The organism is Desulfitibacter sp. BRH_c19, from assembly GCA_001515945.1.
GTDB lineage: Bacteria > Bacillota > DSM-16504 > Desulfitibacterales > Desulfitibacteraceae > Desulfitibacter.
The window spans coordinates 1-45367 of sequence record LOER01000012.1; the positions used below are offsets into that span (position 1 = coordinate 1).

General features: G+C 36.3%; 50 protein-coding genes, 1 other RNA gene, 1 pseudogene and 1 other annotated feature. Of the genes and pseudogenes, 5 read left to right on the forward strand and 47 right to left on the reverse strand.

All coding sequences use genetic code 11. The features are described 5' to 3' along the window. The 11 genes and pseudogenes from APF76_02210 to APF76_02260 all read right to left on the reverse strand — a co-directional run bounded on the left by APF76_02210 (position 1) and on the right by APF76_02260 (position 8326). Positions 1-567: pseudogene (locus APF76_02210) on the reverse strand. Positions 568-611: 44 nt separating this feature from the next. Next, positions 612-1052: a hypothetical protein gene (locus APF76_02215; GenBank protein KUO52770.1), complete on the reverse strand. Its 441-nt coding sequence runs from the start codon at positions 1050-1052 to the stop codon at positions 612-614. Positions 1053-1065: 13 nt separating this feature from the next. Then, on the reverse strand, positions 1066-2391 hold the full coding sequence (locus tag APF76_02220; protein ID KUO52818.1) for a flagellar protein export ATPase FliI: 1326 nt from the start codon (positions 2389-2391) through the stop codon (positions 1066-1068). Beyond that, positions 2384-3082: a hypothetical protein gene (locus tag APF76_02225; protein ID KUO52771.1), complete on the reverse strand. Its 699-nt coding sequence runs from the start codon at positions 3080-3082 to the stop codon at positions 2384-2386. Before APF76_02225 ends, APF76_02220 begins: the two co-directional genes overlap by 8 nt. Continuing rightward, the gene (locus tag APF76_02230; GenBank protein KUO52772.1) at positions 3075-4085 is read right to left on the reverse strand and encodes a flagellar motor switch protein FliG; all 1011 of its coding nucleotides are present in this window, start codon (positions 4083-4085) and stop codon (positions 3075-3077) included. Before APF76_02230 ends, APF76_02225 begins: the two co-directional genes overlap by 8 nt. 31 nt (positions 4086-4116) lie before the next feature. Next, positions 4117-5646: a hypothetical protein gene (locus tag APF76_02235; protein ID KUO52773.1), complete on the reverse strand. Its 1530-nt coding sequence runs from the start codon at positions 5644-5646 to the stop codon at positions 4117-4119. A 61-nt stretch (positions 5647-5707) separates the two neighbouring features. Continuing rightward, complete coding sequence (locus APF76_02240) at positions 5708-6004, reverse strand: flagellar hook-basal body protein FliE (GenBank protein ID KUO52774.1); 297 nt, start codon at positions 6002-6004, stop codon at positions 5708-5710. Positions 6005-6012: 8 nt separating this feature from the next. Continuing rightward, positions 6013-6441: a flagellar basal-body rod protein FlgC gene (locus tag APF76_02245; protein ID KUO52775.1), complete on the reverse strand. Its 429-nt coding sequence runs from the start codon at positions 6439-6441 to the stop codon at positions 6013-6015. A gap of 2 nt (positions 6442-6443) precedes the next feature. Continuing rightward, complete coding sequence (locus APF76_02250; protein ID KUO52776.1) at positions 6444-6854, reverse strand: hypothetical protein; 411 nt, start codon at positions 6852-6854, stop codon at positions 6444-6446. A gap of 428 nt (positions 6855-7282) precedes the next feature. Next, the gene (locus APF76_02255; GenBank protein ID KUO52777.1) at positions 7283-7693 is read right to left on the reverse strand and encodes a hypothetical protein; all 411 of its coding nucleotides are present in this window, start codon (positions 7691-7693) and stop codon (positions 7283-7285) included. A 102-nt stretch (positions 7694-7795) separates the two neighbouring features. Next, the gene (locus APF76_02260) at positions 7796-8326 is read right to left on the reverse strand and encodes a hypothetical protein (protein KUO52778.1); all 531 of its coding nucleotides are present in this window, start codon (positions 8324-8326) and stop codon (positions 7796-7798) included. A 129-nt stretch (positions 8327-8455) separates the two neighbouring features. On the opposite strand from APF76_02260, the gene APF76_02265 reads away from it, so the two are divergent. Continuing rightward, positions 8456-8713: a hypothetical protein gene (locus APF76_02265; GenBank protein KUO52779.1), complete on the forward strand. Its 258-nt coding sequence runs from the start codon at positions 8456-8458 to the stop codon at positions 8711-8713. Positions 8714-8805: 92 nt separating this feature from the next. Here the strand turns inward: APF76_02265 and APF76_02270 are convergent, their stop codons facing one another. The 3 genes from APF76_02270 to APF76_02280 all read right to left on the reverse strand — a co-directional run bounded on the left by APF76_02270 (position 8806) and on the right by APF76_02280 (position 11023). Continuing rightward, positions 8806-10053, reverse strand: a complete 1248-nt coding sequence (locus tag APF76_02270; GenBank protein KUO52780.1) for a hypothetical protein — start codon at positions 10051-10053, stop codon at positions 8806-8808. A 33-nt stretch (positions 10054-10086) separates the two neighbouring features. Next, positions 10087-10503: a hypothetical protein gene (locus APF76_02275; protein ID KUO52781.1), complete on the reverse strand. Its 417-nt coding sequence runs from the start codon at positions 10501-10503 to the stop codon at positions 10087-10089. Positions 10504-10768: 265 nt separating this feature from the next. Continuing rightward, positions 10769-11023 carry a hypothetical protein gene (locus APF76_02280; protein KUO52782.1) on the reverse strand — a complete coding sequence of 85 codons (255 nt, stop codon included), beginning with the start codon at positions 11021-11023 and terminating at the stop codon, positions 10769-10771. Between the two features lie 276 nt (positions 11024-11299). On the opposite strand from APF76_02280, the gene APF76_02285 reads away from it, so the two are divergent. After that, entirely contained in the window at positions 11300-12130 is an 831-nt protein-coding gene (locus APF76_02285) for a chemotaxis protein (GenBank protein ID KUO52783.1), read from the forward strand. A gap of 124 nt (positions 12131-12254) precedes the next feature. On the opposite strand, the gene APF76_02290 is transcribed toward APF76_02285, so the two are convergent. The 17 genes from APF76_02290 to APF76_02370 all read right to left on the reverse strand — a co-directional run bounded on the left by APF76_02290 (position 12255) and on the right by APF76_02370 (position 28576). Beyond that, the gene (locus tag APF76_02290) at positions 12255-13487 is read right to left on the reverse strand and encodes a flagellin (GenBank protein ID KUO52784.1); all 1233 of its coding nucleotides are present in this window, start codon (positions 13485-13487) and stop codon (positions 12255-12257) included. Between the two features lie 233 nt (positions 13488-13720). Next, positions 13721-14146 carry a hypothetical protein gene (locus APF76_02295; protein ID KUO52785.1) on the reverse strand — a complete coding sequence of 142 codons (426 nt, stop codon included), beginning with the start codon at positions 14144-14146 and terminating at the stop codon, positions 13721-13723. A gap of 14 nt (positions 14147-14160) precedes the next feature. Then, a complete protein-coding gene (locus APF76_02300) occupies positions 14161-14529 on the reverse strand; it encodes a hypothetical protein (GenBank protein KUO52786.1) in 369 nt (122 codons plus the stop codon). A gap of 23 nt (positions 14530-14552) precedes the next feature. After that, positions 14553-14960 (reverse strand): hypothetical protein, encoded by a 408-nt coding sequence (locus tag APF76_02305; protein ID KUO52787.1) that lies wholly within the window; start codon positions 14958-14960, stop codon positions 14553-14555. Between the two features lie 13 nt (positions 14961-14973). Continuing rightward, the gene (locus tag APF76_02310; GenBank protein KUO52788.1) at positions 14974-16539 is read right to left on the reverse strand and encodes a hypothetical protein; all 1566 of its coding nucleotides are present in this window, start codon (positions 16537-16539) and stop codon (positions 14974-14976) included. Between the two features lie 92 nt (positions 16540-16631). Next, complete coding sequence (locus tag APF76_02315) at positions 16632-17018, reverse strand: hypothetical protein (protein ID KUO52789.1); 387 nt, start codon at positions 17016-17018, stop codon at positions 16632-16634. A 12-nt stretch (positions 17019-17030) separates the two neighbouring features. Further along, positions 17031-17261, reverse strand: coding sequence for a hypothetical protein (locus APF76_02320; GenBank protein KUO52790.1), 231 nt, complete (start codon positions 17259-17261; stop codon positions 17031-17033). A gap of 2 nt (positions 17262-17263) precedes the next feature. Further along, complete coding sequence (locus APF76_02325) at positions 17264-17719, reverse strand: hypothetical protein (GenBank protein KUO52791.1); 456 nt, start codon at positions 17717-17719, stop codon at positions 17264-17266. Between the two features lie 106 nt (positions 17720-17825). Next, the gene (locus APF76_02330) at positions 17826-18734 is read right to left on the reverse strand and encodes a hypothetical protein (protein ID KUO52792.1); all 909 of its coding nucleotides are present in this window, start codon (positions 18732-18734) and stop codon (positions 17826-17828) included. A gap of 15 nt (positions 18735-18749) precedes the next feature. Then, entirely contained in the window at positions 18750-20309 is a 1560-nt protein-coding gene (locus APF76_02335) for a hypothetical protein (protein ID KUO52793.1), read from the reverse strand. 11 nt (positions 20310-20320) lie between these two features. Beyond that, positions 20321-20818 (reverse strand): hypothetical protein, encoded by a 498-nt coding sequence (locus APF76_02340; GenBank protein KUO52794.1) that lies wholly within the window; start codon positions 20816-20818, stop codon positions 20321-20323. Positions 20819-20835: 17 nt separating this feature from the next. Continuing rightward, complete coding sequence (locus APF76_02345) at positions 20836-21108, reverse strand: hypothetical protein (protein KUO52795.1); 273 nt, start codon at positions 21106-21108, stop codon at positions 20836-20838. A 423-nt stretch (positions 21109-21531) separates the two neighbouring features. Further along, positions 21532-22671, reverse strand: coding sequence for a hypothetical protein (locus APF76_02350; protein ID KUO52796.1), 1140 nt, complete (start codon positions 22669-22671; stop codon positions 21532-21534). Further along, positions 22671-24788 carry a chemotaxis protein CheA gene (locus APF76_02355; protein KUO52797.1) on the reverse strand — a complete coding sequence of 706 codons (2118 nt, stop codon included), beginning with the start codon at positions 24786-24788 and terminating at the stop codon, positions 22671-22673. Before APF76_02355 ends, APF76_02350 begins: the two co-directional genes overlap by 1 nt. A 12-nt stretch (positions 24789-24800) precedes the next feature. After that, a complete protein-coding gene (locus APF76_02360; GenBank protein KUO52798.1) occupies positions 24801-25292 on the reverse strand; it encodes a chemotaxis protein CheW in 492 nt (163 codons plus the stop codon). A gap of 209 nt (positions 25293-25501) precedes the next feature. Continuing rightward, the gene (locus APF76_02365) at positions 25502-26719 is read right to left on the reverse strand and encodes a hypothetical protein (protein KUO52799.1); all 1218 of its coding nucleotides are present in this window, start codon (positions 26717-26719) and stop codon (positions 25502-25504) included. A gap of 81 nt (positions 26720-26800) precedes the next feature. Then, positions 26801-28576 (reverse strand): hypothetical protein, encoded by a 1776-nt coding sequence (locus tag APF76_02370; GenBank protein ID KUO52800.1) that lies wholly within the window; start codon positions 28574-28576, stop codon positions 26801-26803. 256 nt (positions 28577-28832) lie between these two features. Here APF76_02370 and APF76_02375 point away from each other — a divergent pair, with 256 nt between their 5' ends. Continuing rightward, positions 28833-29744, forward strand: a complete 912-nt coding sequence (locus APF76_02375) for a hypothetical protein (GenBank protein KUO52801.1) — start codon at positions 28833-28835, stop codon at positions 29742-29744. Between the two features lie 14 nt (positions 29745-29758). Here the strand turns inward: APF76_02375 and APF76_02380 are convergent, their stop codons facing one another. From APF76_02380 to APF76_02450, 15 genes are all read right to left on the reverse strand, one after another. Further along, on the reverse strand, positions 29759-31159 hold the full coding sequence (locus tag APF76_02380) for a cobyrinic acid a,c-diamide synthase (protein ID KUO52802.1): 1401 nt from the start codon (positions 31157-31159) through the stop codon (positions 29759-29761). Between the two features lie 301 nt (positions 31160-31460). Next, positions 31461-31778, reverse strand: coding sequence for a sulfur relay protein TusE (locus APF76_02385; protein ID KUO52803.1), 318 nt, complete (start codon positions 31776-31778; stop codon positions 31461-31463). Between the two features lie 72 nt (positions 31779-31850). Further along, complete coding sequence (locus APF76_02390; protein KUO52804.1) at positions 31851-32039, reverse strand: ferredoxin; 189 nt, start codon at positions 32037-32039, stop codon at positions 31851-31853. Positions 32040-32171: 132 nt separating this feature from the next. After that, on the reverse strand, positions 32172-32354 hold the full coding sequence (locus APF76_02395; GenBank protein ID KUO52805.1) for a hypothetical protein: 183 nt from the start codon (positions 32352-32354) through the stop codon (positions 32172-32174). A 156-nt stretch (positions 32355-32510) separates the two neighbouring features. Beyond that, positions 32511-32720, reverse strand: coding sequence for a peptide-binding protein (locus APF76_02400; protein KUO52806.1), 210 nt, complete (start codon positions 32718-32720; stop codon positions 32511-32513). A gap of 46 nt (positions 32721-32766) precedes the next feature. After that, a complete protein-coding gene (locus APF76_02405; GenBank protein ID KUO52807.1) occupies positions 32767-33840 on the reverse strand; it encodes a sulfite reductase in 1074 nt (357 codons plus the stop codon). Positions 33841-33842: 2 nt separating this feature from the next. Then, a complete protein-coding gene (locus APF76_02410; protein KUO52819.1) occupies positions 33843-35084 on the reverse strand; it encodes a sulfite reductase, dissimilatory-type subunit alpha in 1242 nt (413 codons plus the stop codon). 490 nt (positions 35085-35574) lie between these two features. Then, positions 35575-36576 (reverse strand): menaquinol oxidoreductase, encoded by a 1002-nt coding sequence (locus APF76_02415; protein ID KUO52808.1) that lies wholly within the window; start codon positions 36574-36576, stop codon positions 35575-35577. A gap of 24 nt (positions 36577-36600) precedes the next feature. Beyond that, on the reverse strand, positions 36601-37761 hold the full coding sequence (locus APF76_02420; protein KUO52809.1) for a menaquinol oxidoreductase: 1161 nt from the start codon (positions 37759-37761) through the stop codon (positions 36601-36603). A gap of 18 nt (positions 37762-37779) precedes the next feature. Then, a complete protein-coding gene (locus APF76_02425; GenBank protein KUO52810.1) occupies positions 37780-38541 on the reverse strand; it encodes a 4Fe-4S ferredoxin in 762 nt (253 codons plus the stop codon). Positions 38542-38554: 13 nt separating this feature from the next. Continuing rightward, the gene (locus APF76_02430; protein KUO52811.1) at positions 38555-38938 is read right to left on the reverse strand and encodes a hypothetical protein; all 384 of its coding nucleotides are present in this window, start codon (positions 38936-38938) and stop codon (positions 38555-38557) included. Beyond that, a complete protein-coding gene (locus APF76_02435; protein ID KUO52812.1) occupies positions 38931-40544 on the reverse strand; it encodes a menaquinol oxidoreductase in 1614 nt (537 codons plus the stop codon). The genes APF76_02430 and APF76_02435 overlap by 8 nt, the downstream gene beginning before the upstream one ends. 78 nt (positions 40545-40622) lie before the next feature. Then, the gene (locus APF76_02440) at positions 40623-41138 is read right to left on the reverse strand and encodes a hypothetical protein (GenBank protein KUO52813.1); all 516 of its coding nucleotides are present in this window, start codon (positions 41136-41138) and stop codon (positions 40623-40625) included. Between the two features lie 88 nt (positions 41139-41226). After that, positions 41227-42051 (reverse strand): hypothetical protein, encoded by an 825-nt coding sequence (locus APF76_02445; protein ID KUO52814.1) that lies wholly within the window; start codon positions 42049-42051, stop codon positions 41227-41229. Next, on the reverse strand, positions 42052-43191 hold the full coding sequence (locus APF76_02450) for a hypothetical protein (GenBank protein ID KUO52815.1): 1140 nt from the start codon (positions 43189-43191) through the stop codon (positions 42052-42054). Positions 43192-43643: 452 nt separating this feature from the next. Here APF76_02450 and APF76_02455 point away from each other — a divergent pair, with 452 nt between their 5' ends. Further along, complete coding sequence (locus tag APF76_02455; protein ID KUO52816.1) at positions 43644-43976, forward strand: hypothetical protein; 333 nt, start codon at positions 43644-43646, stop codon at positions 43974-43976. Positions 43977-44021: 45 nt separating this feature from the next. Here the strand turns inward: APF76_02455 and APF76_02460 are convergent, their stop codons facing one another. Then, positions 44022-44327 carry a hypothetical protein gene (locus tag APF76_02460; GenBank protein KUO52817.1) on the reverse strand — a complete coding sequence of 102 codons (306 nt, stop codon included), beginning with the start codon at positions 44325-44327 and terminating at the stop codon, positions 44022-44024. Between the two features lie 265 nt (positions 44328-44592). Here APF76_02460 and APF76_02465 point away from each other — a divergent pair. Further along, positions 44593-45025: bacterial RNase P (locus APF76_02465), an RNA gene on the forward strand. After that, positions 44719-44813 (forward strand) — a sequence feature (possible 16S ribosomal RNA but 16S or 23S rRNA prediction is too short). Its footprint overlaps the RNA gene before it by 95 nt. Positions 45026-45367: the final 342 nt, after the last annotated feature.

Below are 45367 nucleotides of genomic sequence, written 5' to 3' on the forward strand. Positions count from 1 at the left end.
TTCATTGGTATTCTTTAATTCATTGGTATTCTTCGATTCATTGGTATTCTTTAATTCATTGGTATTCTTCGATTCATTGGTATTCTTCGATTCATTGGTATTCTTTGGTTCATCTGTAGCCCTTAGTTGATTATGTTTGACGAATTGATTAGTTAATCGCTTATCTATACTTTCCTTCTTATTTACCTGATGTCCATTCTGGTCAGCCATTGCATGCCTTAAGTTAGATGTTTTCATTGTTCTTAAAGGTTTAGTCTTGTCAGGAAAATCTTTACTTAACTGATATCCTATCTGACCATGGTCATCATCTGTCAATTTTTCGTTGTCGTTACCTATCTCATCCTCATCGCTTTCAACTTTTTCCTGGTTCTTAGTAGCATCATTGGCCTTCACCTTAAGAGTACCTTTTGGCACCTCAGCTTTAGAAGTCTGGTCTTCATTTACTTTTGAGGAAAGCACCTCTGCAAACTCACCCTTGTGTGGATTATCAATTTTCATGCTTTCATGTGAGTTTCCAGTTTGAGGTGTTTGAACTAGGCTATCAATAACGCAAATCATATTCTGCATTTTTTCACCTCCTCTCAATATCAACATTCTTAAACAACAATTCTTTAATTTTTCTTATTTTCCTCAAAAAACTTGTTTAATGCCATTTCATTTAATTCCATTAGCTCTTTGCGATCCATTTCTTTATAATAAATATTTTCCTGTTTACCCTTTAGCTTTTCAATAACCTTTCGGTCTCTACTTGCCTCAACAACCTCTACACGGCACTTATCAACTGTAAAAGATGCCTCTTTTACAGCACTTGCTTGTTCATCAATGATTCCATCTAAATACTCCATGTAAGCTAGTTGATGGCCAAACATCAAAATGTTTACCTTCTTAGCAGGAGTGTTAATTGTACACAGCTTGTGCCGCCTTTGAGTAACTAACAGTTCTTCTTCTAAAATTCTTCTCTTATCCTGTACATGCGCTAATTTTTCTTTCTTTTTCTCTTCGATATTTTCTTTGTAGTTTAATAATTTTTGTAACGGAAATTGAAAATCCATTTTTTGTTCTCCTCTACCCTTGATTAATTAGCCCTGTCATTAAATTCCTTGTCTCATTATAAGGGTAAACCTCATTAATATCCTGGCAAAGAAGCTGGTTAATCTTATCATTCAATGCTATTGCTTTGTCTATTTTCGGATTAGAACCCTTCACATAGGCACCTATGCTTATTAAATCTTCATTTTGTCTATATACTGCAAGATTAGTCCTGATTTCACCAGCAGTGGATTGCTGTGTGTCATCAACAATGTTGACCATGAGGCGACTAATGCTATCAAGAACGTCTATTGCTGGGAAGTGGTTTCTTGCTGCTAGTTCCCGAGACAGTACAATATGTCCATCTAATATACCTCTTACAGCATCAGCTATTGGTTCATTAAAATCGTCACCATCTACTAGCACATTATAAAGTGCGGTAATTGAACCCTTCTTGGTGTTACCTGACCTTTCAAGAAGCTTCGGCAAAAGCGCAAAAACTGATGGAGTGTAGCCTTTAGTTGTTGGTGGTTCCCCAACAGCCAGCCCTACTTCCCTCTGGGCCATAGCAAATCTAGTAACTGAATCCATCATAAGCATTACCTTTTTCCCTTGATCTCTAAAGTACTCTGCAATCGCATGGACAATAAAGGACCCTTTAATTCTCAACAAAGCAGGTTGGTCTGATGTAACTACTACAACTACAGACCTTTGCAAGCCTTCCTTACCAAGATCCTTTTCAATAAATTCAAGTACCTCCCTTCCTCTTTCTCCTATTAGACCAATAACATTTATATCTGCAGAGCTCTTTCTGGCAATCATCCCCATTAGAGTACTCTTACCAACACCACTACCTGAAAATATACCAATTCTTTGACCTTCTCCTAGCGTAAGAAATCCATCTATTGCCTTGATGCCTGTAGTAAGTATGCTACTGATAGCTTTTCTGTCCAATGGATTTGGTGGTTTAGCAATAACAGGATAGAAGTCATTAATTCCATTTAATGAGCTTGCATCTAATGTATTACCAAGACCATCCAATACTTTGCCTAAGAGACCATCCCCAACAGGTATTCTGTGGTTTTTTCCTGTAGAGTAAACCCGGCATCCAGGCGATATCCCTTTAAAGTCTCCTAGTGGCATCAATAGTGTGTAATAATCTTTAAAACCAACCACTTCTGTAAGAACACTCTCATCGAGTACCATTACATGACAAATCTCACCAATAAATGCTTTAATGCCTTTGACTTCTATGGTCAATCCTATTACTCTTGCAACCTTGCCAATAAAAGAGTATGGAGTAATACCAGATATTTTATTAATCTGCTTTTGTAGATTGACTGAACTACCCAAATCATTCAGCTCCCAATATGGCAATGCCCATATTTTCAAGTTGTGCCTTTAACCCTGCATCTATCAGGCCATTTTCACTTTCAAGCATGCAGCTGCCCTGGGATAAACCACTTTCATCAATGATATACACTCTGCAGTATTCACCTAAAGCTTCCTGGATCTCAGTTTTTCTTTGTCGTAATAAATATCCATCTTCAGGGTTAACAAATATAGTAATCTGATCAGCCTGTCTAAAATGGCTACATGCTTCTTTAACAATATCAACAATGGTTTCAGGTGCAAGCGAAAGCTGTTTAACTATAATTTTTTCTGCTATTGAAATAGCAAGTCTTGATAAATCCTTTTCTAAATCCTTGATAATTGTTTCTCGCATTTCATATGTTTCCAAAAGCGCTTTTTTGATCTCTTCATATCTTATTAGAGCCTCTAATCTAGCCTTTTCCATCCCTTCGTGGTAACCTTGTTGCTGTCCAATTTCATAACCTTCATCCAGCTTATTCTTTAACTGTTCTTCAGCACTTTGCAATATCTCTTGCGCTTTGTTTTTTGCATCTTCTATTACTGTTGAAGCTTCTTTTTCAGCAGTATTTAAGACTGGGTCTATGTCTATAGCCTTTCGTTCATCAAGATAACTTTCTCTTGATGAAGCTTCAATTAACACTTCATTATTTATACAGGGTGTCTTAAGTAATTTAGACAACGATAGCATCCTCTCCACCGCGGGATATAATTATTTCTCCTGCTTCGTCCAGCCTTCTGATAACCTGAACAATTTTCTGCTGAGCCTCTTCCACTTCTCTTAACCTAACAGGCCCTAACATTTCTATGTCCTCGGCAAGCATTTCCCCGGCCCTCTTTGATAGATTCTTAAGTACCCTATCAGTAACTTCTGTGCTCGACCCTTTAAGGGCATAGGCCAAATCTTTAAAGTCAATTTCTCGAAGAACTCTACGAATTGATTGATCATCTAGGGTAATAATATCTTCAAATACAAACATCCTTTTTCGAATTTCTTCAACTAACTCCTGATCTTCTCTTTCAAGCTCTTCCAGAATACTCTTTTCTGTACCTCTATCAACCCTGTTTAAAATATCTACAAGGGTATCAATGCCACCAGCTACTGTAAAATCTTGATTTACTACAGAAGATAATTTCTTTTCCAATACTCCTTCTACTTCTTTTAGCATTTCCGGAGAGGTCCTCTCCATAGTGGCAATTCTTCTTGTAATATCTGTTTGCATTTCTTCTGGAAGTGAACTTAAAACTATTGCGGCTTGATCAGGTTGTAAATATGAAAGTATTAGTGAAATAGTTTGTGGGTGTTCATTATTTATAAAGTTTACAAGCTGTTTTGGATCGGTCTTTCTCAATAGATTAAAGGGTTTTATTCTAGATGCTTCTGTTAACCTTTTTATCAACTCAGTAGCCTTTTGAGGTCCAAGCGCCTTCTCCAAAACCTCTCTAGCATATTTAATTCCGCCGGAAGCAATATAGGTCTGGGCCTCATGAAGTACTAGGAACTCTTCAAAAATTTTCTTCTTCACTTCAGGATCCACATTAGTTATATTTGCAATCTCTGAACCGATTCTCTCGATATCCTCTTCTCTGAAATTTTTGAGTACTTTTGAGGATACATCAGGGCCCAGAGCAATTAGTAAAATAGCTATTTTTTTTATTCCTGTTAACTTACCTTCCTTACTCACCAAATACACCTACCTAAACTCGTAAAATAATTTAGTCTTCCATAAGCCATTGTCTCAATAGCGCTGCTGTTTCTTCTGGTTTGTCTTTTGCTACCTTCTGTACCTTTTCCTGTTTTTTGACTGATTCTTCCTTTGGTTTAGGAGGCTCAATTTCCTCTTCCATTTGTCCTACTGGAATTGGTCTTTGCAAAACCGGGTCCGTCTTAAATGCTTCTCCAAGGGTTTTAACAATTATTACTAATAATATGAAACCTAATATTGCAGCTAAAGCTCTAAACCCCCAGCCTATATATGTTTTCATCTGTTCTTCTTTCCTCTGTTGCAAAGAGGTTACTGTCATCTGCGCCTCAGCTTCCTGTAATGCTGTTTTATCAAACTCCATGCTCATTACTGCAATCTGGTCTCCCCGTTCAGGATTAAAACCTATTGCAGCACCAACAACTTGACGGATTGATTCAACCATTTCATCTGTAAGTGTACCGTCAATGGCAACTGCAGTTGATAAGGAAATAAGTCTACCTGGTGCATAAACAACAGTTTCCTGAAGCTGATCCAACTCATAGTTGGTGACTCTTTCAGATATAGTACTACCACTATCACCGCTTTCCAATTCAGGATAAGTTGTACCCAAATCTTGAAGGTTATCCTCTCCTACAACTCCACCTTCAGCATTGTTAATATGTTGTTCATCAATTATTTCTTCACTTCTAATATGTGATTCGCCAAACTCAATTCTAGTAACTTCACGCCGATCATAATCAAGCTCTGCTGTCACCATGGTAACAGCTTGACCATTACCCAGCATCGGCCGCAAAAGATTTTCTACTTTCTGTTCTAAATCTTTTTCAAATTTTCTTTTTTGCTCAAACTGTTTTCCTTGTGAAACCATTAAACTTCCACTATCATCAAACAGCCCTTCACTTAGGATAATTCCTTGTGTATCAATAATATTTACGTTCTCGACTGCTAACCTCTCTACACTTCCTGAAACAAGATTTACTATGGCCATTACCTGGTCTGGGCGTAAAGTAGCCATTGGAGCAAGCTTTACAACTATAGAAGCAGATGCTTTTCCCTGGTCTCTAATAAATAGACTCTGTTCGGGAATAACTAGATGAACCCTCGCTTGTTCTACTGCCTCAAGCTGTATAACTGTCCTTCTAAGCTCCTCCTGTAGTGCTCTCTGATAATTAAGCTGCCTTTCAAAATCAGTAATTCCCAATTTACTCTCGTCAAATAGCTCAAAACCTGTACCACCAGAAGCAATTACCCCTGAAGCAGCTAATTGTAGACGCAAATCATAGACTTGATTTGCAGGAACCAAGATAGTAGTACCTTGATTCGCTAATTGATAAGGGACACCCATCTCTTGTATTTTATTCACAACTTCCCCTGCTGCCGTTGGTTCCATGCCAGTAAACAGTTCAGCATATTCAACCTTTGTAAACCACTGTACAAAAAAACCAGCAGATAGAAATACTGCTATGGTCATAACAATAAAGATAGTCTTTTGTGTTTTTGTTAAGGCTTTCCATTTTGCACTAATAACTGATAAATTCATTGCTATTCTAACCCCCAACAAATCTCCATTGTTAACGAATATATATGGAAAGTATTAATCATTATATCTGCATCTTACTTATTTCCTGATATGCTTCAATTAGCTTATTTCTTATTTGTAATGTAAGCTGCATTGCTAGTTCTGCCTTTTCAGTTGCTATCATAACTTCATGTAACTCCACATCATCACCTACTGCCATTCTCTGTGTCAATACATCAGCTTCTATCTGTAATTCATTGGTTTTATTTAAATTTTCCTTTAAAAAGCTAGCAAAACTACCTAGTTCAACCTTAGGTTTATTATTAGTTGCTACATTAGGTAAGCTCAATGGTTGTACTTGAAATAATGAAACTTTCATTTACTTTTTTAGCCCCTTCCTATTTCCAAGGCCTTTAAGGCCATGGCTTTTGTAGCATTTAAAACTGTAACATTCGCTTCATAACCTCTTGTTGCTGTAATCATGTCTGCCATTTCTATTACTAAGTCAACATTGGGCATTGCAACAAAGCCTTTTTCATCGGCATCAGGATGGTTCGGATTATATACCATTTTGGGAGGGGATTGGTCTCTAACAATAGCTCCAACTTCTACGCCTTTTGTTTCATAAGTTCTACCGTTACTATTCAACTCCCTAGATAGTTTTTCTTTAAATACTGCTGCTCTTTTTTGATAAGGTCCACCGTCAGGAGATCTAGTTGTGCTTGCATTTGCAATGTTGTTAGCCACTATATCTAATCTAAGCCTTTCAGCTGTGAGTCCGCTTGCACTAATATTTAGAGTATTAAACAATTTCATCTTTACCTTCTCCCTTCAGAAATTGTATGTTTTAATAAGCTTATTCTTTTATTCAATTGAGAAATAAGACTGTTATAGTAAAGTGAATTAGCAGCCATTTTAGTCATTTCTTGATCCAAGTCAACGTTATTCCTATCCATTCTCATGCTTTGGAATTCATTTCGAAGTACTCTTGGCTCAACTTTCAATAAGGTAGGATATTTAAGTATATGGTCAGGATGGGTTCTAGACATCTGAACTTTGTCGGACTTAACTAGTGCAGCTCTCAACTCATTCTCAAAGCTAACCTCTTTCTTCTTATAACCTGGTGTATTAACGTTAGCAATATTGTTGGCAATGGTATTTTGCCTAGCTGAAGAACCATCAAGACCCTTTTGCAAAGTAACTAAAACATCACTCTTAAAAACATCCATTAAACTTCCTCCCATATAACAGTTTTTGCAAACCATAAACTGTCAGGATAGGCACAAAAACGCCTTAAAAACCAATTATGTCCAATAGAGATAAATTCAACAAATTTAACAAATTTCCTGCAAAATCTGACATCTTTTTTTCAAACAAAAAAACCTACCAATTGCTAGATAAAGCAAAGGCAGGATAGGTTTATTCAACCCACACTTTGCAACCTGGCAATCATGGTTCATAAATTAGAACGTTAGACCCAAGGCTTTGCGTCACCACCTTTCAATGGTTTTGCCCTCAATATTCAATATTTTACAGACAGTATTCTACATTAAACTTCATATTCCTTTTAATTTATACCACATTTTGTAAAAAGATCTAAGAAATATAAAAAGTGGCTTTTAGCCACTTCCCTTAAAAATTACCGTGGATCTGAATTCTACACAGTTCCAAGCAATCCTTTATTACTATCTATTTTTGCCTGAAGCATATCTACATTATCATAAGTTATCTGCTTCCCATTTTCCAGATTCGAACGCATGTTATTAATTTCCGTCAAAATGCTAAACAGGCTACTATTTGGAATTCTATCAACTATCTGCTTATCAAATCGTTCTATACCTAATATTTTAACAATATCTTCTTTAAACTCTTCAGATTGATCTCCTAATCGCTCCCTTAATTCAATTAAGTCATTTATTTCACTTAATAAAAGATTGAGCTCATTCCATTTTTCAGATTGTATTAGATCCTGTTGCCTAGTAAGAGCCTGATTTATTTGCTTTAAAATGTCATTTTGTCTATAAAGAATTTGTAAATACTGTTGTAATATGTTATTTAAGGTAGTCATAACTAGACCACCTTTTCATCTGCAAGCAATAAAGCATACAACCCTTCCTCCTCATCTCAGCCAGGATTCCACTTACACAATTAATATAATGTAAATCAATTATTATATATCCTTTTCCCACTTGTCAAGCTTTTCTATAATTAAATCATAGGTTTTTTGTGAGACTTCCGGTAACTCACCAAGGATATCTTTTGCTTGCTTAAATCCCTCTTCTATGGCGCCCCTTAACACTTCAATTTTTGATTTATCACCACCACTAATCGCAATAGCAAAGTCTACAATGCGATTACTAACAGCTTCTGCTCCTAAAGGTCCATCGTCGTGGATGAGCTTTGAGGCTTCCATCCTTAGACTTTCTTCATGGGCACTTTTTTTCTGTCCATCGACTCGTCCTTGATTATCTATAAGTTCCATGACAATTCTTAGTAGGGTTTCATAAGCCTTTTCACTTTCATTCCTTAATATCTCTATTGAGATCTGATCACTCTTTGTAACCTTTCCGTATGTAACATTTTGATTAGTTGCTGAAACATATTTTTTCTGATTTCCATTTTTACTTTCAGTCTTATTTTTTGGAACAGCATCTTTACTAGAAGAGTAAATATTTGTAGGGTAAGCTGATTGAATCTTCATATTCCCATCTCCATTCAAAATATATATCGGCTAAAATACATTACACTTTAACATGATTTTACTGGAACTAAAAAGTGAATTATGCTACAATTCTTGAAAACACACTAGTAATAATTGGAGGATGATACAATGCAAAGTATAACCATTTATAGCACCATGAACTGCCCTTACTGTGTTGCGGCAAAATCTTTATGTGTTTCTAAAGGATTTGATTATGAAGAAATTGATTTAACAAATGATCCTGACTCTCTTGCTGAAATTAAAGATAAAACTGGAATGTTAACAGTTCCGCAGATTTTTATAGGCGAAGAGTTTATTGGAGGATTTACTGAATTAAGGGAACTCAATAACTCTGGAGAATTAGAAAAGAAAATACAAAAGAATTAATAAATTAAGATCTAGTTTAAGGTGCCTTTAGGGGCACCTTTTGTAATTAATTTATTGATATCACCCAAGAGTATAATAATATAGGAGCAAGCTTAGCTATCAAGCAGTGGAAGAACTTCCACTATTTTAAAATCTCTTTCTTTTGCAAGATTAACAAAGGAATCTTCTGTTTTAACCATAGGTTTTGATATAAACTCTCTACTGTTAACAAGAATGACTGTTGCCTTTTCCCCGTTACTGAGAATTACATTATTACCAATATAACTACTAGCTATGTTATATAAAAAAGGTCTTAAATAGGTTAAATCAAACTGCTCCGCACATTCATTCTCGAGGTAATCCATAATTACAAACGGACACCCTTTCTTTGCATATGGACGTTCTGAAACCATTGCCGCATAAACATCAGCAATCGCTACAATCTTACCAAACACACTTATTTTCTCACCCTTTATGGCCATTGGATATCCAGCACCATCAAATCTTTCATGATGCATTAAAACCCCAAGAACCACTTCTCGCTCTATGTCAGGAATATTTTTCAATATTTCATAACCATACTCGCTATGTTTTTTCACCAGGCTGTATTCTTTTGTAGTTAAGGCACCCTGTTTATCTAATAGGTTCTTATCTATCTTTGATTTTCCAATATCATGAAGCACGCCTGTTTTTGCTAAAAGGGAAACATTCTTATCATCTAGACCAACCCATTTTCCCAAGAGAGAAGCTAACAGAGCCACCTTTAATGAATGGGTATAGAGATAATCATCTTTACTAATAGTTTTCTCAAGTATCTTCAATGGTAAATTTGTGTTGGCCTGTCGTGCGATTGATCCAGTTACTGCCTCAACATACTCCACATCTAATGGATTTCCATTACCAACTTCTTGGATAAGTTTTTTAATCTTATCTTTATCTACCTCATAGCCCTTATCGACATAGTTATTTATATGAGTTTCGGATTTTAACTGCTCATCCTGGGGCACCTCACTTTTATATACTAGAACTTCCTCATAGTTAAGTTTCTGAAGGACTTCAATGAAGTGGTCATTTAATATACTGCCCTTTGAAATTAGTTCTGTTCCATATGTAGATACAATGTCCATGGCTAAAACCATTCCAGTAATTAAATCCTTTACGCTTATGTACTCAGTATTTCTATTTAAAAGACTCATGAAGTACTCTCCTTCATTACATATTATGGTATAGCTTAGCATACAATCCCTGTGAAGTACTTTTTCAAGTTCCAATCTTTCCTGGGGACTTAGGATATCACCACTATTGTAAAAGGTTATTAAGTCCTCAATTAAATCATCATCTATTTTAAAAGTTTCATCCATATCAAAGGCTTCCTATTAGTTCGTATCCCCCCTTTAATTAGTCAGTATTTCTTGAAAATATACCCCTGTAGTCTCGGTGTTCAAGTTGTTATCAATTTTCAACTGTAACATATCCTTTAATTCATTCTCCTTCATTAAATCATTTACCTGCTTTTCAGTAAGTTCATTAAAAAAATTTATACAAATTTCTTGAAGCTTAGGCTGATTCTGACTCAAAATCTCATATGTATTCCTTCCAGCTGTACCCACAACAATAACTGCCTTTATATGATTTAGTTTTCCATCTGCTTCATCAGGCTTTAAATGGGTAGTGATTTCAACTGGTTCAGTAAAATATTCATCTAAATCGATAGAAGTTTTACTTTGTACCATTACAGTAGCAATAACTACACTAATACTAATGAAAATAATTAAGACAAGAACAATTAATTTAAAATTTGAATTCTTCATTATAGCACCCCACTAATGTAAGTTTATAATTGGCAAACAAAAAACTTAGTCTGCACACAAATAAAAAGGGCAAACTAAGTTAACCTAAATTAACCGATAGTTGCAGCCTGGCAATCATAGCACATTGCTTTAGACCCATGGCTTTGCGTCACCATCTTTCAATGGTTTTGCCCTAATGTAATTTTATATTATAGTTATAATAATTCGATTTATATATGACAATTCCTTCCTAGAAGTAAATCAACTTCCATATTTATCCGCCAACCTATAATTTTCTATAAATCCAAAAAGCTAAAATAAGTCCAATAACACTTGCCAGGTTAACACTAACCAAAAGGTCTATATCCCAAACAATAATCATAAAGTCTCCTGATGGACTCCAGCGTATCTGCTGACTTTCATACATATATGGAACCCCAATTTTACCCAAGATATCTCCAATAATCCCACCTAACAACAAGCCTATAACCAACAACACTAACAGTATCAATATAGATGCTCCTGAAGCTGATTTTTTCATTTTGCACACTCTCCAATTAAATTAATGCATATATATACTCATATAGATTAATTTAACAATTTCCTCAAAAGTCCTCTTATTAAAATAAAAAAAATCTGAATTGGGATTTTGCCCCTTAGGCGAAACTGGAAAGATTGCTTTAGGTAGATCGTGAAATGTCAATTTGTCAGGCCTGACCCTAGAAGCTCTATGACCCTAGAAGCTCTATAAATTTAGCAAGATATATGATATTATAACAATTAATCTACTTTTTAAAATATGTTTGGGGTGAAAAACATGGAAATTAAAACGAATGAAGAAATAATCTGCGCCCTTTCTTATAGTGCCAGATATTTAAACCAGCTTTTTCCTCTAGATTGTATGGTAGCAGTTACCGATGGAGAAAAGTTTTTGGCTTACTACCCAGGTGATAAAATTGACGTTAAGGCACAGACAGGGGACACTATTGCGGGGACAAGCAACAAAGAAGTCATGCAGACAGGTAAAAAGATAGTATCAGAGGTTCCAGCTGAGGCTTACGGGTTTTCCTTTAAATCCATAGTGGTACCTGTTTTTAACCATACTGGTAACGTTATTGGCACATTTGACATTGGGGTAGATTTATCTACCCAAAACGAACTTTTAGAAACTGCCGAATTTCTAGCCTCTTCCTTTGAAGAAGTCTCAGCTAGTACAGAAGAAATCGCAGCCTTAGCTGGAGACTTAAGTAGCTTACAAAAAAATCTTTTGGATATCTCTTCCAAGGCGCAGGTTCAATTGAAAAAAACTGATGAAATATTAAGCCTAATTTCTAGTGTAGCTTCCCAAACTAACTTGCTAGGCCTAAATGCCGCCATTGAAGCTGCCCGAGCCGGGGAACATGGAAGAGGTTTTACTGTAGTAGCTGAAGAAATGCGCAAGCTCTCCAGCAAAACAACAAAATCTGCCGAAGATGCAGCCTTAATCATTCAGGAGATTAATAGTATTATCAATGATATTTCTAGCAATATTAAGCAAATCGAGGAGGTTGGAAGCACTCAAGCTGCAACTACCGAAGAAATAGCGACCAATATGGAACAGACAGCAGTAGTAGCCGAAAAAATTGTAGCTTTTGCGAAGATAATGTAAACCCATTGTCAAGGGTTCATTTACACTATTGTTTGACATTTTTATTCTATTTTTTATAAGAAGGGTCAGGGGAATTGTCCCCTGACCCTTTGTTGAGTATATGCACCTTATTGTATTTTTATACTTATCCAAGAAGTTGCAGTACTGATTGAGGAGCCATATTAGCTTGGGCTAGCATTGCTGTTGCTGCTTGCTGTAGGATGTTGTTCTTAGTGAACTCCATCATTTCCTTAGCCATGTCTACGTCTCTAATTCTAGATTCAGCAGCTTGTAAGTTTTCGGCTGATGCATCTAAGTTTTTGATTGTGTGTTCTAATCTGTTTTGACTAGCACCTAAGTTTGCTCTTCCAGCGGATACTTTTTGAATTGCTTCATCTAATACTTTAATTGCTGTAGCAGCCTGAGATTTAGTACCAACTTGTAGTTCTCTAACACCTAAACTATCTGCACTCATTTCATCAATAGAAAGATTTAATGATTGCCCTTGATTTGCCCCAATTTGGAAATCGGCACTTCCATCTGCCCGATCATCTGCTGCTGCTGTTGTTGTTGAGAAGTTTGACAAAGCATTTGAAGCTGCTTCCTTTCGAACTCCATCTGCAGTTTTAACTTCTATAGAGAATCCATTGATTTGCCCAGCAGTACCAGCAGTAGCTGATGTAATAGCAAAGTCAGCAGTACCACCCGCTGCTGCTGATGCAATAGTTGCATCTGTAGCTATCTGAGTTCCAAGTGCGTCTAAATCACTTGCAGCACCTACCGTAAGAGACTGAGAATATTGTTGCCCTCCAACTGACCAAGTAGCAGTAATTATATCTGTTTCAGCAATTCCTGCATCATTACCATCTTTATCAACTAATGCAGTTAATAAAGTTGCTCCAGTATTTCCAGTTAATGAATTTGTTGTAACATGTGTAGCTGAAGTTGTTGCACCACCCATGTCACCAGTTAAAAGTTTCTTTGAATTGAATTCGGTTTGTTCAGCAATACGTTGTATTTCCTCACCTAACTGCTTAACTTCTTTTTGAATATTTTCACGATCTTGTAAAGTATTTGTATCATTAGCTGATTGTACTGACAATTCTCTCATTCTTTGAAGAATAGCTTGAGTTTCATTTAATGCACCTTCAGCAGTTTGAATTAGTGAAATGCCATCCTGAGAGTTTCTAGATGCTTGACTTAATCCTCTAATTTGTCCTCTCATTTTTTCAGAAATCGCTAAACCTGCTGCATCGTCACCGGCTCTATTAATTCTGTACCCTGAAGATAATTTTTCCATTGATTTAGCACCTGCTGTGTTACCAAGTCCCAATTGACGATGGGTGTTCATTGCCATAATGTTATTATTAATTCTCATAATAAAATCAACCTCCTTGTTTTTGCAAACGGCCTCCATGCCGTCTGTTAATTTTATTACATGTCAGCTCTTCTTTTGGGCCCTAAAAGAAAAACTGAGCATATAACCTTATAATATATATCGGATATTGCTCAGGGGAGTTTAGGGTTATTTAAAATAATTTTTGAATAAAATTATTCTATGAATTCAGGAGTCAGTATACAGAATTCAGAATAAGTGTTATTCTATCCTAATTATTGGTTTATGGCTACTGTTGCAGGAGCTTCCCTATCCTGATAGGGTTTTGGTTGGAGTTTTTGGGTTCCGATGATTTGTACCCAGGCCTCTCTTAGCTCCTTGACCATATTTAGTACCTCTTCTACTATGTCCTTGTCCTTTGTCGTGTTGGCTTCTACAAGTCTATGGTGCATATACTCATAAAGGTTGAAAAGATCTTCGCCTAGCTTGCCTACCTCAAAGTTAATCCCTGACATTAGGCCAATAATAATGTCCTGAGAACTGATTAGATGGTTATGTGCTTCGCTAGGATTATTATTATCAATTACTTCTAATGACTTGTTCAAATATTTGATAGCACCATCATATAGCATTAGGACCAACTTTTCTTTGGAAACTGTGTTGACCTGATTTTTTTTGTAAGCGTTTAATTTTGCATTCATTTTAGTCTCCTTTCTTAGAATGAGTCGTCAATTATGAATCCTTTGGGGTCATCTATGTTTTTCATGAGTTGAAATACTCTTTCTGGAAAAATCTTTGTAAGAACCTTTTGGGTATGAATGTCTATTACTAAAACATATAGCTCTTCCTTGACATTTATCTTCTCAAAACGAATGGGGGCATCTATTTCCTGTAATAGTTCATTAAGCCTTTCAATTGAATGCTTAAGAGTTCTTTTATGCTGCTGACCTTTTTGATCCTTCTTATGATCCTTTTCGCTGTTTGATACAACCTTTGTTTGCTCAGATTCGTATATTAGTTTTTTGCGGTTTTTATCCCTGATGCGTTCTACTATTACAGGGTCAACGCCTTGAATTTTAACCATAAACTACCACCCCTCATTTAGGGCTACTTTATTTTATCTAGCATTATGCCTTCCAAGGATATTTCCTCTCCCCTATAAACAGAATGAGTCCTTTTATTCTTTCTTGCCGTTTTTAACATCTGGGCTGATTCTTCCTGAGAGTTATTTATTAGTGCTGTATTTTCCTCGTCAATTATCATGGCTTTTTCTATTGTCTGTTTAATCTTACTTTTTTGATCTAGTATATCTTTTGAAGTTTCATTTGTGAATTCTTTTAACTCCATTTCAACTTGATTACTTTTATCTATTATAGACTGCTTCTGTGAAACTAGATCATTAAGCCTTTCATATTTCTGGGATTTTATGACCTCATTTTGTTTAACGGTAAGCTCTAAAAAATCATTAAAAAGTTCTTGTTTTTGATATAATAATTCCATTAGTCTTTCATTCATATTTCACCCCCTATTATAAATTAGCAAACTGCTGTGCCATCCAATCGCTCTGATTGTACATCTTATTCAGTACCTGTTCCATTCTTGTAAATTGGGACCAGTACCTTTCTTCTATTCTGATTAGTCTATCCTCCCAGGAATTAATGCTGGTGTTTATATTTTTTAGTCTTCTCCCTATAAAGCTATCATCTATAGCCTGAAGAGTACTGTCTCTGCCTGCTCTTACTGTAATTATCTTTGTTACGGCTACAGCTTGATCGTATAAGCTACGAGCTATCCCTGCTTCCTTTGGATCTTCACTTGAATTAGTAAAAAGTCTTTTAATTCCTTCTATATCGTCACTTAGTGCACTTCTAAGCTTTGCCTCATCTATATGAAGCTTACCACCTTCATCCCTAAGCTTTGCATCAATAAGTTTACCATCTTCACCAGTCCAAGAGCTTGTAGATATGCCTATTTGTGAAAGAGAATTGTATTTTGTATCTATATTTTCAACTAACGAAGAAATGGCTATTCTCATACTAGAGGTAAAGTTCATTAAGGCTGACTCTCCTCTAAACAAACCACTTTGGGCCTTTTTCTCCCATAGTTCTATTTCTTCATCTGACATTTGCTCCTTTTCTTCTTTACTTAAAGGGTGAAAATCCCTATATCTTTTTTCTGCTAGCTTACTGTTTATGTTTTCGATTAAGGAGTTATACTCATCGACGAATTCTTTAATCTTATTCACTATGGCATCTATATCAGCACTTACTGTTACAGTTGATGATCCTTCTGACATCAAATTAAAATTTAAACCGTCTAATGAAAATATGTTTAAAGATTTAGTAAGCTCAGTACCATTAAAATTAAATACTGCATCCTGACCAGTAGACACGTTGTCAGCATTTCCAAGCTTTAGGCCATGAGAACCTAATAAAATTGCACCATTTGTACTAGACATAGTACCTGATATATCTATCTTTGCATCTGCTCCTGTACTTGTGGTGGATAAGAAAAAACGACTTACACCGGAATCATAATTTGCCCTTACACCAGTTTCTCCTGACTGAGCGTTTATTCTGTTTACAATATCGTAAATTGTGTCGTCAGAGATATCAAATTCAAAATCTACACCATTTATGTTAAATGCTCCTGTGTCTCCTTCTCCCGGTGATAAGGTTCCCCACAGGTCTGTAGAAAACTGCTCTTTCAATGTCATTTTTGTTTTACCATCAGCAATTTGATAGGATGCTAGATCAGCGGTACTAGTTTTAAAAGCGCCCTTGGCTAGTTGGGTTACTTCCAAGTTGTAGGTTCCTTCTGCTGCTATGCCAGTAGCAGTTACACCAATAGCAGAAGTGTTTGAAGAACTAGCATTTTTAGAATTAAAAGTACTCTCGAGTCTAACATCAAAGACTTTATCACGCATAGAAAATAGCTTTTGATTTAGCTCTCTGTAGCCTTCCTGCTGCCATTCTAGTACTTGCCTTTGCTGTAAAAGCCTTTCCATAGGCATCCTTTCAGCCTTCATAAGGTCCATAACCATTTGGTTTGTATCAAAACCTGATGCAAGGCCTCCTATTCTCATATTGGACATTATAATCAACTCCTTTCAAGATAAAGCAGGTATAAGGTTTGGGGACACACCTCTCTTTGAAGCTATACTTTGTCCTCGAGGAATGTCCCGGATTAAACTTTGTCGTCTACTAATATGCCAGCTAATTCCCACATTTTAGCTACCATGTCAAGTATTTTCTCTGGTGGTATTTCTCTAATCAATTCATCGGTTTCTTTGTCATAAACTTTAACTGTAATATGCTTTGTCTGTTCATGAACTCCAAACTCTAGTCTTGTATATTTGCTAACATAAGATTTATTTGCCATCTCTATAGCATTAATAACCTGATGGCTACCTATTTCATAAGTTTGCTTGTCTTGATCTGTTTGTAAAAATTCGTTAATCTTATTTTTGTTCTCTTGCAAGCTGTGATTATCACTTCTTACTGGTGAAGAATTATCTCTAAGTGTTTGTTTTTCCTTGGGTATATTTATGCTTTCAACTCCTCCTAATCTCAACCCTGCCACCTCCTATTTTTTAGGTGCCTTAAATTTTGAAAAATCTATTTCAGTTACAGCAGTTTCTCCTGCTAATATATTTTCATTTTTAACTAGCTCTACCAATTCTTCTCTTAGAACCCCAATATGCTTTGGTGCTTTAATTCCAAGTTTTACCTTGTTTCCTTCTACTGCAACCACCACTATCTTAATATCACCGTCTAGAACAATACCCTCGTTTACCTTTCTAGATATTATAAGCATATTCAACCGCCACTTACCTTTCTATTGTCTTGTGATGGAAAGAGTGGCTCTTTCACCTGACCTCTGGTTTCATCTAGTAGTACCTGCTTGGCTTTTTTGCCAGATAGGTTTATGACTAGAGGTGCAAGTAGATTGGTGCTTGATTTTTGAAAGTCTCCTTCTGGTAATGTGACTATAGTATATACAACTACATCCTCTTGTTTACTAATACCTAGCTCTTCTTTAAGAGAGTCATCCAATTCCACATAGTAATTTTCTCTAATTACAAATGGGTCAATTAATAGGAATGATATTTTTGGTTCATCAACACATTGGAGCCATCTAAAAAACGGGTTGTCATTTACTGGGACCAATATGTACTTTTTATGCTCTTCAAAAGCAAATAGACCTTGGGGAAATTGTAGGATATCATCTTCTTTAATATCTATTTCACCAAACCTAAGGGTTTTTAAAATCATAAGTTACACCTCTCTATTAGGGCACTGGGACACATCTCTGATTTAGCAGTCTTTGTCCTCGAGGAATGCCCCCGGTTATCTTCAAGAGTCAGAATTCAAAAGAGTTTTATCTTAGAAAGTCAAGCAAAGTCGGCTGCAGTATCTGAGATCCAGATTTTATTGCTGCATGGTAAGCTGCTTCTTGAACGGAAAAATCAATCATTGCACGTGCATAATCTGTATCCTCTATACGACTTAGTATTTTAGAAAATTCTACTTGAGAATCAAGGCTTCTTTCTAAAGCAGTATCCATCCTGTTACTTTTTGCTCCTAATGAAGCTCGTTCAGAAAGAACATGGTCAATTTTATCATCTATATTACTAAGAAAATTTGAAGCCGCCTCAGCATCTCCATTCCTAAGAAGCTGTTCCAATTCAATTAGTGTTTCAAAAACCTCAGATTTCATTTCACCTTCATTCAACTGCCAGGCACTTTTTGATGCATTTATAGTCATCTGTACGCCTGGAGAAACCTCATAGTTAATGTCTTTAAAATCTCCTCTATATTCTACAGATATACCACCATCATCCTTGTTAAATATAAATGGAGGATGGGTTGTAAATGTTCCTCCAAAAATATAGGCATCACCGTATGCACTATTTGCAGTCTGGATAGATTCTTCGATAAGCTGTTCTACCTCATCAGCCAACCCTTCCATTGCTTCGGTCGTAAGAGTTCCCCCTGCTCCATAAACTGCTAACTCACGAGCCCTTTGTAGTACATCTGTAAGATTACTTAGGGAGTTTTCTGAGACTTCCAGCCAACTGCCGGCGTCTCTCATGTTCTTGTCAAACTGTTCCATTTCTTCAAGGGTACTTCGTATACTCATAACTCTAGACACTACCACCGGGTCATCTGACGGGCGATTCACCATCTTTCCTGAGGCAATTCTGTTATGAATTTTTTCTAAATAAAATTTATTTCTATCTAGGTTTTGCATAAAGTTTGATTGCAGCATTTTATTAGTAATTCTCATACCTTAAACCTCCAATTAAGCTTTTAATCCATTTACTACTGTAGCAGCAAGTTCATCTAGAACCTGTATATATCTTGAAGCTGCCTGAAAAGCTCTTTGATAGGAAATCATATTAGCAGTTTCCTCATCTATTGATACTCCTGCAACACTTTCTTTTCTATTACTGAGCTGGTTTACAAGTGTAGACTGATTTTGTACCATTCTTTCTGCTTCCTTAGTAGCTACCCCCACCTCTGAAACAAAGTTCTGGTAAAAGGTTTCAAATTTAAGGTCTCCCATAGTATTACTTTGAAGTTTTCCATCACCATCGAGCGAAAACCTTGCATTTCTTAACTGTGCTATCAATAGGGCATTTTCCCTATTTCCTGGGTTGAAGTCGTCTACATCATCCACATATCCAGCTGCAATAAAACCAACATCTTCTATTTGAGGGTTTATGTATAGGTGTTTTGCAGAATAATTGTCAGGGTCAGTAATGATGTTTCCCTCTTCATCCTTAAAAGCAAAAAAGTCTATTCCAGTATTATCCGGAGGATCTTTTAAATTAATTCCAGAAGCATGGATTTCATTTAATATTCTTGACATCCCCTCAGCAAATGTGTCCAATTTATTTTTGTAATAAGCAACAGATGTACTATCTGGATTAGTATCATTGCCTGCCTTTTGTATTCCAAAAACTTCTCCAGTTTTAGCTGCAAGGGTATGACTTTCATTTTCACTATCAACTAATGTAACATCTAAATCATCTCTCCCAAATTCTAAGTGACCAGAATCCAGACTAGGGTCTATTATATTTACAATAGCTGGGTCACCATTTGTATCCGTTGTTTTGACTGCAACTGTTATCTCACCTGTGGCTATTGTTTTACCTGCAACTGTAGCGAACACATGATTAACTTCAGTATCCATAAGCTCAGCAAGATTATCAACAAGTAAATCTCGTTTATCCATTAAATCATTGGGGTTATCCCCACCTGTTTTAATGAATTTTATTTGCTCATTTAGACTCCCAATCTGCCTTAAAAGAGCGTTAGCTTCATCAACGGCTATCTCCATCTGCCTATCTAAACCTTCTTCTATGTTTTCAAGCCGTTCATAGCTATGGCGAAAAGCTTCTGCCAAAGCTTTTCCTGTATCTTTTACTGTAGTTCTTACTGGTGAAATCTCTGGATACTTAATTAGTTCCTGCCAACTGTCCCAAAACTCACCCATCAAAGAGCTAAGTCCAGTATCTGATGGCTCTAAGAATACTGTTTCTATCTGACTTATAGTATCATGGCGGGTTTCCCATTCACTCAACTTACCATCTTCTGCTCTTATCTGCCAATCAATGAACTGATCTCGAATCCTTTTTACCTCTGATATCTCAACACCAGTACCAATTTGACCTGCACCAGCCCAACGGTTATTTGATGGAACTGGTAAGGCAAATCCCGTGTGCATATTGGCAACTTGGCGTGAGTATCCAGGGGTATTTGCATTGGCAATATTATGTCCTGTAACAGATATAGCAGTTTGTTGTGCTCTTAATGCCTTTAGACCTATATTGATACCAAAAAATATTCCACTGCTCATGTTCTGCCTCCTTATACGCTACGATTTATAGCATTAGATATTTCTGTTCGGTCAACCTGTCCTGAAGACCCATAGGTTTTTAACCTATTTGGTTCAATGCAATCCATCATCTTCTGTACATACTGAATTGATTGCTTTAAGAGCATTCTAGAAAGTTCATGGGTTTCCTGAAGCTTTAGCTGGTTTAATACTAGACTCTCAGTTAAATCCTGCAGTTTTACTCTATCATTATTTGAAGATGCTGTTATGACATCTGACATCTTAATGTCTTCTTTGCCTATGATTGGAACCATCTTACGCACTAGCTCTCGCCGTTTCTTTTCTTGTAGTGCAAGGCTTCTTCCAAGCCTCTCCTGAACTATAGCAATATCATTTAATTCTTGTATATTATCAACCTTTAAGGCTTCAACTTGATTTTGGCTGATTTTTACAAGCTCTATAATCAAGCTATTTTGTTCTATCAGGCATACAATTATATCTTGGATGCAGCTATTAAAATCCTTGGTCATATGGTTCCACTCCCAGCCTATATATTTTCCAGCATACTCTTTGCAATATCTTCAGAGGTTACCTTGTAGTCTCCTTGGTCTATCTTTTGCTTTAAGTCATCAACTACTCCGCTTCTTATATCAGGTAGCGACGTGGTTTTCTTAACAAGTTCCTTAATCTTTTTTGCTTCCTTAGATATTTCAATCTTGTCACCTTGAGTACCCTTAGCAGCCTTAATCTCTTTCGCAGCCTTTTGTTGTGACTGATATAGTTGTCCTGGATTTACGTTTAAAGGCCTATTTATTTTCATCAAGTTCACCGCCCTAATTCAGAAGTCAGAAGACAGAATACAGGAGTCAGAATAACACCTGAATGTCCTCAATTAACTAATGTATTGGGGACACACCTGCTAAAGTATGAGATATTCCCCTAGGCAGGAATGTCCCCAATTTTATACTACTAGTATCGGTAACTTTTAAAAAAACTTTAGCTTTTAAGATGAATAGAAAAAAGACCCCTAAACCTTTTAGTTTAAGAGTCTTTTTGGGCGAAGACATGTTATGTGAGTAAACATTAATTAAATGTTGTATTAATTCTTGGCAAGTGAAATAAAAATCCGTAATGATTTGCTTGTCTGAGCGAAGCGAGTTTGTAAACCGAAGGATTTTTTATGTAACGAGCCTTAGAATTACAGACATTTTATTCTGGAAAGCGAACATAACAAATGTAGTTACTACTTAGTAACTATATTTGTTATTTCATTAGCCAGTTGATTAAGGGGTAGCACCTTGTCAACTATTCCTGCTTCTACTGCAGCCTTTGGCATGCCGTAGACAATACAGGTTTCTTCATTCTGTGCTAGTATTAATCCCTTTTGTATTTTTAAGCTTTTCAGCCCCTCAAGGCCATCACTTCCCATTCCAGTCATTATTACCCCTAAGACTCTTGAACCTAAAGTTTCAACAGCAGATAGCATCATTACACTTACAGAGGGTTTAAAAAGGGTCTTTATGGGGGACTGGTCACTAAGGCTGATTTGCAGGGAACCAGACTTTCTAGTAAATGTCAGTTGGTGCCCAGCTGGTGCAATAATTGCCCTGCCGGGTAATATCATGTCTCCATCTTCTGCTTCTTTTACCTCTATTTCACATAAATCGTTTAATCTTTTTGCTAGAGGACCAGTAAATCCTTTTGGCATATGCTGAACTACAACTATGCCACATGGAATGGTTTTGGGGATTTTGGTCAGTAAAACCTGAAGTGCAGTAGGTCCCCCTGTAGATGTACCTATTGCTATTAGGTCCACAGGACTAATGGGCTGGAGTGTTACTGCAGACTGGGATGTTTTTAATGTTACAGGCACGGGTGTATTTAGATCCGGAGCAATCTTTTGAGCTAGTGGAACTGGTGTGGCTGGTGGTGCAGGTGGTCTAGTTGAAATTGAGCCTTTGATTGAACAAACTTTTTTTACTGAAACCCCTGCAGCAGTTTTTACTACTTCTATAAGCTCAGAAGCAAGCGTTGAAAGCTCATGTCTATTGGCTGGTTTAGCTACAAAGTCGACGGCACCTAGAGAAAGTGCCTCAATTGTCTGTCTAGCACCAGCAGTTGTAACAGAACTTAACATTACCACAGGTAATGGATGTTCACACATAATCAATTTCAGCGTAGAAAGACCATCTAATCCAGGCATTTCTACATCCATGGTTACTACGTCTGGTTTGTATCTTTCAATTTTTACTAAAGCGTCTTCTCCATCCCTTGCATAGGTTATAACCTTTAGCGATGGATCGCTCTCTAGCATTGTAGTAATGACCCGGCGCATAAAAGCCGAGTCATCTACAATCAATACATTGATTTTCTTTGTAGTCATTACTCACCCATCCTTGTATGCTCCATCATTCCCCTAATGTCAAGAATTAATGCAACGGTTCCGTCACCCATTATAGTTGCTCCTGCAAGACCAGGTATCTTACCTAAATAATCCCCTAAAGTTTTTATCACTATTTCCTGTTCCCCAATAAGATCATCTACTATAATTCCTAGACGCTTTTCGGAAAGGCCTACTACTACTACGGAATATTTTTCTTTTTCTTGTTTCTCTTTTTTTAATTCCAATAGACCCTGAAGGCTGTACAGCGGGAGAACATCTCCTCTTATAACAGCAACTTCTTGTTTAGAAACAGTTTTCACTTCGTTTATTGGGATATCCACTATTTCTACAACATTAGCTAACGGGAATGCATAAACCTGTTTGTCAAGCTTAACCAGCAATGATCTGTTAATCGCTAATGTTAATGGAAGACGTATAGTGAACTTGGTCCCCTTGCCCAAATTAGTATTGATTTCAACCATACCATTTATTTTCTCAATATGGTTTCTTACTATATCCATACCTACACCTCTACCTGAAACACTACTAACAGTTTCAGCAGTAGAAAAGCCTGGTATAAATATAAGGTTTAATGCTTCTTTTTGAGTCAAGCGCTCTGCTTTTTCTTCTGTAATTAAGCCCTTAGAAAGTGCTTTTATAATTATTTTATCTGAATCTATCCCCTTACCATCATCCTCAACGGTTATAATTATTTGATTTTCTTGATGAACTGCCTTTAGTTTAACAACTCCATTGGTAGGTTTACCTGCTTTTTTCCTAGCCTCTGGGGATTCAATTCCATGGTCTATAGCATTTCTTAATAAATGAATGAGGGGATCTCCAATTTCCTCTATTACAGTTCTGTCAAGTTCAGTCTCTTTACCTTCTACTACAAAATCAATCTCTTTATTTGCTTTTTGTGCTAGGTCTCTAACCATGCGCGGAAAGCGATTAAATACCTGCTCAATGGGAAACATCCGCGCCTTCATTATTTCCTCTTGAAGGTCACCAGATATTCTTCCTATATGTAATGATATTTCTTCTAGTATCTCTAGCCCTTCTGTACCATATCTATTACGTAAGCCTTCCTCAACATCTGCTAATCTAATTCTATCAATGACTAGTTCTCCTACAAGATTCATAAGGTTTTCTAATCTCTGAACATCTACTCTTACTGTTTGGTTAGTTTTAAAAGCTTCTTTCTTTACATCTGCCTTTTTTTCTGTAAAAAGTTTTGCAACCATATTATTTGCTTTATCTACATTAACTATTTCGTCCTTTGTCTCAACCCCGTAATTCAATTCAACTTCCTTAACCTTTACCCTATCTATTTCACTAACGAATTTTACTATGTTTTCTACTCTATCCTTGTCCTCTTTGGTGACAATAACCATCTGAAATTCTAAGTCGAATTTCTCTGACTCAATATCTTCTATTGATGGATATGTTTTAATTATTTCTCCTAAATCTTTTAAGTTATTATATACTATATATGCCCTGGCAGCCTTCATAAGACAATCTGGTACAAGTGCAACGACTACCTGCCACACCTTATAGCCCTTTATTTCTGCTACTCTAATAAGGTTTTCTTCTATATCGTCAAACTTAATAGCTATCTCCGTCTGCCACTTTTCGTGCTTGTTAGTAATAGCTTCATCTGAGGTTACTTCGATCTTTTGATCTTCTTGATCTTCTTGATCTTCAAATTCTTGATCTTTTTCGCCTTTGCCATCAAGTAAAGTTTTTAACTTCTCAATTAATATTGCTATATTTACGTTAGAATCCTTCCCGCTAACGATGTCCTCTTTTAATTCCTTTATAGTATCTAAGCCTTCTAAAAGCATATCAATAATTTCAGTAGTTACACTAAGTCTACCCTGTCGTAACAAATCAAGTACATTTTCCAAGGAATGTGTTACCTCTGCCATTTTTTCAAATCCCATGGATGCAGAAGCTCCCTTTATTGTGTGAGCAGCTCGAAAAATATTGTTGAGCATATCCAGATCATCTCTATTTTTCTCAAGGAGCAAAATATTTTCATCCATTAATTGTATCTGTTCATCAGCTTCATCTAAAAAAATATTCATATATTGTGACATATCAAAATCCGAGGTCATACTGTTACCTCCTTAAGCTTCTTGAGCTACAGCTACATTTTCAAGAGTTTCTTTCTCTTTTTCATGTAGAACCTGATTTAGATCAAGTAGTATAATCAATCTGTTTTCTAGTTTCCCGACTCCTCTTAGATAAGCTGAATCGACCCCTGAAATTACTGGTGGGGGTGGGTCTATGTTGTCTTTTGGTATACGTAAAACTTCAGAAACAGAGTCCACTATCATACCGACAGTAATGTTTTCTACCTCAACTACCATAATTCTGGATTGGGAAGTTTCTTCCACTAGTCGTAAGTCAAACCTCTTATGTAGGTCTATTACTGGAATTACCTTACCCCTCAAATTTATTACTCCCTCCACAAAATCTGGGGTTCTGGGAACCTCGGTAATTATTTGCATACGAATAATTTCTCTTACAGTAGAAATATCTACCCCATAAGTTTCACCTGACAGGTTGAAAACAACCAATTGTTCTTCTTCTCTTCTGACATTTTCAGTTGTACTCATAAAAGTTCCTCCCTTCGTCTTCATCCTATTTATATAGTTGTATGTATGTACTGGTAATACGGACTACCTCAGCCTTTTATTTCTATAATTAGTTATTTTCAATAAAAATGCCATAATTCCTCTATGTATTGATAAAAAATAAATATTTTGTCACTTTTTTGCTGAAAATAATTAAAACCCAGCACCTTTTTAAGATGCCGGGTTAGGTTTTAATACATGCGCGAACTCCCATACCTGGGCTTGCTAACTTTATTCATATACTTACTTCTTCTCTTTCGAAGCATTATAAGTACCTTTAAAAGAAGTGCAATGACTACAAGTCCAAGCAAAATTAATGTTATTTTCACATAAACATCAACCCACGTTGTTGGTCTCTTGACATTGGTACCAGCAACCAAAGGAATACTTTCAATCACTTCTTCACCATATACAAATTGCAGATTTCCTATTACCTCTCCCATTTCCAACGGTAGATCAAGATTTTGCATTTTTATTTTCCATGTAGGAATTATATCCGAATTCTTATTGGTTAAATACTCAACAGCTTGTTCTGATAAAACTGGGACTGCTGTTCCTCCCATCTCAATTTGGAGTATTTCATCATCCTTATCCACTAGTTTCAATTTATGGAAATTGTCATAACCATAATCTAGCACTCTTGTGGAATCACTCCAAATTCTTTGGGAGGTGCTCCCTAAAACCACACTTATAAATTTCATTCCATCTCTCTCTGCGGCAGTAACAAGACATCTCCCAGCTTCACTAGTATAACCTGTCTTACCACCTAATGACCCTTCGTACTGCCAAAGCAGTTGATTGAGGTTAACAAGCTGACTTTGCCAGTCCGTACCATTCCACTCTCTTGTTTTAGTTGCTAAAATTTCTTTCAATACAGGATCTGCTAAGGCTTCCTTCATAATTAAAGCCACATCATATGCTGTGGAATAATGACCCTCAGCTGGGAGTCCATTAGGATTCATAAAATTAGTAGAGTTAGCACCCAAATCCTTAACTTTTTCATTCATCATTTCAGCAAAAGATTCTACAGAACCTCCTATATGATACGCAATAGCTAAGGCAGCATCATTACCAGAATTGAGCATAGTTGCATAAAGTAGATTTTCTAGAGTTTGAGTTTCCTCTGCACGTAGCCATACTATACTACCACTTGTTTTCACAGCCTCTGGACTAATTATCACTTCATCCTGCAGGTTGCCTTTCTCAATTGCCACAAGGGCGGTAACCAATTTAGTTATGCTAGCAGGCGCTCTTTGTTCTGTTTCATTTTTACCCCAAAGAATCTTACCCGTTTCTGCATCCATTAATACAGCTGATTCTGCAGCAATCTCGGGTTCAGCCATTACACTAGAACTAAATAGTAGAATTACTATTAAATTCAATACAATAAATGATATACATTTTTTCATAGATGTCCTCCCTTTATTAATTCTACCAAATAATTATACCACTATATTTGAGAGGAGTTGACAGTCATTTTTTGGTTTATTTTAAGCTTCAAAATAAAGGGAGCTTTGTTGGTCAGAAACTTTCTCTATCCTTGGACCACACTTTAATATAGTACCAGGGTGTACTATAGATGCCTTTATATACCGTTCTTTATCAACTTGAATGAAGGTAGGAATTTCAGCACTACTCCCCATTTCTACTGCTTTAACCCATCCTTTAGCAGTAATGGAACCTCCTTTAAAAACACCTGGACTTCCTGTAATTTCTACATTGCCCTTTGCAAAAATCTTAGTATTGTAGCATCCCTTTCCTTTTACTATTACATCACCAGTTGTTTGAATATCACAGTTTTGGATATATGGGCATTTTACATGGGCTTGTTGCGAATTAGATTCGCTAATTTCCCCAATAAACTTTTTAATATCTGTAAAAGTAATCGCCAAGGAATAGTCAAGTTCGCTCAGATTTTTCACCTGTAGTGGCCCCATACCACTTATTCTTCCATTCCAGACTTTTACATGTTCAATAGTTCTTAATAGTCCAGTTTTATCAATTTTTTCGGTATCCATTAATTTTTCCAGATCAGAAAGAGTTCTCAAAACACCAGCAATCATATTTTGTAGACCTGAAAACTTTTGTTCCAGTAAAATTTTAAGAATAGCTCCATCTGGAGTAGACTGCTCCTTCTGCTGCACAGAAATTTTCAAGCTTTTTGCAGCTTTAATAAACTTTTTAAGACTATCTTCCATATTATCCAAATCTTCTTTCGCTTTTTGGAAGGTTAGGTCATTTCCACCAGCTTGTACTACACAGCCAACCAAATTATTATGGACGTGAACCTCTCCTCCAGCAATCAATGTCGAGTTGGCAGCAAAGCCGAAAATTTCAATTTTACCCCTAGCTTGTACCTTCATCCCATCCATTACATTGCCCCTGATTAGAACGTCTCCATTAAATTTAATGTATCCTTCCTTTGCACCCGCATCTCCTTCCACAGCATAAACAGGTAACACGGTATACTTGTTATTCTTTTTCCCAAGTCGCCCTTCAATGGCAGAAATAAGGATCATTCCAGAGTTTTCATATTTAGTTCCTGGACCTGCTATTAATCTGGCTTCCTTTGACTTAGGAGGGGAAACCTCTACTCCATGAACATTAATACCAGGTTCGCCTTCTTCAGACAGATGCAGCCTTGCAATTTTTTGATGTTCCTTAACGATTCTTATTGAGCGGTCTCGTATTATACCTTCTCCTTCATCGGGAATACCTGCATCATCGTCCACACCTACTAAGTCCTCAACCCAACCATCCTTACCAGGTACAAACGGTTTTCCCTTTGCTATTATATATTCTTTACCTACTGCTTCAATGGCCATTTCAACCATTTCTCTATCTATACCATATACTACCTTTTGAGAGTTCATGTAATCTAGAATTTCCTGAATAGTATACGGTTCTTCAATGGGTTTTGAGCTAAGACAGTTTACAACAACCCTTTTATTATCTGACACATCTTCAATGTAGTAATTTTCCCCAGGTTTATAGTTAATCAGTAAAGTTGCAGTCATCTTATCAGGTGACACAGTCAATTCTAGTTCTCGAACAGGTTCAACCTTACGGGGAATCAGGATAATTATATTTTTGCTATTTACAGTAGTAGAATCTTCAATAGTATTGTCGTCCACCATGATGGTAACATTCTTTCCTGGAATAATGACAGCCTCTTCCATACTATTTATAGGATCTGACACTTGAATCTTTCCGTCTTTTATTGAAATAGTTCCACTTTTGACTTCCGCATTAGTATCATCTGTCATTTGGTCACCGCCTTAGTCTAGTAGCATATACTTAAATATTTCGTCATAATATGATATTTTCCTTTTATGTAAAAAAAAAACTTCAAATATGGTTTTCATGAAACTTGTTTGGAAATAATAAGTAGTACAGGCTAATTCCTATCTGTTACTGGATTGGAATTATAGGGGATTAGAATGCTATATTGCTTTTTTATATCAAGTAAAGTAAACTTATTATAAGATATGTAAATTTATGCAACGAAAGTAGGTGAAGGAATTGGATCCTCATCTGGCGGTATTTAAGGCTGTAGCAGATAAAAGGAGTTTTTCACAGGCGGCAAAATCATTGCACATTAGCCAGCCTGCAATTAGTCTGCAAATTCAGTCTTTAGAGGAAAACTTAGGAGCTCGCGTTTTTGATAGAAATAATAAGAGAGTTGTTTTAACACAAGCAGGTAAAACTTTTTACAAATATGTTACGCAGATAATCGAGCTTTATGATCAAGCGCAAAAGGAAATAGCTGAACTGACTGGACTTGTTAAAGGTAAAATTAAAATCGGGGCCAGTTTAACCATTGGAGAGTATGTTATACCAAGGATTGCAGGGCATTTTTGTAAAGACCATCCTGAAGTTAACTTAACAATAAACATTGCCAATACTGAAGAAATTACAAAACACCTGTTAACAAATACACTTGATATAGGTGTAGTCGAGGGACCTATTAAACACTCCGATTTGGTTCTGGAAAAATTTATGGATGATGAGCTTGTAGTTATTGTTCCAGTTGATCATCCATGGGCAAAAAAAGATACCATTGAAATGGATAGTCTCTTATCCCAACCATTTGTTCTGAGGGAGTCTGGTTCTGGAACAAGACAAATAATGGAGAATAGGCTTAAGCAATTTGGTGTTTCCCCAGATGATTTACAAATAACCATGGAACTTGGAAGTACTCAAGCTATAAAGGAAGCTGTGGAAGTAGGCTTAGGTGTTTCAATAATCTCTAAGTGGGCACTTAAAAAGGATCTGAAATTTAATTATCTTGGGATGACAAGAATAGATAATTGTACATTTGATAGAGGCTTCTATCTCGTATATAACAAACATCATTTTCTAACCCAGGCCACAGAAACATTTATAAAACTACTAAAAAGTGATAGCTTAACAGATATTCTGATAGAAAGATAAAAAGATAACCAGCTCTAAAGCTGGTTATCTTTTTTGTTACCTTTTATTAAACTAATAAAACCTTGCGCCCATTGTGGTACCGCTAGAGAGTGAATATGATTATATGTAGCAAGTACATTTTTATAGGTTATACCATCTGAAGAACCATCAATACCTGAGCCCCGTTCTACATTAAATGCAAAAGTGGCGATAGTGGAATCCAGATTTAATATTTTGGAGTTATGAAATTCATGTCCTCTTATAATTGTATTTGCATTATTAAAAAATGGATTTGCATTTTTAACCTTTAATCTTGTATAGCCATGTCCTTGAGGTTTGTTCTCCATCTTGACAGTGAAATTGAAAATGCCAACCATGTTATACTTTTTTTCATCTATAATAATCTTTTGTGCTAGGTACATTAGTCCGCCACATTCTGCATATATTGGCAATCCATTTTCTGCTTTATTTTTAATATCTTTGCGAAGACTAGTGTTTTTCTCAAGCTCTTCAGCAAATACTTCTGGAAAACCTCCACCTATATATAATCCATCTATATCTGGAAGGGAACCGTCATTTAAAGAATTTATGTATACAAGCTCTGCCCCTTGCTCTTCCAATGCCTCAAGGTTTTCAGGATAATAAAAGGAAAAAACTCTATCCCTAATAACTCCAATTTTAATAGGTCTACTCGATATATCTTTTCTATTTGTAGGCATTTCATATTCAAGAGGTTGAGCACCTTTTGCTATAGAAATTAGTAATTTTAAATCAATGTTTTTTTGAATTGACTTAGTAATGTATTCAATTGCATTATGATACTTATCATTTTCCTGTGCAGGAATAAGTCCTAAATGCCTATCCGGTATAGATAATTTACTATCCTTTGGTATAGAGCCGATAACTGGTATCCCGCAGTATTTCTCTATTGCTCCCCTAAGAATGGTTTCATGACGTACTCTGGCAACTTGATTTAAGATAACACCAGCTATCTCCACATCCTTATCAAAATTTTGAAACCCCATAACTAGAGCAGCAACACTCCTGGTCATTCTCCTGGTGTCAACAACAAATATAACAGGAGCTTTGATGATTTTTGCAACTTGGGCTGTACTACCTGTTCCATCTAAATCAAAACCATCATGTAAACCCATTGCACCCTCAACTATACTAATATTTGAGTTTTGGGAACCTTTGATAAAAGATTCTCTCAAAATATTATCATCCATCATATAGCAGTCTAAATTACGACAATTGATGCCTGTTACCTCTGTATGCCAACTAGGGTCTATGTAATCAGGTCCCTTTTTAAAAGGTTGCACCCTTACACCATTTTTTGTAAATGCACTTAAAAGTCCAAGGGTAATGGTTGTTTTACCAGATCGACCATGAGGTGCTGATATTACTATTCGAGGTATATCATATTTCTCAGTCATGTGGTATTCCACCTTTAGTAATTGGTTATAAATAATTTTCACCTTTACTATTAGTTTGTGCGTGTAACTGGTTTAGTATAGATATTACTACTATAGAACAAAACTTGGCTTCTGCCAAGTCCATCACGTAATTAGAATGTGATTTTTGATTGTGAAATAAAACAGTACCGGACTTACAAGCTCCGGTACTGTTAAAATAATATTTTTATCACGCAGCCAACCGTCCGTAAATAGCTTTGTATAAACGGACGCTAACTTCCTGAATTAGTTCAGCTAAGCCAAAGAATTGGCAAGCTTCACTCTATACACAACCTGTTGGCTTTGGTAAACCTGCAGCCTTACAAGCACCTTTTGCAGGACCAGTTGGGAAAAGCTCATAAACTTTGTTTAACTTGAAACCTGATTCTTTGCAAAGTTTTCTAACCATTGGTGCAATACCAAACTCTTTGAAATAATTTCTTAAATAATTGATAAGATGCCAATGCTCTTCTGTTAGTTCATCTACTTCCTCTGCTTTAGCAAGAAGAATAGCAACTTCCTCATTCCACTGATCTGGATCAACTAAAAAACCATCCTCATCTAATTCAATTTCCACGCCATTAACGTTTAATGAAGACATTATGGCAACACCTCCGTCTTTATAGTTTTATTTTTAAATTAACCAAAATTCTTCTTAGCATAATAATGCTAACTACAGTTCTTGAAACTTAACAGCTTCGTTTGGACACACAGACACACAGCTTTCACAGCCCATGCACTCGCTAGCGTCTTCACAAATAGCCTTGCCATCCACTAGTTCAATAATGCTAACTGGACAAGCATCTACGCATTCACTACAACCATCACATTTATCCTGATCGATAGTTATTAAATACATTATACAGCCCCTCCCTGAGTTTGCTAGTAGTTAAAACACGCACACTCTTATTAATTCTATTTATGCGATGAAAACCCTTTTTGCAACTAATTTGATCTTATTATTCTAATTATAAGGACTCTAAATATGATATTCTTATTTATCAAAAATTACTTCGTCTTCACACTCATCTGCTAAATATGCTATCAATGATTGAATTACTACTTCCATACCGTCTGCAAAGCCAGTTTTGTATTCTGTAGACTTGTAATTTCTAATTTCCTCAATAATTTCCATATTTTCTTTTTCCCATTTTAGAACAATTTCTTGGAATTTCATTAAAACTCCTCCACTATAAAATATTTTAATACTATACCTATTATTCCATATATGGGAGGATTAACATAGCAAAAAACTAAAATAATTAATTTAATTAAAGCCACCGCCAGTCCCTTAAGTAATTAAATAATTAAGTACGGGCGATGGCTAAAATCGTTACTTACCTTTAATTTTTACAAAGGATGTTCCAAGGTACAAAAACTCTAGAACGTCTTGTTTTGCAAGTTCGTTGATTTGCTTATCTACTAGTTTCTTTGGAACTCCAATAGCTTTAGCAACATCTCTATTCTTTGATTTATCTACGGTATTTAAATACGCCAATACTTTTTCCTGAATCTCTTCAGGTGTGAAATTATCTTCACTCATTTATTTACACCTCACTAAGTTTGGGGACATTCAATGTCGCCCTTCCTTAAAACTTAAAGTTAGAGCTGGTTCTAAATGTTGGTAATGAGAAAACAAAATCGTCAATATGCTTATCTGTAAATGGAAGTTGTGCAATATCAAAGAATTTCTCCCAACCAATTCTTTCGATCCATTCGCCATATCTTTCGCCAGGCTGAGCATGTTTAACCCAAATTTCGGTTAGATTTACAACAGCTTCTACCAATTCTGGCCATCTTGGAGGAGTGTTTGGTATCCAAGGAATAGCTAAACGTGAGAATGCTGGACCACTTCTTGCATTTGCAACTTTACCACCGACAAAGATTGCAATACCGTCATTCTTTGGATCCACAATGGGTAATGATGGACATACTGTATAGCAGTTACCACAGTACATACATTTCTCCTCATTAATAGTAACACTTTTAGCCTTTGGATTTGGCCTAATAGCTCCAGTTGGACAACTAGCAATAACGTTTGGAATTTCACAACCTTTTGCTACACCTTCATCGTTAATTTTAGGAATTGTTCTATGAATACCAACAAATGCTATATCTGAACAGTGAACTGCTCCACACATGTTTAAGCAACAAGCCATTGAAATTTTTAGCTTAGCTGGTAGTTTGTCATACTTGAAATAATCATATAACTCATCCATAACTGACTTAACAGTACCAGATGCATCTGTAGCAGCACTATGGCAGTGAATCCAGCCTTGAGTGTGAATAATGTTGTTTAAAGAATTGCCTGTACCGCCTACTGGCCATCCCATTCCTTCAACTTCTTCAATTAAAGGCTGTACTTTGCTTTCATCTGATAGTAGAAACTCAACATTGTGTCTACTAGTAAAACGTAGGTGACCATCGCAATACTTGTCTGCTATATCAGCAAATTCTCTCAATGTTACTATAGATAACAAACGTGGGGAACCTATTCTTACTGAATATAATGCTTCACCAGTTTCTGAAACGTGCTTTAAAACACCTGGTCTAACATTCTCGTGATATTTCCATTTTCCATAGTTGTCCTTGATAATCTGTGGCAACTGATCCTCATAGTGTGGAGGACCTATATCAGTTTTTGGCTTAAAAACTTGTGTCATGATTACTTCACCTCCGCGTCTGAAGCTGCTTGCTTAAATGTATGATTGTTCATTTCTTCAAGTTCTTCTGGCCACCAGAAGAAGTATGGGTTAGCTCTTGGATGCTTAACCATTTGCGGCTTAGGTTCTAGGCCAACTTCTTTCAAGAAGGTTCTCATTCCTTTTCTGTAAATCAATTCGCCAACTCTTTCTCTAACTTTGGCGTTTTCATCCCACCAGTCCCAAATTCTTTCAAATAAATCTTTAAGTTCCGCATAACCATCTTCTTTGTTAACCTTCATGAATGGTACAAGAACCCATGATAAGAAAGCTGACTGAACAAGTGTAGCTTTACCACCAATTAGAATTGTAACTCCTGTATCTTTACCAATTCTTAATCCTTTTGGCATCTTGTTAATACAATGCATACATCTTACACAGTTCTCATCATCAACCTTAAACTCAAAAGTTTCTTGATTGAAGCTAATACACTTAGATGGGCACTTCTTGACAACAAGATTTAAAATATCATAACCACTCTTACCATATTCTGTAATCTGCTCTTGGTCTATTCTGATGTTATCTCTCCATGTTCCAATTAGAGAAAGGTCTGCACGTGCAATAGATGACACACAATCATTAGCACAACCAGAAATTTTTATTTTTGACTTGTATGGCCACATTGGTCTGTGGAGATAATCCTGAAACTCGTTAGTTAAGTCATGGCATAAATCCATAGTATCAATGCATGCGTTTTCGCAACGAGCCATACCTGCACAACAACTTGGACTTCTTAAGTTTGAACCTGATCCACCAAGGTCAAATCCACTATTTGAAAGTTCGTTAAAGCATGGTTGTAAGTGTGGAGTTGTTGTTCCTAAAAGGATAGCATCACCAGTTGCACCATGCATATTTGTTAAACCACTTCCATGTTTTTCCCAAATATCACATAGATTTCTTAATGTCTCACTTGAGTAAAACCACCCACTTGGCTGATTAACTCTCATTGTGTGAAACTCAGCAACACTAGGATATTTGTCCCCTAGATCTGAGTATCTACCAATTACTCCTCCACCATAGCCTGTAACACCAACGATACCTCCGTGTTTCCAGTGAACACTATTATCTTCAAATGATGTTTCCAGAAGACCTAATAGGTCTTTTGTTGCTGCATTCTTGTCTTCCATTTTTTCAATTTCTTTTACAAAGCTTGGCCATTTGCCTTTTTTAAGCTCATCTAACATCGGCCTTTTGTTCTCTGTCACTAAACATCCACCTCCAGATAGTTTTTTTCTTTTTCTTTCTAACACCAACTCAATACTAAGTCTCCTTAGGGCCCCTCAGATATAATCTTTTATAACATAATAATTCCAAAAGTCGTGACTGTTAGCCTAATCATAATTGTTCAGGGCTAAATACCTCCGTCAAGCACTTGATATTTGGCTTTCGACTTTGATTAGTATTGCTAAATGACCTCTGGGGTAAACCCTCTGGGTTTAATTGCAAAACTTTGAAGGAGAGTTTAATAAATATTAGGTTCAATATTGTTTTTGCCCAATAATATTGAGTTGAATAGTTACGAAATACTTTGTGCCATTTGTCACAGGTACTAACATGACATATTGAACACGCTTACTTAACCTTTATTAGACTTTCGGATCTAAAAATCCTGCATGTTTATTATTGCGATTTCTGATTACAATGATAGTTTTTTTATATAACAAGGTGACTCCTTGATTATATCTGTTATCAGATCTACTCTTTGTCGACAGGTAAGCCAACGCCTTTCATCTTGTCTCGGTACTCATCTTCATATTCTTCATAGGTATGGACAGCCACAGGATAATTCCATGGATTAACATGTCTTTGAGCTCTGTTGTTATTAACCATATTACGTGTTGGGCTCATAAATATACCTGCCATGTGTGTTAGCTTACTAAATGGGAAGTAAGTGAGTAGTGTGCTAACCAAGAAAAGGTGAATATAAAAGATTACTCCAATATCACCAGGAACTGTTGGGTTAAATGTCACAAGGCCCATAGCCAATTCTTTAACACGGATTATGTCTACCCTGAAAAAATATTTCATTAATATCCCAGAAGAGGCTATTCCAAAGATCAATAATAGCGGAAAATAGTCAGCAGGTAGCGATATATATTTTACATGTGGAATAAGTACCCTTCTAATAAATAGGTATGTCACAGCAACTAAAAGTGCAATACCAGTTAAATACAGAGCTTCCAAATTCACCTGAAAAGCTCCATCTATACTTTGAAGAAATTGGACAAAGCCCGGCACTGGTTCTGTAAAAAATCTAAGATGCCTTACAACAACTATCAAAAACGACCAGTGGAATACCAGACCTGCCAACCAAAGCCACTTTTCCCAATGATATACAACCTTTTTGCCATTATTTCCATCAACTAGTTGAGCTTTGGTATTTCTAAACAATGATCTAAAAAATACTACTTCGAAAAACATTCTTATTATAACCCCTGCTTTTGTAGAAGGGTTATCGATTTTATTTTGTTTAAACCATGGTAATGACCTTTGCTGGCCACATGTTGTAGGTATGCGAAATGGAACAGGAGATCGTGACCATTTTACAATACGATAAACAAGACCAAACACGAAAGCTGCAAAGGCTATATAGGGGATTAACACCCCAAAGAGGAACTGCATTCCTATAACCTCTACTCCCAGGTAAACACCCAAAATGAGTGCAACAACCATGAGTAAAGAAACTTGTATACCCATTCATATCCCTCATTTCATGTATTTTTAAATCCCCGTATTTTCCTTTACTGAAATAACTATTCTGTAAAAGATACTAATTATGAAAATGCCTATTGCCCAAATTCCTAAGGTAATGAAAAGTTCATTTATAGTTGGTAAATACTCAGTTATTCTACCAAACGGATTAACTACTAGTCCTGCAACTACAAAAGCTAATCCCTTTTCAATAAGCATTGCCAGGAAAACTGCTATACAGGCAATTATCAATGTGCCATCTTTTGATCTTGTTTTGGGGTTAATCAAAAGATACAATGCAATAACTGCTAGTATTGCAAAAATCCACATGAATGGAACCATGGCATTGTGACCATGTGATCCCATAAACAGGTATTGTAAACTATGCATATGACCAGGTACCTGGCTAAAGAAAGCAACAAAGAATTCTACACCAAGTAAAAAGATAGTTATGGAAAATGCATAAGTTACTATTATTGATAACTTCCTAATTGCTTCTTTTCCTGCATCAAAATTTGCAAATTTCTTTAATGCAAAGCATATAAGAATCAAAAGGGCAGGACCAGTAGCAAATGCACCCACTAAAAATTTTGGTGCAATTAGAGCTGTTAACCAGTAATGACGTCCAGGAAGACCTGAGTATAAAAATGCAGTAACTGTATGAATACTCACAGCCCACGGAATAGAAACATACGTCAATGTTTTTACCCATTTAGGGGCAGAAATTGCTTTGCGCTCTGCCTCTAAAACATTCCAAGCAATTAAAATATTTAATAATAGGTAGCCAGTTAAAACCATGAAATCCCAAAACATAGGTGAATTTGGTGTTGGAAATAGGATCATATTGAGAACTCTCATAGGCATACCCATATCTACAACAATGAATAACATGCACATTATTACTGAAGCAACAGCCAGAAACTCACCAACAACAGTTATTCGGCCAAACTCTTTAACATTATGGAGATAATATGGTAACACAACCATTACAGCTGATGCTGCAACTCCAACAAAAAAAGTAAATTGAGCTATATAAAGCCCCCAGGATACATCCCTGCTCATTCCTGTAACTGTAAGTCCTTGATTTAGTTGAACTAAATAAAAGCCAAAACCTGTTCCAATCAAAACAAGTAAAAATAATAGCCATCCATAATAGTATTTTGAAGCTTCCTTAAAAGCTTTTTCTATCATGTACACCAACCCCTCCCTCTACACTATATAGTAAATCTTAGGCTTTGTACCATAAGAAATTTTTCGCTGGATATTATAACTGGATGCTAACAGCTTACGAACATCGGAATTTGGGTCATCCAAATCCCCAAAGGTAAATACTCCATTTGGACAAGCCTCCACACAAGCTGGTGGCAAACCTACTGATAACCTTTCGTCACATAAGTTGCACTTTTCAACAACACCCTTGGTTCTGGTTGGAAATTCCTTATTCACTTCTTCAATATGGGGTCTAGGATCGCTAAAGTTAAAACTTCTTGCTCCATAGGGGCAAGCAGCCATACAATAGCGGCACCCTATACACCTATGATAATCCATCATCACTACTCCGTCTTTTCTTTTAAAGGTAGCTTGAGTAGGGCAAACCCTTACACAGGAGGGGTTTTCACAATGGTTGCACAGTACTAAAACATCTCTATTCTTTGTAGATTCATCCACATAATCATGGCTTTGGTAAGGGAGAGCATTTTCATGTGGTTCAGTCCAGAGCCATTTTACTTCTTCTTTTGTATTGCCTATGCTAGGAACATTGTGGGCCAGATGACATGCATCAATACAATCATTGCAGTAATCACATTTACTCATATCTATCGCCATGCCCCACTTGTTACCAGCTAATGCTTTAGAGCTTGGGAGAAATTTTGGATTGTTGCTGGCGACAACATTGACAAGAGGCATTACTCCTAACCCAAGGGCACAGGCTCCACCAAACTTGATAAATTTTCTTCTATTTATATCCATTACTTCTCCTCCTTTATTCAACATGACAAGTCCAGCAGGTGGGATCTACGTCAGCAAAATCATGACATGCATCACAAAACTGGTCCTTGTTGGAGTGACATTCTAAACATGTATTTTGCAAACTCATGTTATATTCCTCACCATTGGCTTCCGACACATACACTCTATTGCCTTCACGTACAACAGACACCTTCCAGTCACTTAACAACTGCATATGATTACCTCTCATAAATTCAGCATCCTCAATACATTGCGCCTCTGCAAGAGACTGTATCTCTGGTGTGTTAAAGCTTATGTCGGGAGCTGCAGCAGATTTCCCAAAACTACCCCAAAATGGATAGCTAAATAGGATAACTAATACTGCAATTCCAATAATAATATTACGGGAGTTATTCATCGTCATCCTCCTCCGTTCCTAGAGGTTCAAAACGTAAATTCTCAGTTCTTTTCTTTTCACCCTCCATAACAAGGGCATTACCAACTAGCTCGTGAACACTACATACATCCACCTGTGGGTTCCAATATCTCATTAACGGTGGCAGAGTTGCCCTATCAATGGCACAAACACATGAAAGCATATTCACGCCATGTTTTTCGTGAACATAGTTTACTGCATTGGCTCTTGGGAAGCCTCCACGCATCCTCATTTCCATGTTCTCATCTGAACCAAGACCTGCACCCCCACCGCAACAGAAGGTGTGTTCTCTAATTGTGTCATCAGGCATTTCATAGAAGTTATTACAAACGTGCTTGAGAATATACCTAGGTTCCTCAAGGAGTCCCATAGCCCTAGATGGGTTACATGAATCGTGATAGGTAACCTTCAACTCGTCATTTCTGCTAGGATCTAGCTTGAGTTTGTTATGATACAGAAGGTCAGAAGTAAATTCTGTAATATGAACCAACTTTGTGGATTTCGTATTTTCAAATTTTGTTCCAGTTATAGGTGAAACAGGGACTTCTAGAAAATCAGCAGGTCCATTCATGGTATCCATGTACTGATGGACCACCCTCCACATATGACCACATTCCCCACCAAGTATCCATTTGACACCTAGTCTTTTGGCCTCGGCATATATTTTAGCATTTAATCTTTTTGCCATTTCCATAGAAGCAAATGAACCAAAGTTTCCTCCTTCTGAAGCGTAAGTACTCAAAGTATAGTCCAGTCCAATTTCATGCATTACCATTAGCTGACCCATAATTCCAAATGTACCTGGATCAGCAAAAAGGTCTCCTGATGGAGGAACATATAAAATTTCCGCACCTTTTCTATTCCAAGAAGGATCAATTTTTATTTCTGTAAGGTCTTCAATGTTTTCTACTAAAAAGTCCATTGAATCTACCAAACCATGTGGCTGTATTCCCAAGTGATTACCCTTCATATAACAGTTAGCTACAGGTGTGATTACCCAATCTGTATTGCAGCCAATTAGATTAAGTAGTTCTCTACCTATCATGGTTATCTCAGCAGTATCAATGCCATATGGGCAGTATACTGAACAGCGCCTGCACTCTGTACATTGGAAGAAATAATAAAACCATTCCTTTATTACATCCTCAGTTAAATCTCTTGCCCCAACCATTTTACCCATGATTTTGCCGGCAGTAGTATACTCTTTTCTATATACAGATCTTAATAGTTCAGCTCTTAAAACTGGCATGTTTTTGGGATCACCGGATCCTATAAAAAAGTGACATTTATCTGCACAAGCACCACACCTTACACAGATATCCATAAATAATTTTAAGGAGCGAAATCTTTCAAGTCTTTCTCTAAGACCATCAAAAATTATTTGTTTCCAGTTCTCAGGGAGTTTCCAATCTTCATCTTCTGGAGACCACTTCCTGGGGTTAGGAAAATCAATAATTTCTAGGCTCTCTGCTTTACCTGGATAACACCAAGTCCCAGGTTTAAAATCAACTGGTGTATCCATCCACCCTGTTTTAGGGGGATTATAATCTATGCTGAGCAGTTGATCTCGCTTTGGAGTTTTTGCCATTGTATCACCCTCTCACTAGTTTTAAATTCACAATTCATTATTGCCTCGGTGGGTTTTATATCCTTTCGTATAAGTCCCTTACTGGTTTAAAGTATTGATCCTTTCTGAAATATCACACCTTTTTTTCACTTCATCTATTCTTATTTGATAAATAGTTTCTCTGCACTTAGAATAAACTTCAAAGGCTACAAGGGCAATATCATCAATTCTTTTTTCAATAACAGCCAATTCCTTATACATTACCTCCTCTCCCAATTGACTATGAAGTTCTTCTCTTATTACCCTCTTTAATATAAAAATAAATGCAATTGCCTTAGATGGCGAAAAATCCTGTACTGCTTTAATTCTAATAATTTTGTCTAGATAAATGTGCATTTTTTCAAAACCCATATCTTGTAACAGTTCTTCAAAAATGCCTTGTAGTCCGTCATGCATGTTACTACCAACTGGATTAGCGAATTGACTTTTATCACTTTTTAGGAGTTCTACTGTTTTATCCGGATACTCATGACATAAATAATTGAACCATTTTGTTATAATTATGGACTTCTTATCTAAAAGTAAGGTCTTTAAACTTTCTGGGATTTGTATCATCGGAGATTCACCCCCTTTCAGGATACGTGCAGGAGGTAGGATGCTAAGATGCATTCTTGCCTCATGCCTCTTGTTTCTTATCTCTTGTTTAGGCATAGCTGTGTATTCCAGGAAGCAAATAGCTTACTCCAAGAAAAGTAAAGAGTACTGCACCAAAACCAATGATTGATAAGACAGCTGCTTTTTTTCCTCTCCAGTTTCTCATAAGCCTAACATGGAGATATGCAGCATATATAAGCCAAGTAATTAAAGCCCATGTTTCCTTTGGATCCCATGACCAATACGATCCCCATGAAAACTCTGCCCAAATAGCTCCTGTAACAAGCATTATTGTTAAAAAAGGCATGCCGATAAAAACTACTTTATAGGATATCTCATCTATTAGTTCCAAACTAGGAAGGGTTCCTATTATTTTGTTATTTGCATTTTGAGATAACAACCAGTCTTTTAGAAGATACATTATCGATAAGGCAAAGGAAACTGCAAAAGCTCCATATGCTACAGCAGCACTAAGGACATGCACAAATAGCCAGTTGCTTCGTAATGCTGGCATCATGGGTCTTACAGAAGTATCTAAGGTAAATAGCCATATCAACAATACTATTGCTATAGGAAGTACAAATATACCTGTAGTCCATAGGTCATACTTATAGTCAATGATAATAAATACAGCAGCTATTCCCCACACAAAAAATAAGCCAAATTCAAAAAGATTAGTTAGAGGAAGTGTTCCGGTTAATACTGTCCTAATACCTAATAATACAGTAGTCATTACAAAGGCGCCTATTGTACAAATTCTTGCTAATTTCTTCAAATAAGCCTTTGACAAAATAAAGCATAAAACATATATTAATAAGGCTAATGTATAGCCAATAATAGATATTGTCATAATGGGTGTTTGCAGACTTTCCATTTATTGTTTCCCCCCGACCCTTTTTGCTAATTGATTATTGACGTCCTGCTTTATATCTTCGTTTTTACATCTTATATTTACATATAGCTTGTTCTCTGTTTTAGCTAAAACTGCATTGACTTCTCTGTATCTTCCACTCCAAAACATTGTAGATGATACAATCATTAATAAAAATCCTAGCATTACTATATTAGTTCCCGGGTCAACTTTTACTGCCAAAACCGTATATGGGTTAAGTTCTACATATACCAGGGTTTCACCACCTGGGAAATCTATAGTCTCGCCTTCTTGAAGATATTTGGCATCTATAACTGATCGCCCTTCATACAGTTTGATTAAAATCCCTTCTTTTAGATGCAGAATATTAAAAAATGTATCCCCGATACTAAATTTCTGTCCATCTGGAATTGCATAAAACTCATCTTGCTCACCCTTTACTTCTATTAAATGATTATACCCATAAGAACTTTGATAAAAGACAATGCCCTTGTGCTTAAATGGATTGTTAACTCTTGTTGTCCCACTAGAAGCCTCATTATCATTGACATAAATTGTGATATCTGTCACCCAGTTATCAATAGATCCATCACTATCATATAAAGTTTGAAAATCATTTACTTGGATTGCCATATTCTGAGCTATTTCAGAAGGAATATCCACCTGGTCTCCCACAAAACCCATAACCCTATCATTAGTTCCAAAGGAGCCTATAAAAGCCCCCAACAAAACCACAATCAAAGAAATATGAAGTAAATGGGGAGCTATTAGATTCAAAGAACCTTTTTTTGCTAGGAAAAATAATTTATTAGGATTGTTGACCTCCTGTATCTTAAATCCTTTTTCTTTTAAAAAGCTTCTTAATTGGGCTTCACCAGTTGCAACATCTTCAATTGAATACTGTTTTTCAAAGTTCTTAATATCACAATTAGTATCAATATTTTTGCGCAACTTAGCTAGCATGCCGGGTATTCTATTAATAGTACATACAAAGAGATTAAGGGCAAACAGTAGAAGCAAGCCCCTAAACCATATAGATTTGTAAACAGTTACACTTGGGTACATGGTTGCAAAAATAGATGCAACCACTAAAGCCGCAATTATTACTACCGCAAGCTTTATTGAAGATAAGAGTTTTGTCATTACAGTATTCCTTTCAAAATATAGAGTTAATTTCAATACTAACACACCGCATCAGTATATACCTATTCGTGAATATTGTATATGCTGTATTCGCTCCTCGTACTGAAACTTTGTGCTATTTATCACAGCCTTGTACGAAAATCGGCTAACTGATATTCCCATCATTAAAACATTTGATTAATTATCTAAAAGTCCTGCATTCCTTTAATTGCAATTCTTAATGATTGCTATAAGATTTGTTGTATGCACTAAATTCCTCGTGAAATTCATATCAATCCAAAAGGCCCGGTCTTTATCTGATCAATGTTTATTTATTTGAATTATTTAGAATATAAAGGGGAAATTGATTGTATTTCGTTTATAAATGATTTAAAATGTTTATGTATGAAACAGCTATTTTTAATTTTTCCTTCAAAACTCGCACATTTTGTTAAAAATTTAGGGGGTTAGAAATGTCACATTCTGCAACAAAGGGGATTCTCTTTGAGAATTCTGAGGAAGCGAAAAAATTTTTAGATGATATACTGAGGGTTTTAAGTATAAAAGTGGATGATTTAGGTGATATCTATGGATTAAATGAAGACATTGGTGAACAGATTAAAGAGAACAGAAAACCTCTGCCTTTTAGATTTTTTGAAACTATTTGTGGCCATACAGAGTTAACCATGGATAATTATACCTACAAAATTGTGCCCCTACATCTTGATAAATGTTCAGTATGTCAAACTCCAACAGTAGGCGCTGGCTCTCTTTTTTGTCATAAATGTGGTTTCAGGTTTAAATGAATTTAATATGTTAAAAACCGAACCCGGTAGGATCGGTTTTTCTTATTAAGAACTCAATGTTTTCAATTCCTGGTTGTCTTGATACCATTCTATTAACTTCAAGAAATCCCTCTTGTTGTCGTTAATAGAGTATAATACCCATTTACCTTTTTTGCGCCCCACTATCAAACCGGCCTGTTTAAGAATCTTCAAATGATGTGATACAGCAGGTTGACTGATGTTTAATTTCTGAAAGATGTCATATACACACATTTCCTTTTCCGATACCATTTCAACAATTTTTAACCTGGTAACATCTGATAAAGCTTTAAACACTTGCTCTAACTCTTTAATTCTAGATAAATCATTCATGGGGCTTCACTCCACACTTTTATACTTCTTAATTTGTTTATACTACTTATCTATAAGAATAACCGGAAACTGTTGATTTGACAAGATTTATTTATAGAACTTTGCAAATTCTTTAAATTTTGTAACTATACTGTTAGCTTGTTCCGATTCTAAACCTATGAATGCGAATGAAAAGCTATTTCCATTTAAATACTTTTGACAAACCACATACATATATGTTACGATAATAATCCAGCAAAAAACAAAAAAGTCTATAAATGTGCTTTGAGTAAGCTAGATGATCGCATGCATTAGCATGAGGAAAGTCCGAGCTCCATAGGGCAGGGTGCTGGGTAATACCCAGTAGAGGCGACTCTAAGGAAAGTGCCACAGAAACAGACCGCCATAACCAGAGGTCAGAAGTCCGAGGTCAGAAGTTGGGATAAAAGAAATCGGCAAACCGATTGTTCACAAGTACTGACATCCGACTTCCGATTTCTGACTTCCGTTATGGTAAGGGTGGAAAGGTGAGGTAAGAGCTCACCAGCAGCCAGGGTGACTTGGTTGGCTCGGTAAACCCCACTTGGAGCAAGACCGAATAGAGGAACATAGGAACTGCCCGTTCCGTTCCCGGGTAAGGTCGCTTGAGCCTACTGGCAACAGTAGGCCTAGATAGATGATCATCCTAGACAGAACTCGGCTTATGGTTTACTCGAAGCAAAAATTGCCATAAACACCACAAAAATGGAGGCTACTGAAAAAGTATTGCTTTTTCTACCTCTAAACTAAAATTTTCTCAGAAATTAAAAAAGAACTAGAACTTTTTCATTAAAAGTCTCTAGTTCTTTTCATTATCTCTAGGAATAATGGAAAAAGTTATAAGGTCTGACTTAAGAATGAAAAGTTCCTTGTTTTGTATAATCTATCTATTGCGCCGCATCATGTAGTTACTGCGGCTTAATTGAACAATTAATTTATCCGATGACTATCACCGCTAGCCTTGCATGGGTTCAGCTATGTCAACAAGTTGACAAGTTTCACTCCAAGACTCCCATCTTCTA

Excerpts from the sequence above, each read along its gene's own strand:
- APF76_02405 (KUO52807.1), bottom strand. The coding sequence starts at position 33,840 with ATGACACAAGTTTTTAAGCCAAAAACTGATATAGGTCCTCCACACTAT.
- APF76_02265 (KUO52779.1), top strand. The coding sequence starts at position 8,456 with ATGCAAAGTATAACCATTTATAGCACCATGAACTGCCCTTACTGTGTT.
- APF76_02215 (KUO52770.1), bottom strand. The coding sequence starts at position 1,052 with ATGGATTTTCAATTTCCGTTACAAAAATTATTAAACTACAAAGAAAAT.
- APF76_02385 (KUO52803.1), bottom strand. The coding sequence starts at position 31,778 with ATGTCTTCATTAAACGTTAATGGCGTGGAAATTGAATTAGATGAGGAT.
- APF76_02275 (KUO52781.1), bottom strand. The coding sequence starts at position 10,503 with ATGAAGAATTCAAATTTTAAATTAATTGTTCTTGTCTTAATTATTTTC.
- APF76_02415 (KUO52808.1), bottom strand. The coding sequence starts at position 36,576 with ATGGGTATACAAGTTTCTTTACTCATGGTTGTTGCACTCATTTTGGGT.
- APF76_02270 (KUO52780.1), bottom strand. The coding sequence starts at position 10,053 with ATGGATGAAACTTTTAAAATAGATGATGATTTAATTGAGGACTTAATA.
- APF76_02455 (KUO52816.1), top strand. The coding sequence starts at position 43,644 with ATGTCACATTCTGCAACAAAGGGGATTCTCTTTGAGAATTCTGAGGAA.
- APF76_02280 (KUO52782.1), bottom strand. The coding sequence starts at position 11,023 with ATGAAAAAATCAGCTTCAGGAGCATCTATATTGATACTGTTAGTGTTG.
- APF76_02240 (KUO52774.1), bottom strand. The coding sequence starts at position 6,004 with ATGAAAGTTTCATTATTTCAAGTACAACCATTGAGCTTACCTAATGTA.
- APF76_02250 (KUO52776.1), bottom strand. The coding sequence starts at position 6,854 with ATGGATGTTTTTAAGAGTGATGTTTTAGTTACTTTGCAAAAGGGTCTT.
- APF76_02425 (KUO52810.1), bottom strand. The coding sequence starts at position 38,541 with ATGGATATAAATAGAAGAAAATTTATCAAGTTTGGTGGAGCCTGTGCC.
- APF76_02395 (KUO52805.1), bottom strand. The coding sequence starts at position 32,354 with ATGAAATTCCAAGAAATTGTTCTAAAATGGGAAAAAGAAAATATGGAA.
- APF76_02460 (KUO52817.1), bottom strand. The coding sequence starts at position 44,327 with ATGAATGATTTATCTAGAATTAAAGAGTTAGAGCAAGTGTTTAAAGCT.
- APF76_02300 (KUO52786.1), bottom strand. The coding sequence starts at position 14,529 with ATGGTTAAAATTCAAGGCGTTGACCCTGTAATAGTAGAACGCATCAGG.
- APF76_02305 (KUO52787.1), bottom strand. The coding sequence starts at position 14,960 with ATGAATGAAAGACTAATGGAATTATTATATCAAAAACAAGAACTTTTT.
- APF76_02325 (KUO52791.1), bottom strand. The coding sequence starts at position 17,719 with ATGATTTTAAAAACCCTTAGGTTTGGTGAAATAGATATTAAAGAAGAT.
- APF76_02445 (KUO52814.1), bottom strand. The coding sequence starts at position 42,051 with ATGGAAAGTCTGCAAACACCCATTATGACAATATCTATTATTGGCTAT.
- APF76_02370 (KUO52800.1), bottom strand. The coding sequence starts at position 28,576 with ATGACAGATGATACTAATGCGGAAGTCAAAAGTGGAACTATTTCAATA.
- APF76_02235 (KUO52773.1), bottom strand. The coding sequence starts at position 5,646 with ATGAATTTATCAGTTATTAGTGCAAAATGGAAAGCCTTAACAAAAACA.
- APF76_02335 (KUO52793.1), bottom strand. The coding sequence starts at position 20,309 with ATGAGCAGTGGAATATTTTTTGGTATCAATATAGGTCTAAAGGCATTA.
- APF76_02295 (KUO52785.1), bottom strand. The coding sequence starts at position 14,146 with ATGAATGCAAAATTAAACGCTTACAAAAAAAATCAGGTCAACACAGTT.
- APF76_02310 (KUO52788.1), bottom strand. The coding sequence starts at position 16,539 with ATGTCCAATATGAGAATAGGAGGCCTTGCATCAGGTTTTGATACAAAC.
- APF76_02440 (KUO52813.1), bottom strand. The coding sequence starts at position 41,138 with ATGATACAAATCCCAGAAAGTTTAAAGACCTTACTTTTAGATAAGAAG.
- APF76_02450 (KUO52815.1), bottom strand. The coding sequence starts at position 43,191 with ATGACAAAACTCTTATCTTCAATAAAGCTTGCGGTAGTAATAATTGCG.
- APF76_02365 (KUO52799.1), bottom strand. The coding sequence starts at position 26,719 with ATGAAAAAATGTATATCATTTATTGTATTGAATTTAATAGTAATTCTA.
- APF76_02420 (KUO52809.1), bottom strand. The coding sequence starts at position 37,761 with ATGATAGAAAAAGCTTTTAAGGAAGCTTCAAAATACTATTATGGATGG.
- APF76_02290 (KUO52784.1), bottom strand. The coding sequence starts at position 13,487 with ATGAGAATTAATAATAACATTATGGCAATGAACACCCATCGTCAATTG.
- APF76_02430 (KUO52811.1), bottom strand. The coding sequence starts at position 38,938 with ATGAATAACTCCCGTAATATTATTATTGGAATTGCAGTATTAGTTATC.
- APF76_02260 (KUO52778.1), bottom strand. The coding sequence starts at position 8,326 with ATGAAGATTCAATCAGCTTACCCTACAAATATTTACTCTTCTAGTAAA.
- APF76_02255 (KUO52777.1), bottom strand. The coding sequence starts at position 7,693 with ATGACTACCTTAAATAACATATTACAACAGTATTTACAAATTCTTTAT.
- APF76_02340 (KUO52794.1), bottom strand. The coding sequence starts at position 20,818 with ATGACCAAGGATTTTAATAGCTGCATCCAAGATATAATTGTATGCCTG.
- APF76_02380 (KUO52802.1), bottom strand. The coding sequence starts at position 31,159 with ATGACTGAGAAATATGATATACCTCGAATAGTAATATCAGCACCTCAT.
- APF76_02345 (KUO52795.1), bottom strand. The coding sequence starts at position 21,108 with ATGAAAATAAATAGGCCTTTAAACGTAAATCCAGGACAACTATATCAG.
- APF76_02360 (KUO52798.1), bottom strand. The coding sequence starts at position 25,292 with ATGAGTACAACTGAAAATGTCAGAAGAGAAGAAGAACAATTGGTTGTT.
- APF76_02245 (KUO52775.1), bottom strand. The coding sequence starts at position 6,441 with ATGAAATTGTTTAATACTCTAAATATTAGTGCAAGCGGACTCACAGCT.
- APF76_02435 (KUO52812.1), bottom strand. The coding sequence starts at position 40,544 with ATGGCAAAAACTCCAAAGCGAGATCAACTGCTCAGCATAGATTATAAT.
- APF76_02350 (KUO52796.1), bottom strand. The coding sequence starts at position 22,671 with ATGACTACAAAGAAAATCAATGTATTGATTGTAGATGACTCGGCTTTT.
- APF76_02330 (KUO52792.1), bottom strand. The coding sequence starts at position 18,734 with ATGAGAATTACTAATAAAATGCTGCAATCAAACTTTATGCAAAACCTA.
- APF76_02400 (KUO52806.1), bottom strand. The coding sequence starts at position 32,720 with ATGAGTGAAGATAATTTCACACCTGAAGAGATTCAGGAAAAAGTATTG.
- APF76_02320 (KUO52790.1), bottom strand. The coding sequence starts at position 17,261 with ATGCTTATAATATCTAGAAAGGTAAACGAGGGTATTGTTCTAGACGGT.
- APF76_02355 (KUO52797.1), bottom strand. The coding sequence starts at position 24,788 with ATGACCTCGGATTTTGATATGTCACAATATATGAATATTTTTTTAGAT.
- APF76_02285 (KUO52783.1), top strand. The coding sequence starts at position 11,300 with ATGGAAATTAAAACGAATGAAGAAATAATCTGCGCCCTTTCTTATAGT.